We start from the raw sequence: 57,671 nt of genomic DNA, 5'->3' as shown, positions 1-57,671 counted from the left end.
GCAGGTCAGTGACGATCTGGATGCCTTGCTGCTCTGCTTTCGCCTGCAGGCGTGAGGCCGCGTCCTCCAGCAAGGACTTCAGGTCCACCAAAGCCGTGTTCGTCTCGAAGTCATAGACGTCCATGGAGGAGAGCTTCAACGCTTTCTCAACCAGCGCATACAATCGCCCCGCCTCCATGCCGATCTGGCGGCACGCCTCGTCAAGCAACACCGGATCATCCCGATACATATTCAACAGGTCCGTATAGGCAAGGATCGAGGTCAGCGGTGTCTTCAGCTCATGGCTGATGTTCCCGATAAACAGCTTCTGTTGCTGCTCCAGCTCCTGCAACCGGGTTACGGCCTCGATCAGTTTGCTTTTCTCATCGGTTAGTTGGGCATGGGTTGTGGCGATTTTTCCGCTCATTTCATAGATTCCCAACGCCAATTCACCCAGCTCATCCTTCCGTCGAACCGTGGGCTCACGAAGGTACTCCCCTTCCCCGATGCGCATGGCGGCGCGGTTGAGCCGCGTAATCACATTGGCCTGTCGCCAGACATAGAGGTAGCCGAGCAGAAATCCCCCAACCAGTACGGCCGCGCCAACCAGCCAGAACAGACGCTGAATTCTTTCGTAAAAAGCGTGCTGTTCTGCAAGGGACACATGAAACTGGACCGTCCCCGCCGGCTGCTGATCCATCGTATAAAGCGGTGCCAGATACAACAGCTGATCGCCTTGCGTGATATACGCGGACTGTCCTTTGGCTGTATAAGCCAGCGCGTCCTGAACGTCCGCCTTGGGCTGGAACGGCAACGAGGTGCCGGCAAGCGAGCCGTCCAGCTTATATAGTGTGACCGGAAGTCCGCTTTCGGCACCTAAATTGACGGCAAGGTCTTGCCCGCTGAGCTCCATAAACGCGTCTGGATCCGGCAAGCCGCTCGTCAACGCTTCTTGGCGGACCCGAAGGTTCGCGGTTTCCGCCTCTGCAGCCAGCATTTGCTCCAAGCGCTGGCGCTGATCCTCGCGGATCCCGGCCAATACCAGCAGGCTAAGTACAGCAATCACCGCAGTTAGCAGGAAAGCCAGCAGCAGCGCGGCTCTCCATTTCAGGCCAAACCGTAAACTCCGCTGTTTCATGATGAAGGCTCCACGCTTTTATAACCGATACCGTAGACGGTTTGAATGCAATCGTTCCACGGGCCCAGCTTCTTACGCAGCCGTTGCACATGCATGTCCACCGTTCGCGTACCGCCCGCGAAATCCATGTCCCACACCTGCTCCAAGAGCGCTTCCCGCGAATACACCCGTCCCGGATGCCCGGCGAGGAGTGCCAGGATATCGAATTCCTTTGGCGTTAAATCGATCAGGGTGTCTCCGGCATGAACCGTCCGATTGAGTAGATGGATCGTGAGTCCCCCCAGCCGTATACGTTCCTGCGCCTCGCCGGAATTGGCCTGGATCGCCCGCGGGCCGCGACGGGTCAGCGCCTTCACCCGAGCGACAAGCTCACGCATATCAAACGGCTTAGTCATGTAATCGTCTGCTCCGAGCTCTAATCCCAGCACTTTATCCACGATGTCGTTTTTGACGGTTAGCAGCAGGATCGCTGGCCGCGACGGCCGCCCCTCCAGCTTGCGGCAAACCTCGTATCCGCTTAGCTTTGGCATCATCACGTCAAGCACCATCACATCCGGTTTGAACATCTCAACCTGGTCCAAAGCTTCTTGCCCGTCCGCTGCCGTCTCCACCGTATACCCTTCCCTCCGAAGCGCGTACGACACAGCTCCAGAAATACTCGCTTCATCATCTACTACAAGCACCTTGGTCATGCTATAACTCCCTTTACATCAAGCTCAAAAAATAATGATAAAACTCCGTATCCCGTTCATACCCGCTCGTTTCATACAATCTTTGGGCCCGGACGTTCGTCATCGCCGTCGACAGCTCCAAGCCTTTCGCGTTCGTCCGCTGAGCGTGGGATTTGGCTGCTTCCAAGAGCAGCTTCGCCGCGCCCTGGTTCCGATATTCCTCCCGCACGTATAAATCGTTTAAAATCCATACTCGTTTCATCGAGATGGAGGAAAAGGACGGATACAGCTGCGTAAACCCAACGGCGGTCCCACTGACCGAATCGATGGCCAGAAAGACGACGGATTCATGCCGGCTTCCCCTTTCCGCCAGAAAACGCCGGGCTCCTTCGAGATCTGAAGCTTGTTCATAAAATTGGCGATACTCGTCAAACAGCCGTGCCAAGGGCTCCAGGTCACCCGACTGTGCTTCACGGACGATTAATGATGAAGATTTCATCGGTTTAGCTCCTTATGTCAAATAATCAACTACTCGATGTTCACACCGCCGGCAACCAACGATAGCTCGTGCAATTCCATCGGAGCCTCGAGCAGCAACCGGAACTCAAACCTACGGGGTTCGGTACCATCAGTAAAATACTTCAACTCAACGCCTCCATCACCGCTTACGTGCTCAATTCCAATAACCGGCGGAGCTGCCACTGCCGCTCCTGCTCGGTCTTTGCTTTGACCGCTTCCGCATTGTCCACAGCATAGGCGAGCGCCTTGGCGGCGTAGGTGGCGCTATGCGCCGCGTGCCCCGCCACATGCGCAGTAGCCGCCGCGTGGCCCGCCGCTCGCGCCGCAGCGCTGGCGGAGGCATGGCCGGCATCATGCGCCGCGTTATGCGCGGCAACTGCTGCTGCGCGGGCCGCGGCCATGCTGACTTCGCCGCGCACCCAAGCGCGTGCCGCTTCGATCGCTTGCCGCGGCCGCAGGTCCTCCGGCCGTGCCGCCTCGAAGCAAGGCAGTACGCGTTCCGCGCATTCCGACGCCCATAACGCCAGCGTTCGCTGGTCCGTCCGCTCCGCTTGGTCTGCGATGGCTCGTTTGATGTTCACATCAACAAACTTCCTGGATTCCAATGTGGATTTTCCCCTTTCCCCGATAAGAAGCTAGTTAGAACAATCCCCAGTAGAAAATAAGAACGAGCGCCAGAATCACAGCGGCTGCTATGGCCAGGTTTTGGATCAAACTTCCGTAGAAGCCTTTGAGGTGAGTATAGATTTCCGTTAAGAGTAAGATCCCGGCAAAGATCGTGACAATCATGCCCAGGCTGCGAATAATAATGAAAATGACTTGGATGAGAAAGAAGCCCGACGTCGGGAATGGAACCAAGCTAAAACCGACGCCGACCAAAAAAGCATATAACAAGCTCTTTTCCTTGTTCAGCTGAAGTCACCTCCTAGCTTCTCGTTCATACCGCACACGTCTATACCTTTTATATATGCTGGCGCCCAGCAGAAAACCCGCCGCGTTCAGAATAAGGAGGTGATCCGGTCAAATAACATTTGATAATACTCGTCCGAATTGGGCGTAAAATCCGCGAGCCGCCACGTGGCCTGTTCTTCTCGCAGTCCTCCATTGTCTTCATCTACGTAAACTCCCTCTGACGACAGTTCATCACGAGTCCCGCAGCGCAGCTCCTGTAGAGCCTGCAAGCTCACCCAATACAGCCCTGTCAACTCTTCGGTCTGGATATGATAATCGAGCAAGGACTGTTCATTTTCGTAGATGAAGACATGGTTGACCTCACGGTCAATCACATCGGGTGAAGGGAAATGCTCTTGAGCTACCTTGCCGAGATACGTCAGGTCCTCAACCGGGATCGCTAACCCAAGCTCCTCCTTCAGTTCACGGATTCCGTCCTTAACGTCTTCTCCGGCTTGGAGATGCCCTGCACAAGACGTATCCAATAACAACGGGAACACATCTTTGTTGGGATGCCGACGTTGAAATAACAAATAAATTTCACCCTGGGCATCCCGTTTCATAATCCAGCAATGAAAGGTTTGGTGCCACAGCCCTTTGGCATGAACCTCTTGTCTTGGAGCTGTACCCAGCTTTTTCATATCCTTCGTGTAGATGTCAAACAATTCGGTTTCGCTCATGTTGTCCTCCAAGTGGGTTCATATCAGCCCATTGTTTTACGCCTGATGCTTCACTCCACCAAGCAATACTTCCTTATATATAACGGTGAGCTCTCGCAAAATGTCCAAGCTCTCTTCCACCCGTCCCGTTTCCAATCCATGGTTAGCCCCGGGGATGGGCACAATTTTCAGTCGGTCTGATGCCTTCAGTCGACTTGCCAATCCGGGAGGAAACACATCATCCTTCGTCCCGTAAACGACAACCGCTTGAGTTTCATGGATATACGGAAGCGTATCGGAAATTGGCGTCAAATAAATATGCCGGATTTCCTCGGCTCTAACTCCCAATCTGCGATGGACTTCACCGGCCACCACCGTCCCCAGGCTTTTGCTGATGAACACGATTTCCTCATAACTGCCAATGACCTGCCGTATCGCCTGTTCACAATCCTGAATCACCTGCGGAATTTCCCGATACTCAAGCTCCTTACGAGCGGCTTGGTAACCGTACTCGAGCGCCAGAATATCATATCCGCACTCCCGGGCTGCAAGCGCGGCATAATGCAGGGTGGGGCGATCGCAAGAGTAGTTTTTGCCGGGAAACAAAACCACCAGCTTTCGATTGGAGTCCGTGACTTGGATATATTTCACGCTAATCTCGGTCTTCCAATAGGAAGGAAACTTCAGAGTGGACGCTTTCATCTTTGATCCTCTCCTCTCGATATTAGAGTAACTCCAGATTACCTATAGCTGAAACCGCTCCTGAATGATTTGAGTCGTCTCCCTTTCGCATAAAATACAACCCGGCTCTCGTATACATTTAGCCGGGTCATGCAGCATATGTTCTATTCGCGGCGGGGCAGCTTCGCATCCAGAAAATTCGTCTGGCAATTGTCCCGCAGCAGTTCCATGTAGATTTCGTCGAAGTAAGTATTGTTCACATAGTAGCTTTGCGATCTGCGGCCAAACTCGCGGAACCCCGCTTTTTCGTAGCATCGGATGGCCGGTTGGTTGAACTCAAAAACGCGCAGCATGATGTTGTTGAGATTCAAGATCTTAAATCCATATTCGCATAGGAGTTGCAGCGCCTCGGTGCCGTATCCTTGCCCCCGCTGCCCCTCATCTCCCAAGAAGATCCCCGCCTCAGCCACCCTGCGGACATGATCGATAGCAAATAACGAACAATTGCCTAGCAACTGATCTCCATCCAGTCGAACAATGGCATAATTTTGACCTTCCTTGGCCAAGTCTTCCAGAAATCTCTGCTCCCGTTGCAACCCGATCACGTCACGGGATGTCCCTAGCCGGACGGAAACGGTAAGATCGTTGATCCAATCAGCATACGTCTCCGCATCCTCTGGATTTACCGGGGACAAGTACAGTCTGGACCCCACCAGCTTCTTAAAATACTTCATCGGTTATCACCCTCTCTCTCGTGCGCTTGGATTCACCTTCGTGCCAGCCACCAGATCGTGGCAAGTCCGGCTTCCCTTAGTGGAAAATAATATCACAAGATAAACGATCATTAAACCGTTCGGCAGGTAAATCCAGCCTGGATGCGCCGGCGTATCCACGCTCCACCAGGGTTCGGGCACCAAGATGATGGTATGGGCCATCTCCCACGGCAACAAGCGTACCGCCGTTCTAGCCAATGCTTGCCCGATTTGGATCGGATCACCTTGGCGATTGGTGACGCACAGGTTAAGCCACTTTTTCCCGAACGTCTGTCCATGACGCAACTCCATCACAATAAAATAACTCCATACCGGCAACGACATCGTAGCCAGCACCCATAGTTCAATTTCAATCCCCTTGTCAAATTCGCTAAAGGGGAAGCCGGAAGCGGCGAAATTCACCAGCCATTGTACTGCGACCAAAACAACTGCCAGCATCGTGAAATCGATCCAATAGGCCAACAACCTCTTCAGAGCGAGTCTCATATCTCACCCGCCGATTCTTTGGGATATACAAGGATGATCATATTCGCTCCAGCCTTAACGCCATATAATCTTCATCAAAATAAGCTCCATCCCATTTTAAAGCTCTTCGCTCGGTTCCATACAGCTGAAACCCAAGAGAGGCGTAAAGCCTTCGAGCCGAATCATTGGTTGAGACCACCGTTAAATTCAGCTGTTCCAGCCCCTCCATCCGCTTGGCACGTGCGATGAGTTCTTCCATCAACGCCAAGCCGATCCCCTTGCCGCGCATCTCCGGGGTAACATACAAACCAAATACGTTTGCTTTGTGCCAGGTTTTGGGAGAACATTCTCGAATCAACGTAACGATACCAACCAAGTTCTCATGCTCGTCGAAAGCGCCCAGTACAAAGCGGTCTTCGTTTGCTTTGATACGCTCCGCCACCATCTCGATCGTAAAGGCCACTTCCCGCTCAAAGGTCGAACCGAAGGCATCCGGATATTCCTGCAATCCTTGCAATCGCAGGCTTTGATAAACTTGCGCATCGCCCTCTTTTAATATTCGCAGATTCATAGCTATCCCCCGTTCCATCTTGAATTGATACCAGAATACCAGAACCCCATCAATTTGAAAAACCTGTAAAAAAGTTGTTGTAAAACAAACCTTTAAATGGTAATCTATGTAATGATAGCGCTATCATAACAAGATCGAAACCGGTTTAGTATGAATTTCGCATTTGGACTGTCAGCCCAATCCATTCAATTTTGAAAGGAGCGATTGTTCATGATGCTAAAACGCGGTAAACCGATTCTCCTCTTCCTGGTGCTTACCCTCCTGGTCGTCTTTATTCCCGTCCCCAACACAACAAGCGCGGCTCCCAACTGGCAGTTGGTCTGGAGCGATGAATTTAACGGTTCCTCGTTAAATCGAGGCGTATGGACCCCCGAAATTGGCACCGGCTATAACGGATGGGGGAACAACGAACTTCAGTATTATACCGACAGGCCGCAAAACGTACAGGTTACAGGCGGCAATCTGGTCATCACCGCTCAGCGAGAAAATTATGAAGGAAGAAACTATACCTCCGCACGAATCAAAACCCAAGGCTTAAAGAGCTTCAAGTACGGCAAGATCGAAGCCCGCATAAAGATTCCTACTGGACAAGGCATATGGCCGGCATTCTGGATGCTGGGCGAAAGCTTCAGAGATGTCGGTTGGCCTTACTGTGGAGAAATCGATATTATGGAACATGTCAACAATGAATCGGTTGTCCACGGAACCGTCCATTGGGACGCCAATGGATATGCCTCTTACGGCCGGGCTTCGGGCAATTTGGATTTCTCGCAATTCCACACGTACTCGATCGAATGGGATCCGAGCTATATCCGCTGGTTCGTTGACGGCGTTCAGTACAACGAGATCTATATCGCCAACGGAACCGGAAATACAGAAGAATTCCAGAAGCCGTTCTTCATTCTGCTGAACCTCGCCGTTGGCGGTAACTGGCCGGGCAGCCCGAACGGCTCGACACCGTTCCCGGCACAAATGCTTGTGGATTATGTTCGCGTCTATCAGGATCAAGGGGGATCCTCTCCCGTGCTTGAGAACGGTGCGGTATACACCATCGCCTCCAAAGTCAGCGGCAAGGTACTGGATGTCACGGATGTCTCCACTGCGGACGGCGCTAAAATTCAGCAATGGACCAACTATTCCGCCAGCAACCAACGTTTCCGTCTGGAATCTACCGGCGACGGCTATTATAAGCTGACCGCCATTCATAGCGGCAAGGTGTTGGACGTGCCTAGTGCAAGCACAGCCGCTGGCGTACAGCTACAGCAATGGACGGATAACGGTACGGACGCGCAGCGGTGGCGGATCGTGGATGCCGGCGGCGGATACTTCAAGCTGATCTCCAAAGCCAGCGGTTTGGTCATGGATGTATCTGGCGCTTCAACAGCGGACGGAGCGGCGGTACAGCAGTGGACCGATAACGGCACAGATGCGCAGAAGTGGATGTTTACGAAGGTAAACTAAGCTAAAACTTCAGAGCAAAGGGGCGGAATTTCACTTTCGCCCCTTTTAGTGTGCTAGCAGGTTGTTATGCCCCCTGTTCAAGGTTGGTCGCTAAATTCGATCGAGGGGTTCCGGCGAATCAGCTCTTGAATGAATCGCTCCTGATCCACCGGCGAAATGACGACGCTGCCCAGGACACCGTTCCGGTAATGGATTTCGATTGCATCCCGCGAGAATAAAAGCCGATATCCCAGCCAGATATTCGGTTGACGCGTGATTCGAGTGATATCGTTATAACGGATTTTCGAACGAAACATCCCGCCTTTAACTAGCAGCAGATCTTCTCTAATCACATAGGAGATATCCAGTGCTAACCAAGCCAGTAATAGGGTGACGAGCGCATCGGGCACGATGATCCCTACAAGCTCCGTTCGTGTTAACGCTTTTGGGTCAAGCAGCAACGGCCAGAGCAGTACGAGATTAGCAACGAAGAGAAAGAATAGCCAAAGGCATACAAATAACGGATCCCGTTTCGTTTTGAATCGCATAGTCAGCCCTCCTGCAATTCACGTTTACGAGTATCGTCGAGATATTGCCGGATGTATCCGGGTGTTATGTGCGTTTTTGTATTATTTTACGATCAGGCCAAGCAGTTTGGCAAAGCCGATCGCTTGCTCCGGGGAAACAGTACAACCTGCCAAAGCATAGGCGGGGATGTCAATGCGTTCGAACGTACAGGTGCTAATATCTATCCCCTTTAGCGAGGTATCGTTAAAATCCGCCTCATTCAGATCCGAGTTCAGCAGCTCAATCTCTTTGAATTTAGCGCCGTAGAAATTCGCATTCTGCAGAGAACAGTCCTGAAATCTCACTTGCTTTAAGGAAGCTTCCACAAAATCGCATAAATTCATCACGCAACGTTCAAACAGCACGGAGCCCGCATTTATTTTGGACAAATTCAACCCCGTCAACTTGCAATCCTTGAAATGCACCCGGTGGATGATGGCTTTCTCCAGCACCGCGTTGGATAAATCGCAATTTTCCAACACGACGTCGGTCATGTCCATTCGCTCAAAAGCGGTACTAACAAAGGAACAACCCCGAAGCCTCACTTTGGATAAAATGCATTTTTCGATATTCCCGTACTCATAGGATGCACCCGCCACCGATGCTCCAACCAGCTCATGGTCCTCATCGTCCAGCACATCCGCCCAACCCGCTTCCGTTAATTCAGCCGTAAGCTGCGGAGGGCTAAATTTCGTTTTTTTACTCGTACTCATCAGGCTTCCTCCCGGTTGACGTCTTCGCGAGCTCATTTACTTCATCGATCAATCTTCGGAGTTCTTGGATGCTTTCGCGGATTCCCTTCGGGTCCGGGCCCAGCTTGGCGTAAACCCCATCCAATCGTTCCTTGTAACGTTCCGGTCGGATTGCAAACGATTGAATGTTGCGCACCGCTACAGAAAATCCACATGGTATCCGCCGATGATCAGCCAACCGCCGCCATTCACCCCGGGCCCCCATTCGCCGATCCCTGTCATCAGGTTGTTGCGGTGCTGATCATCAAGTTCCTTGGCGATTTGATTCAGTCTAGCAATATCTAAGCCGTTCTCGCCATCATAGTACAGACCGATATCAATATCTGAATCGGGACGATAAGTATTCGTCGCCCGCGACCCTCCCAGAACGATGGCTTGAAGACCTTCTGTTCCCTGCAGTTGATTCACGATACGTTCCAATATGAGCTCTATTTCCATGGTAGCCCTCCACTACTCCTTAGAACTGCCCGAGCGATATTCACTTGGCTTCCTCGCCGCTTCTAAAGCTTCGGCCAACCCCTTTACATCCAGCCCATCCACAGCGTAAGCCCGACGCACCAGCTCAGGCGGTACGAACTCATCGTATTTCCCCAGATAAGGGGATTCGGATGCAGCCAGCAATGCCTCAGGATGAGGGATGGAATTCAGTTCCGCCCGAATCGCGGCTAGCAGCTCCTCGGCACCTGCTCTTCCTGACACCACCATATAATAAGGTTCCATCGGAACGACTTGGCGCAAGCCCATCGGGTCCGTCAAATTATGCTTCAGCAGACGTTCCAAGGTTCGGAACTGCTTGCTTCCCGCCCACGGTAAAATAAACAGCGAATCGCCGCCAGCCGGAATGACAGGACTTCTCAGCAGCCCGCTCTCCCGGGCTAACCGGCGCGCCCGTTCCAAACGATTAGCCGCGCCCGGAGCAAGATACGGGTACAAGGTGTGTTCCTCCAACACCTGGCGCATCTTCTGCATGACCCGTGTATGTACATCTCCCCCAGCACCAAGCCAAAGCGTATCCACTTTGCCGCGCGAGGATTTGACGTACACCGCTTTATGCTTGCTGTCCACTTCCTCGACCTTCCACAGCTTCCCGGCGAGCGAGAAGCAATAGCCAGGCGGCGGCACAGTAGTGATACTGCCGATTTCCTCCGAGCCGTTATAGACGACATGCTCCTCGTCATCCTTAAAGACCGCGTAGAAGCGAAAGTTATTTACGATCTTCTCTCCGCCGAGTCCGATGATCAGGGTGCCTTCCTCGGTCTGCTGAATATGGTCGGTTTGCAGCAGGTACTGCAGCATTGCCTTGTACTCCTCCGGCTCAACGCCGCGAAACGCCGGCAATGTCAGCACAGCCCGGGCCAAATCCGCCGGTTCCGCTTCGCCAATGCTCTTGAGCGTGCTCATCGTCTGATGGTACAGCACGCCAACCGGCTTCTTGCGCAGCTCGACCGGTTCCACCCAGCGCTCACGCACATACAGCTCGATGACCGCGATCGCCCGCAGCAACGTCCACGGCATTCGTGCCGGCAATTGGGCGTCCTCATCTTCTTCCTCCGCGCAGAGGAACATCATCTCCGATGCCTGATCACCACGCCGGCCGGAGCGTCCCAACCGCTGCACAAAGCTGGAGCAGCTGTAGGGTGCGCCAAGCTGGATGACCCGCTCCAGCTCGCCCAGGTCGATGCCGAGTTCCAGCGTCACCGTCGCTGCGGCTACCGCCGGTCCCGGGCCGGAGCGCAGCGCGGCCTCGGTCTCCTCGCGCAGCATCGCCGAAATGCTGCCGTGATGAACATGGAACACATCGCGCTCCTCCCGCTTCGCTGCGATCCGGCGAAGCTCCAGCGTAGTCAACTCGGCGTCAGTACGGCTGTTGGTGAAGACGAGCGCTTTTTTGCGATGGGTGTTGTCGTAAATGAAGTTGTAATACTTCTGCTTGGCCAGCTCAAGATGCTCCGCTTCCCGTTCATCGCGGGCATCTGGGAAGGAGAAATGCTCCACCGACAACTTCAGTTTACGTCCGCCCGGCGGCGAGACCACCTCCACCGGCTGCGGCGTCCCCGCCCCCAGCCAACGGGCTGCAATCTCGTAATCACCAAGTGTAGCCGACAAACCGATTCGTCTCGGCTTACAAGAAGCCATCCGCTCCAATCGGGTAAGTTGGCTGATGACCTGAATCCCCCGGTCGGCCCCCATAAAGGCGTGCACCTCGTCGATCATGATATACCGCAGGTCATGGAACAACGCGGGGATTGCATTCGGGCGGTTCATCAGCAGCCCTTCCAGCGACTCGGGGGTAATTTGCAGGACACCGCTGGGGCGCTGCATCAGCTTGGTTTTCTCCGCTTGGGCGACATCCCCGTGCCAATGCCAGACCGGCACTTCCCCATCCCGTAGCAACTCCTTGATCCGCTCAAACTGGTCGTTAATCAATGCCTTTAACGGCCCAATGTATAGAATGCCAACGGATTCCGATGGCCGATGATAAAGCTCTGTCAGCGCAGGGAAAAAGGCGGCTTCCGTCTTCCCCGACGCCGTGCCGGATGCGATCAACAGATGGTGCGGCGTGTCGAACAGCACACGACAGGCTTCCACCTGGGCGTCGCGCAGCGAGTCCCATTTTTTGCGATAGATGTATTCCTGAATAAACGGCGCTAACCGAGAGAAAGGACTAGGCCCGCTCATAACTCAAACTCCGCCAAAAAGTCGTCCAGCTCGTCAGAGCCGCCTTTATCCTTGGCCCCTTGGCTCATCGACGCCGCATATTCCTGTTCCCGTTCACCCATAAGTTCCTCGAACGAAAGCTCCGGTTGCTGGTGCATCAGGTGCAGCACATCCATAAAATCGCGCACGACCTCCCGGGTTGTGAGCAACTCCTCAGCCCCCAGTCGATTTACCGCTGCCTGCATAAATACGATCAGCTGTTCATCGGTCAGTTGCATCGTGTAACCGAAATGGATCGCGTGAATCTCGCGCAGCTTCTGCAACAGGAGCAAAATTTCCTCATGCGACAGCATGTCCAACTTCAGGATTGGCGACGTATATGAACGGCGCGTCCCGCTGCTGTAACGCCCGTCGATCAATCGCGAGCGCAGAGCATCGTAGCTGAACAGCCCCCGCCGCTCGTCTTCCACGAACTGCGGCGTACCGCCCATGAAGATGCCGAGATACTGGGCCTTGCCCTGCATCGTGTCGTTGAACATCGTCAGGATCTTCTCGTAATTGCTTTGGCGGGAAATGCTGTTTGTGATTTTATACAGATTCACGCCCTCATCGATAAACAGAAGCAGCCCCCGATACCCGATGCGCACGGCAAATTCCGCCCACAGCTTCATGTAATCGTACCAGTTATCATCGTCGATAATTACACCAACGCCCAGCTCTTGGCGCGCTTCCGTTTTGGTCGGAACCTCACCGCGCAGCCAGCGTAAGGCTGCGGCTTTCCGATCATCGTCACCAAGCTTGTAGCCTGACCAGTAGGCGGCCAGCACCTTGGCGAAGTCAAACCCGTGCACAAGACTTTGCATCTCATTGGTCACCGCATAAATGCGAAGCTCCACCGCATCATGCAGTTGCGGATCACCGGGACGCAGGCCGGTGGCTTGCATTTGCTCCTGTTGGAGAGCGGCGATCCACTTCTGCAGCATCGTCTCCAGCGCGCCGCCGTCGGGCCGTGTCCGAGTGGAGAGATGCATCATCAACTCCCGGTAGGTTGCCAGCCCTTGACCTTTCGTGCCAACCAGCCGGCGCTCCGGCGACAAATCGGCGTCAGCCACCACAAAATCGCGATCCATCGCATAGTTGCGAATCATTTGGAGCAGGAAGCTCTTCCCGCTTCCGTAACGCCCTGTGATCAAGCGGAAAGCCGCCCCGCCCTCTGCGATATTGTCCATATCCTGCAGGATCGACGCTACCTCCGGTTTACGTCCGACCGCGATATGCTCCAGCCCGACACGCGGCACGACCCCGGCCGTCAAGGAATTGACGAGCGCGGTGGTCAGCCGCTTGGGGATTTGTACCTGTTTCATTCTCGTTCACCTCATCGTTCCAAACTTATCCTATATCCAATCAATGTATCGCTTATCGCTCAGCGTTGACTTGCAAGCCATTCGTTAAGCTCCGCACGGTAGTCTTCGACGACTTCGTCCCCATCGATCAAAAGATCACCAATTCTCTCCATCGCCAGCTCATTGATCTCATCGATCAGCAACTCAGGCATGGAGCCAGCTTGCTCGGCAATCGCTTGGCGCTCCGCAGCATTATAGCCCTGGAGCAGGGCGGCCAGCATCAGCGCCTGCGGAGGGGTCAAGCCGGCGAACAGTTCCTGCCATTCCTCCGGCAGGTTCGCATTCGCCTCGCTTTGGACCTGCTCAGCATCACTTCGTTCCTCAGTCACGGACTGAGAAGCTTGTTTATCCGGTTGCGGGGACTGCGAAGCAATAACCGTCTCCTCTTTACGCCCCCCGATCAAGTCTTCGCGATCGGATCGCGCCGCCGTGGAATCTTCCGATACCTGCTCATATCCCCGTTCAAAATCAAGAGCAGGCTGCAACGGTTCAACTTCAACGAGCTTGCGTCCCAAAGAAGTTACAGCTCGCTCCAGCGGCATTCCCGGTGCTTCCGGCGTAAAGGCCAGCGTCTGCTCCTCGCTGAGCAACATGTCCCGCACTTCATCGGATTCCTGCTGAAGCTTGCGCAATTTGGCGGTGTTAATTTTCACCTTGGGTGCCCGGGCTTTCGCTTCTTCTGCCTTCCGTCGTTCAAATTCCTTGTGCAAATAACGGCGGACCAGCTGCTCGATCTCCGGCCCTACATCGATCCCCCTCAGCTTCCCCTTAACCCCGGTAAACTCCCGCAATAAGTTCTCCGTCAAGCGAACGAGCTGGGTCAGAAATGCGCGTAACGGCGGATGCCCGCTGTAGGGCAAGACAATAACCGTCTTCGTGCGCCCATACATTTCATGATCATATACCGCGCTGCGGAATAGATAGCGGGCGATTTGAGTTTCCGTCGGCTTATACAGCTCCAGAATACGAATGCCTTTGCTTCTAGAGAGATAGCCGTCGACCAGCGAGATGACTTTCGGCACGTAATTCTGCATATCCTTACGCCCTTGCTCCTGGTAAAAACGGCTCTTCTCCACATCATAATCAATCAGCTTAAGCAACAGCTCCCAGCTCAAGTCCAGCGGTTCAGCGGTGAATCTTCTGCGCCATTCCAGCTCCTTCAGCTCCATGGACAAATTGCGGGGCAGCTTTGTCATCGGTTCCGTGGGACGTTCCTCCAGTTGGAACACCAAGGTCAAATCAAATAACCACTCCCGTACGTAAAGATCCAGTTTAGGATAACGCTGCCGGTAACCCTGCCAGACTTGTTCCATTAAGGTATATCCTTCGGCCGGCTCCGACCAGCCGATTCCATGGATCAGCTCGTACAAATAAACGAAGATGTAGGACAGATCAGTATCCGGATAACGTCCGGAACGGACCTCCCCTCGCCAGAACAAATACCATTTCAGCTGCCTTGGCTGCATCTCATCATAGGTCGGCCAATACGTTTGAAAAGGAACAAACTCCGCTGCCCCCTCTACGGCTTCCGCCAATTCCTTCGCCTTCTGGACAAACCGTTGCTCCCGGGAGATATAACGAAAATCCTGCTGCCAATCCGTATTACGCTCCCATAGATCCGGCTCGACAACCCGGCTCACCGGCTCCTTCCGGCCTTCCTCCGGCTTGCTTCCGTCCACCACTTCCAATTCGGCGAAAATTAACCGGTGTTCCGAGCTCGTCTGTTGTTCCCGATTATGATGTAAATGTCGGTTGAAAAAGCTGTGTTTCTCATCCGTACCTTCATTCATCGTTCCTAAACCTCCGTCACGACCATTATACCATCCGACCGAAAATTTGTTCGCCTTTTGAATACTATTTTGCCCTCCCTTATAATGAAAAGCAACTGCAAGTTGCCGGGGAGGGCGAAGGTTTAATGAATAAATGGCTGAAAGCTTGTGTTTTTCTAATTGGAGCGGCCGTTTTAACCCGACTGATTCCGTTCTCGGATTGGTTCCGCATGCTGGACACGATGGTGCATGAGCTGGGCCATGCCCTTGTTACTTTACTTGCGTCCGGGCAAGTGCTTCGCATCGAACTGCACCCGGATCACAGCGGCGTCACCTATTCGGTACTCGCTTCGGGATGGAGCCAATTCGCCGTAGCTTTGGCTGGATATACCTCGGCTTCCCTGTTTGCGGTTGCCATGTTCTTCGGCTATTCCCGTCAACAACAAGCCGCCGGCCTTGTCTTGATCAGTATGCTGGCCTTGATCTCGCTGCTGCTGTTTGTACGCTCAGGCTACGGCCGGGGATGGTTGATTTTGTTTGTGCTGGTGAACGCTGCATTTTTCCTGTGGGGAGGACGCATTCGCAACTTCTATTACCTGCTGCTGTCGTTCCTATGCTTGGAAGAGTCGGTGCTGGGGCCGGTCACGCTGCTGCTAAATTCCATTGTATCGCCCAGCCAGGCGGGAGATGCGACCAATCTGGCCCAGCTGACAGGGGTTGCTCCTCTCGTGTGGTCGCTCATCTTTGTAATGATTTCATTGTTATGCGCCTTGTCCGCGCTGCAGCTGTATTGGAATGACCGCAAACGAAACCGGGAGAAGCGTAGAATGAGTCGAGGTAGCTCAGTGAGCCCGTAAAACATACCCTTATTGATCCTTAATCACCGTACATCTCATGACATAAACCGCCTGATTGTCACGAATTAATGCATCGACATCATCGCTGGACTCCATATGGTCTTTCCCTTTGTTTCTTGCAATTACGCCCAAAACGGCCGTTTCATTTGGGTTCGCAGTAATGGACGTCATGGGATGGGTCATCGCACTATCATAATCTTGCTTGGCGAGTTCCGTTTTCGAGCTAACCACGTTGCCATTTTGCCGGAAAGCAAGCGTCCAGACCTCGTCCCCATTCCCCATTGCAAGCGTCGTTAAATATAATCTGAAGGAATTGTCATGAACCTGATCTATAGAAGATTCCATCCCAAACAAGGAGCCCACTTTTTCCCCATTTTCATAATCATCGATCCAAATATGAACCCGATCGGCTTGAACCTTGCCTAAGTTCACATCAAAGACCAAGGCACGATCTGATCCTGCTGCTTTCAGAATGGCATATTCTTCGTTGTCCATCGGCAAGTTTTCAATCGTGATGCCCTTGATTTCCTGATCTGGCAGGTGGTTCTCTAGGTCAAGCACCTCTGAACGACTCCCTTCACAACCCGTGAGGACCAAAGAAGCAACTAGAACACAAGCCAGGATAAGATATATGTATTTTCTCATCCTACACCTCACAAACTACTGATATTAAATCGATTGCCGTCTGGATCGTAGAAATGAAAGCCGATAAGTCCCTGGGTCAGATAGCCCCCGATTCCAGAGGTTTCGATCCCGCGTTGTTTTAAATATTGGTAATATTTGAACAAGTCCTGGCGCTCCTGAATCCAACATACCGGCTGAACCTGCCCGTCCACTTTGCCGACGAAAGCCTTACCGCTTTTTTGCTCAAGTACCCAAAGCGACTTGGCTTCGGAATGATTCAGCTTCATCTCCATCACCGCGTAGCCGCCCTTCGGATCATGCTGGGTGCATTTCATGCCCAGATACTGGCCGTACCATTGAATAGACTCGTTTAACCGGCTAACGCCTACCCGAATCCAAGAGGGCGCTAAGTCGGCAGAAGGCAACGTCAAATCTTCCTGCAACGTTAACCGGATGCCTTCGGCGGTAGCCCATACATCGAAATACCGGGACTCAGGTCCGGCATATACCGAAGATACTCGTACGCCATCGGTGACAAATGCTCGCCGCAGACGATCCAACTCCCGGGTTCGAAAGCACACCCGAAGGTCGGCATCCACCGTCCCTCGTTCTGCATAGTGATGGGGGAGCCGGGTATCCGTAAGATAAGTTACCAACCAGGTTCCAAGAGGAAGCTGCGTCATTTTACCCTGGGAACAACGTGGATCTACCTTCCAGTTTTCTTGCCGAAGCATCTTCCAACCCAAGTACTTCTCGAACCACTTCACCACTTGATCATGATTATCCCACAGCACATCAATATATTGACCGTCAAAATAAAGCTCGGGGATTTCCTTGCCCGCTGCCATAGGGTGCCTCCTTCATCCATTCATACAGAACTTTTCAATCCTATTATCGCCGAACCTGTCCGCAGGATAAAGGTAAAATTTAGCTTTTGCGCCGCTTCCTTCTGAATCTTTCGTTCATATAATGCGACTGGGACTCACAAACAAGTTTAAAGAATGGCGATTTTGCGGTAAGATGGTATTCGATGTTTCTATGAACTAGGGATTGGAAAGGAACGGTGCAGATGGATCCGCAGCATATCATCGAACAAGCCGAGCACTTTGTGCAAAACGTGCACAGCGGTGACGGGAGCGGCCACGACTGGTGGCATATCCATCGGGTGCGGAAGTTGGCCTTGGCTATCGCCCGTAAGGAGCAGGCAGATTTGTTCGTATGTGAGCTGGCAGCCCTGATGCACGACGTCGCCGACGAGAAGCTGAATCCGTCCAAGGAAGCCGGCTTGCATCGGGTTCGCAGCTGGTTGGAAGCACATATCGAGGATTCATCCGTCATCAACGAAGTCATGGAGATTATATCGACCATGTCATATAATGGCGGCAATAATCCCCCTATGGCAACGCTCAATGGACAAATCGTTCAAGATGCTGACCGACTGGATGCCATCGGCGCGATCGGCATTGCCAGAACATTTGCCTATGGAGGTTCCAGAGGCAGATCGATGCATGAACCGGGGCGGGATTTCTCCGATTTGGATTATCGCAGCCGCGAAAAAACGACGATTTATCATTTCTACGAAAAGCTATTAAAGTTAAAAGATTTGATGAATACCCGGTATGCCCGGAAGCTGGCTGAATCACGGCATGAATTTATGCTGCATTTCTTAGAGCAGTTTTACCGCGAATGGGATGCCGCTGACGAACATCAGGATGAACAAACCACAACAAATTCAGGTGATATGAGTGAGAATCGCATTTTTTGATTCAGGGATTGGCGGCTTGACCGTGTTAACGGAGGCGATGAGGAAGCTGCCGAACGAAGACTTTCTATATTTTGCCGATACGCTTCACGTGCCTTACGGGACGAAGACGCTGCCCGAAGTGAGACGGTACGTCGAGGAATCGGTAAGTCGTATCATGCAGGGCGACATTAAAGCCTTGGTCGTGGCTTGCAATACGGCAACAAGCGCAGCGATTGAGGAACTTCGCCGCACCTACGACATTCCGATTGTTGGCATGGAGCCAGCCGTCAAGCCGGCTGTAAAACGCAGCCAAGCCGCTGGCAAGCGGGTTTTGGTTTTTGCAACCTCGTTGACGTTAAGCCTCTCGAAATACACTGACCTGGTGGCCCGGGTGGACGACCACAAAGTGGTGGATTCGATGCCGCTGCCTGAGTTGGTGCAATACTGCGAACAACTGCAGTTTGATCGGGACGAAATCGAGCGTTACTTCAGCCGCAAGCTTGCGGGCATCGATTTGTCGCAATACAGTACAATTGTGCTGGGATGTACGCATTTTCCTTATTACAAAAGCATCCTGCAGCAAATCCTGCCTCCCCATATTGAGTTGATTGACGGCAGCCATGGTACCGTTGAACGGCTGTGTTCGCTGATTGGCTGTTCGGCCCAACCCGATCAAGAATTCAAGGGGCATATCGAGTTCAAATGCTCCGACGAAAACCCGGCTTATCTGGACAAAATGGCCCGAGCGCTGGATTACCTGCAAACGCAATATTCTGTTCAATAATGCAGGGCAACGTATAAAAAGCCTTGTCCCGGCGATGAAATCGCTTAGGACAGGGCTTTTTTGAGCTGCGCGGACACAGGTTCCATCATTCCATCTCCTCATTGAGCAGAACCATATGGATATGATCTTCCCACCTCCCGTTAATTTGCAGGTATTTTCTTGAGATGCCCTCATTTTGAAAGCCTAACTTCTGAACCACGCGAAGTGAAGCTTGATTCCTCGGCATGATGTTGGCCTCAATCCGATGCAAGCGCAGTTCATGAAACGCGTGGTTGACCACTGCCTCCACTGCTTCTGTCATCAGTCCCTTTCCTTGCTCCTGCTCATCGATTCGATACCCCATATAACAAGACTGGAACGCCCCTCTGACAATATTGCTTAGTGCCACCGAGCCGATGATCCGGCCATCTCTGAACAGCCAAAATTTTCGGAGCAGGCCTCGCTCCATCGTTTCGGCCTCATCCCGCAGGATGTCCTGTTGAGCGGAGTACGTGTAGAAGTCTTCCGTTCTTATAGGTTCCCATTCCTTGAGGAAGTCTTTATTCCGCATAACAAAGGCCAAGACCTGATCCGTATAAGTGTCATCGATGATTTTAAGCGTCAATCGTTTGGTCGTGATTTCATTTTTCATAGATAGCCCTCTCTTTTTCCATAATGCCTTGATTTATAATTCCGATATCTTGGTACTGATGATTTGGTGATCTCCGATTTGCGCTGTCAGTTTAAACCGGGTTCCCTGCTCTTCGGGAAGAAAAAGGTACCAGATTCGAATGCCTGAATCCGCCGTATCCTGAATCGTAGCAGTCAAATCTTCGTTAGTCGTGTAGCTATAGACTTGAATCGTATCGATTTGCGGGTTTTGGATCACGCCAAAGAGAAACGGAAATGGGGAATCTGCATCTGTGCCCTTTGTGGATGAAAAATATTGCTCCGTCCAGAATCTGTCCGGCTCATTTTCAGAGATGCGAGGCACGGTATGCCCTCCGCCCCATCCCCATTTCCAGCCCAGCAACGGCGTTTTTTGAACGTATTCGGCACTGATTGTCTGCACGTTTTGTAGATGACGAAGCAGAAACAACACCCTCCCTCGATCTGTCTCAACCTCGTGTAAGAGTTGTCCATCGTTCATAAATCGAACTTTCTCGACTGCCTCAATGGGTGTAGACGAATAGGAGTTGCTTATGTAGAAGTAGCCAAGCCCAAGTGCAGTTAGGACCAACGCAAAAATAGCAAGTTTTCTCATAGATCCTCCCGGGTGAGATCGTTGGAAATGAATGCTTCCATCATTATACATTCTTATCCCGGCAGACCACTAGCCTTTTGAATCTATTACTATAAAACCCACCTTCATGCGAAGGTGGGTTGTCTTATGCTAAATATGATTAGGATGATGGCAAATCCAACCAAACCCCGGGTGTTTCAGCTGCCTTCAATCCGTACTCGATGATGGTAATCACGGCTACAGTTTCGGCCGGGTCAACTGCGGGCTGACCGGTTTCAAAGAATGTCACCAGGTTCCGGATAAACGGCTCAAAGAAATTGGAGGCCGCCGTGGGTTGCTTAAAGGTTCCGTTCCCGTATTTGATGCCAAGGGTAAACGGGCAATTGTCCCCCAGATGGTGGATTGATGCTTGCCGCCCTTCCCCAAAGTCGATGAGCAGTGCAGGGGAATCCGTCGTCCCGGTGAACATGATGCGCTTGGGAGCGGGCCCCATCAGACGGATGATCGGCTCGATTTGATGAATTGAATAGTTATCGAAAGCGCCAGGCCCCCAGCTGCAAATCGTTTGAATCCCTTCCGGGTCAATCTCCGCATATTCGCTGGCAAAACGGAGCGCCGACGTCGAATACATCGGCGTTCCGTGCTGCGCGGCCAGGTTGAAGAGGCGCACCGCTGTCTCCCGGTCTGGAGCAAACGTCTTATCGATGTAGGTCGGCTTGCCCGACTTGAGTGGAAGCTGCGACAACTCCTCATGATACTCTGGGTTGTCAGGCGATAACACGATCAAGGTATCGCTCCGCTCCACAACGTCTTGAATGGACGGCAACAACTCGATACCGTGCGCTTGACACCATGCTTCGTTTGTAATTCCGTTCTCCTTGTCTTTTTTGCCATAAGCATACGTAACCTTCATGGCACCATCAGAAGCCTGCTCAATCCACCCGGGATATTTGTTGGCATGGAACTGGTCGAGATGCAGGTCGATAAACCCGATTTTTTTCATGAGAGCGCGATTTCCTCCCCTTTGTCGGACGAATCATAAATCGCCTGAATAATGCGAGAGGACAGGATGACGGTGTCAATATGGGAGGGCTGCTTCTCCCCCGTTTGGATGCACTCCAGGAATCCATCGATTTCCTGCTGATACATATTCCCGGAGGTGAACTTTGGCGTTGTTTCGATCAGAGCGCCGTCTTTGGCTGTATAGAAGGTAAAATCCCTGCCGTAGTTCAACCGTATGCCGCCCTTGTCGCCCAGGAAGTCGATAAACATCTCCTCAACTCCGATGTTCTGCGCCCAAGCTCCGTTCAAGGAAATCGTCGGGCCTTCGGTACGGATCAATGCGGTCACGAAGTCATCGACATCATACGTACCGTGATAATCCGGCGGTCCTGCCCACATTTTGAGATACGTATAGTTCTCCATGTCTTTCCCCAGTTTGGAATAGGCTTGACCGGTAACGGTTCTAGGCTTCGGATCGCCCGCACAGTACATGACGATGTCGATAAAATGAACACCCCAGTCGATCAGCGCCCCGCCACCGGCGATCGCTTTCGTCGTAAAAGCGCCGCCTAAACCCGGAATCGATCGGTGGGCGCGGAAGCTGGCGTACACATGATACAACTCGCCAAGCTCGCCGTTTTGGATCATGTTTTTGATGCGATTGACACTTTCGTTGTACCGATTCACGACCCCGATATTCAACACTTTGCCCGTCTCATGCTGGACCTTCTGCATTTCTAAGGCTTCTTCGTAAGTCCGGGCTGCCGGCTTCTCGCAAAGCACATGCTTCCCCGCACGAAGGCAATCAATGGCAATCGTCGCGTGCGAAGCATTAGGCGTACAGATGGATACAGCATCCACCTCCGGATCTTCAACGATCTGCCGGTAATCTGTGATCGCCTGTCCGCATTCGTATTTGGTGACAGCCGCCTCGGCGCGTTCCTTCAGGATGTCACAGAAATACTTGATTTCTACATGCTTGTGGTTCAGGTAAGACGGGATGTGGGCGTGGTTTGCAATCGTGCCGCAGCCAATCACGGCAATGGTGATCTTGTTCATCAGCTTCCCTCCTGCTAACTAGAAATCGTCGGATCAAGATAAGTCTATGATGATTCCTAGCATACCAGATCAGTCGCAAATTGGAATAAGTCAGAAGGCAAAACTACATCAAATTACCATAAAAGGTCACCCGCTTCCCGTACCGTTCTCTGGCCTAACCATCTACAATGAATGCAATCATGGGCAACCTGACGTCAGACGATGAATCTCAGGACAAAAGGAGAATGGAAGCGATGAAACGCGAAATGAAGGCGGATATCGTCATCCTTGGGGGTGGTACCGGAGGAACCGCCGCAGCTCTAGCCGCGGCAGCTTCAGGCAAAACCGTCATCATGACGGAGGAGACGCTTTGGATTGGCGGGCAACTGACCAGTCAGGCCGTTCCGCCGGATGAGCACCCCTGGATTGAGCATTTTGGCTGTACAAGAACTTACCGAAGATTCCGCAATGGCATACGCCAGTACTATCGAGATCATTATCCGTTAACACCGGCGGCGCGTAACCTACCCGAACTCAATCCCGGCGGCGGCATCGTCAGCCGGATTAGTCATGATCCCCGCGTTGGACTGGCTGTGCTTGAGCAGATGCTAGCCCCTTACCTGCACAGCGGAAGGCTGACGATTCTTCACCGTTATCGCCTCCAGCAAGCCGAAACTGAAGGAGATGCCGTCCGCAGTGTGACGGTACGTCATCTCGACACCGGGGATGAACTGGTGCTTGAGGCGCCGTTTTTTCTCGATGCCACCGAACTTGGAGACTTGCTTCCACTTGCAGGAATTGAGTATGTAACCGGGGCCGAATCGAAAGCACAGACCGGCGAGCCTCATGCAATCGATGGAGATCCGGCGCCGCAGGACATCCAGAGCTTCACGTATTGCTTTGCCGTAGACTATGCCGACGGGGAAGAACATCTCATCGACAAGCCTGAGATGTACGAGTTCTGGAGACAATATCAAGCCGACTTCTGGCCGGATCGGCTATTGAGCTTAACCGGCGTGAGGCCAGCTACGAACGAGCCGGTGGAGTATGAGATATTTCCGGGTTACGGAGGCAAGTTCCCGCTGTTTCAATACCGGCAAATCCTGGAGCCGTCCCATTTCGACAGCAGCTTCGGCTTCCGTCCGATCTCCCTGATCAACTGGCCGCAGAACGATTATTGGCTTGGCTCCATTATCGACGTACCAGAGGAAGAAGCCGCACGTCATCTCCATCAGGCTAAGCAGCTCAGCCTGTCGCTGTTGTATTGGCTGCAGACCGAAGCTCCCAGACCGGATGGCGGTCAAGGTTACCCCGGATTGCGCCTGCGCCGCGACGTGGTTGGAACGGAAGACGGGCTGGCGATGGCCCCCTATATCCGAGAGTCGAGACGAATTCAAGCGGAGTTTACGGTGCTGGAGCAGCATGTCGCCACGGCATCCCGACCAGATGGTGCAGCCGAGCAGTTCCCGGATTCCGTAGGAATCGGATGTTACCGCATCGATCTGCATCCGAGCACAGGCAACCGACCGTACATTGATATCTCTTCCTTGCCCTTTCAAATTCCGCTGGGCAGCTTAATCCCGAAACGGGTCAAAAACGTACTGGCCGCCGGCAAAAATATCGGGGTTACCCATATCACCAACGGCTGTTACCGGCTCCATCCCGTGGAATGGAACATCGGCGAAGCCGCGGGAATGTGCGCCAGCTTCTGCTTGGACCGCAACCTCTTCCCAACAGACGTACGCAATCATGATGAAACCTTATCCGACTTTCAACAGCGCCTTCTTAGCCAAGGGGTTGAATTGCAGTGGCCCAAGCTGCGCCCTGTCTAATATTTTTCTAGAAAAAAAGAATGCCAGCCTGCGGATGAAGCCTTCCGCAGACTGGCATTTTTTCATTTTCATTATGAATTGATCAGTCCCGCCATCCGCAACATTCGAGCAAGCACCGTTGCTGCTTCCGCACGGGTAGACGAGGCTTCAGGAGCAAAGCTGCCATTCCCGCGCCCTTTCATTAAGCCGGATTCTACGGCGATCGCTGCCGCTTCTTCAGCCCAAGCCCCAATTTGGCTGCGATCCTCAAATCCAGCCAGTATGGCGCTCGGATTTCCAGCAGGAGTCTCGGCTCCTGCTAGCTTCAACCCACGAACCAGCAGCACACTCATCTGTTGACGTGTAATTTGCTCATTCGGACGGAACTCCCCGTCGGCAAAGCCTTCAATTAGTCCGTTCTCCACCGCCGTAGCAACCGCACTCGCATACCACGCACCCGAGTTCACATCGGTGAAGGATCTGTTCGGATTCGCCTGCGGTCCAGTCAAACCGAGAGCACGGACGAGCATGGCCGTAAACTCTGCTCTCGTAACGGGTGCATTGGGGCTGAACTCCTTATCCGAGGTGCCTTGAATGATCGTTTTGGAGGCCAACATCGTAACCTCATTAGCCGCCCAGTGTCCGTTCAGATCCGTGAAGGTCTTCCGGTGTACCACCGCCGCGTAAATGCCGCTGGCCTTCAATCGGAATGTGATCTGGGCCTTCCCGCCTTCCTCCCTGATCAGCGCAGGCACAAACGTATAGTTGCCCGCAGAAGGCTGCAGAAGCAGAACGGTGACCGTATCGGCAGAAACGGCCCCTGCCAGCGGTACAGTCGTAAACTTAACTTCGGCTCCCTTAAAGACTGACAGTGTAGTTAAGGTGTCGCCCTGCTCCCAGAAGAAGGACACCTCCAATAACGAACCAAACGGTTCAGCCTGATCCGGCAACAAGCGGTGCAGCTCTTCCTCCTGCGCTTCGGCAGGGATTCCAAGGCGAATCTGCAAGCTGTCTGCAGACCCCCGCTGTTGCAGAGCTTCACCTAAAGCCTGAACCGGCAGCTCTAACTTGCCTAATGGTGACTCCAGCCAGATAACGCCATTAGGCAACTCCTTCACCGCAGCCTCCAATCCCTCGGTTGGCAAGTGCAAGGTGAGGACGTCGGCGGTATCCGTGAAGCGGTATTGCAGCTGCTGCGATTGGACTGGTTTCGCATGAAGGCTCTTAATCTCCTCCAGCATCCTCGACAAATCGGCTTTCGCGTCAACGAGTTGCTGGCCATTCTCCGCCGTAGACTTCACCACGTTCAGCCGCTCCGGCTTCATCGGCGGGGTTGGCGTCGTCCCGCTGCTGCCGCCCGACGATCCCGGCTGCTCAGGATTTGAGCCGCTATCCCCGGTAGATGTGCGAATGATTTGCACGGTCTGGCTGTTCGTTTTGAGATCATCCACAAAGACATCGACTTGGACAAAATTGATACCTGTCGATAACGGAACGTTTGCCGTAAACACTCCGGTCGAGGAAACGGACGCGGACTCCCCGTTTACTTTTACGGAGGGCGTCCCCGGACCAAGCACTTCAACCGTCCCTTCCAGCGAATAATGGCTGTTTCTTGTCTCGCGCAACTCATCGTCTATCAAGCCGCTTAATACTGCGGAACGAACCTGATCCCCCACCTCATAAGCGTTGGCCACAAGCTGCCGATTGGTTCGAACTCCCGACGGATCAATGGTCGAGATAACGAAGCCGCCCGGCGGAATGACGCTGTTATTCTCCTCCGGCGCTCCCCAGCTCCAGTTGATCGCCTGATTGCGGTTGGCTACGCGGGTGACAACGCCCGTGTCATCCACCACCACTTCAACGCCAAAATGATTTGTTCCCGTCGTTGTTCCAAATGCGTCCGTCAGCACATTAATGTTGCCTTCCACTCGGTTCACGTTGTAATAATGGCCTTCCAGGAACGTATCCGGACTGTCAGGCAAGCTCATGCCCAGCTGGTAATCCTTCACCCATTCGCGGTCTTCCAGCGAGGCCTTGGCGATCGCCCAGTTAATTTGGGAAGCGTCGAACAGCATGAGTCCGTTGGTCGTTCTCAAGCCCGCCTGGAATACCTCCCGCTGAACCGCTGGAAGCTGTACATTATTGAGGGCAATCCCCGCATACAGCGGAATCTCGCCATTCGTCACAATGTTCCCCAGCGTAATGTACTTCTGAATCTCCTGACTGGTCGTCTGATAAGCGCCAATCATCAGAAAATCCAGATGTTCGATATACCCGGTATCGTAATACTCCGGTGTATAAATCGACTCCACCGGCAAGCCCAGGGAAGGATGGATGCGGAAATTTTTGCTCGCCCAGTTCACCCCGTTGAGATAATACGTCTCATACCAGGAACCGACGTAAGAAGACACTTTGATCGTTCTTCCCGACTCAGCCTCGTAGGAATCCACCAGCGACTTCACTTCGCCAAAAAAGCTCTGGATCACCCCTGACCGGAACTCCCACCAATCCTGAATGAGCGGGCCATCCACTCGGACGTTATTTTCATAGTAAAAAATGTCATTCGGCCAATCGTTCAGCTGCTTGCCGCGCTGGAGCAAGAATTGCTCGAACTTGACTCTCGTTTCCTCGCTGAAATCTGCACCTTCATTATCGTAACGTCCACGGTCGTGCACGACTCCGTCTACGTCATAATTTTTGAGAATCTCCTCAAACGTCTTCAGCTCGAACTCACGCACCTCATCGTTTGCCGGATTCACGAAGGCGACTAAGCCCTGCTTCGCGCTTTCCCGCAGCCGTTTGATTTCACCGTTGTTCTCCGCATAATGCACGCGCTCTTCCCAATCCAGGTGATCATTCAGCACGGCGTATTCGTTATAAGCGATGGACCCTTCGGCGAATACGTTAACTACCGCATGGATCTCCAACCCCAGGTCATGACCCTGATCGATGAACTCCTGCAGCAGGTCCAGATCGGGGTTGGCTCCAGCTCTCCCGGGTGATTGAAGTTCGCTGACGTAAGGCCGTCCGGTCAAATCATTTTTCTTATACGAGACATAGCCTTCCACGCCCTTTACATCCAAGGCAATGGAGGTGACTCCGGTGTCCTTAGCCTTTTGAAGAAAAGCGCGCACCTGCTCGCTGGTTTGAAACTTTTTCGCGTTGGAGGCTTGATCCACCCATAGAATCACTTCTTTATCAGCAGATAAATCGTCCCGGGCAAATACCGCCAAGTCCCGGCGATCCTGCTCGATCTCATTTTTCAACACCGTGATTTCAATGTAGTTAGTGCCTTTCGTTAAAGGGTAAGCATAGCTAAAAGATCCATCCGCCTCAAAAGGAACGGAAGTCCCATTCACCAGCAGTTGGATGGACGCCGGATCATCGATATTCTCGATCATTCCCGACAGGACCGTATGGTCGGCCGTTACCGTGTACATCCGCTGATTCTCCACCTTAAGTCGGGCGATCGGACCATTCCCGCTCATCAGATCCCGGACAGATACGACTTCCCCATTCTTGCGAAGCTTTATGATGTCTCCCACTTTGAAATTCTCTGCGAGGAATCGCTTGATATAATTGCCCGCGTAACTGTCGTCCTGCGCCATCAGCACATAACCTTCCTCCGGAATATCAAGGAGAGTGGGCCCGGTCCAGACGGGAGGTTGGCCATTAATAGAAGGGTTAATCACCTGCAAGACCTGGTTGTTGGCATCAACCTGCACGGCAACGTTGTACTGTGGAATTTCGATCGATTCACCATAGTCTCTCGTAAACAACGCAACGATATTGGACACGCCAGTCACATCTCGATCCACGTAATCGATCTTGATCCGCGGTCCATCAACGTCGATCGTGATGTCCTTTGGTGCAGCTTCAACTTCGATATAGTCCTGATTGTCCGACGGTTCATACATGATCGTTAACGTCTCCCTTTCCAATTCCTCCCCGGCCTGAAATAAGATGACCGTTACTGCGTTCGCTCCTGTAATTAAATACACATGTTCACGAAAAACCCCATCCGCCGATAAATCAGCCGGATCGCCATTTATCGTAACTGCAAGCTCCAGCTGCTCATCATAATTGGCCACAAACCCGGCAACTTCGATGACCGGAATGTCCACAGTCGTCTGGTCTTCCGTTAACAGCATGAGCTCAGGAAGCACAGGCTCCGGATCGGGATCAGGATCAGGTTCTGGCTCTGGATCGGCGGCTGGGGGAGGCTCTGGAGCAGGCTCCGGGTCCGGATCAGGCGTTGCCGGTATAAAATCTGCCGCTGTCACTTCTTCCCCTGCACGCATCAGCTTCACCGAGTCCCCAACATGAACCTGCTGAAAAAGCGCCGGTCGATAAGCCGACTCGTCCCAAGCGCTCTGCCCTCCCGCCAACACAAGGTATCCTCCTTCTGGAATCGGGAGCATGCGCTCCGCATCCCAAGTTGTGGGAGGATCGTCCACGGGACCAACCACTTCCTGCACGACCCCTTCGGCATCAACGATGAGCGCCACTTGCCCTTCCGCAATCCACACCTCCGTCACAGGCCCATATGTGGCATCGGTTACGGTCGCCCCGCTGGTGAACAAGGCAAGATAATCCGCCTTTCCCTCGAATGAGACAGCCGCAGCGTTAACGTCCGTGAATTCAAGCGCAATGCTCCCTTCGTCTTTCACAAACTGAACCGGTTCGCTTGAAGTCTCTTCCGCCTTCGGAAGTTCCTCCGGATCTGCGGCCGAGGAGGCGATGGGCATCCCCGGCCAAAACAACGCCGCCAGTATGGTGAGACAAATCACTCCGGCCATTCGCCTCTGCAACATACGTTTCATCCAGATGCCTCCTTTTGATGTGAGGATGGCTTATTTCGTAGACTGAAACCATTCGTTCGCCGCAGCTACCATGTCAGCTCCGCCTTCTGCTCTCCATTGCGCCAAGAATTGATCGTATTGTTCAATCGGCTTCGCCCCGGAAATAAACTGTAGCACATTGTCATCCAGCATCGTTGTCAGCTTCAGTAGATTTTTGGACACAGCTTCAATGGGCGGCGCCGTAGACATCGGATCAACAACAACCAGACCTTCTGCATTTTTCTGGAACGCTTCAAAATGCGCCTGAAGCACCGGATCCTTCCGCACGCGGGCTTGCCAATAGATCGGATATTTCTCTTCGTCCACGCCAGTCAGGAAGTTGCTCGCATTGTTTAACTGTTCATTAAAGATCGGGAGAATTGGATAATATTTGTCGTCCTTCACTTCATAGTGAACCCCTTCTTGACCCAGCGCGATGCCTTTGAATGTCTCCGGCTCCAGCTTCGCATTCAGGAATTCCATGGCCGCTTCTTTATTTTTGGAGGATTTCAAAATGCCGATGTACCAGGTCACATTTGCTTTTGCGCCAACGACGGCTTTTCCGTCCGGTCCTTTCAGATAAGGAATGATCGACGTCTTGGCCTCAGGGAAGTTCTTCTGCAACGCCGCGATCGCAGATCCCGCATTCCACCAGGCCAGCTTATACATCGCTGCTTTGCCGCCAGAAAACTTCTCAATCGATTCTTGAGCGGTATTGAGCGGCGTTTCGGTGTCCAGTAATCCTTCTTTATACAGCTTGTTCATGAAGGTAATGTATTCTTTCATCTCCGGCTGCTCCGCCCGGTGAACCAGCTTGCCGTCGACTTCCTTCCAATCGGTAAGCACGCCAAAAGTAGCCGCAATGTCGCCGTAGATGGAGTCCTTGCTCAGCGTCAGCGGGATGACATTTTTCTTCTCCTTGATCGTCTTAAGTACCGTATAGAGTTCATCGCGGTTCGTTGGGATGGACAAGCCCAGCTCATCCAGCCAATCCTGGCGAACGACCAGCTCTTCACCGATGCTCACACCCGCTCCCGTTTCGGGAATCCCGTAGATCTTGCCGTCGATCGTAGCACTGGCGAAGGACTCCGGCTTGATCGACTGCTTAATATAGTTGCCATGGGCCTCCAGCAGTTCATCCATCGGTTCGAGTGCCCCCGCCGAAGCCAGATTGTAGAATTGGGCGGCATTCAGCTTGGCGATGTCGTAATTTTCTTTGCTGGATACCATCAAGTTCAGCTTCTCATCAGCGTTCTCCGCCGGCAGCAATTCATATTCCACATGAAACCCGGTGCGTTCTTCGATGTATTTTGCGACGTATTCGGTCTTCGGATCAAACAGCCCGTATTGCATGATCATCCGCAAATCTGGTTTGTCCGTGCCTCCCCCGCTGTTACTGCCTTCTGTTGTTGATGTGTTGGTGTTTCCTCCCGATGGTTCAGTCGCAGCAGGCTCTGACGTTTCGCCTCCTCCGCCGCCGCAACCGGACAACACTAGGGCAAAGCCAAGGATGGCGGTAAGTACCGCTGACGTTTTTTTCATCTTTAAATTCATATATACCCTCCTTCAAATCGGTTGTTTTTGGGTTTCTACTGGGGTTCTACTGCAAGCGGAGCTCATCACCTCCCTTCAGGTGTTAGCCTTAATCGAGCCATGTTGCTTCAACCTTTCACTGAACCCACCAGCACGCCTTTTACGAAGTATTTTTGCAAGAAAGGATATACGAGCAGAATCGGAATGGTCGCCAGCAAGATGGAGGAAGCTTGGATCGACTGCGGGGTGGTGTTAATCGCTGCATCGATGTTATCCTTCAGGAAATCCCCGCTGGAGGAAACGAGCAGCTCCTTCAAATACAGCTGCATCGGCTTAATGGCCGGGTCACTGATGTAAATCATGGCCGTGAAATAGTCGTTCCAGAACGCTACGGCAAAAAACAAACCAATCGTCGCCAGCACCGGCAGCGACAAGGGGAGCATGACCGACATGAGGATTCGGATATTCCCCGCCCCGTCCAGTTTAGCCGATTCTTCCAATTCTTCCGGGAGGCCTTCAAAGTAGTTTTTTATGATCAGCATGTTGTAGACGTTTACCATCGCCGGGAGGAACAAGACCGGGAAGGAGTTGACCAGGTTCAGGTTCTGCATCAGCAGATAGGTGGGAATTAACCCGCCGCTGAACAACATGGTAAAAACGAAAATCAACAAGATCCCTTTTCGTCCACGCAGCCGTACTTTAGACAAGGGATAAGCCGTGAGCGTCGTCAGAAACAAACTGCATGCCGTTCCGATCACCGTCAGGGCGATGGATACCTTCAGCGAATTGAGGAACATGGAGTCTTGAAGCACATAGTGATATGTCTCAAATTGCAGTCCTACCGGAAGCAACCCCACCCTTCCTGAGATTACGGCGCTTTCGCTGCTCAAGGACTTGGCAAGCAAATTGACGAACGGAAGCAATGTTGTCAGCCCTAGCAGAATAAAGAAGACGTAATTGAAAACGGTAAAGCATTTTTCGGAAAACGAGGTTTTGATCACTCCGCGCGGCTGCAATCCTTCCAAGGCTTGTTTATGATCCATGTATGAGCTCCCCCTTTCCTACCAAATCCCGCGCTGTAAATATTTGCGGCTGGCTGCGTTCCCTGCAATGACCAAGGTGAAGGAGATTACGGCCTCAAACAGTCCCACCGCTGTGGAAAAGCTGTAATCCTGGCTGCCCAACCCGCGGCGGTACACATACGTGCCGATGACGTCTGACACCTGATAGACGACGGGATTGTACATCACCAAGATCTGTTCCGTTCCGGCTTCCAGCACGCTGCCGAGCCGCAGGATAAACATCAGGATGATGACCGGCGCGATCCCCGGCAAAGTAATATGCCACAGCTGCTTCCATCTCCCGGCTCCATCCATCCTTGCCGCTTCATAGAGCATGGGATCGATGGTGGTGAACGCCGCCAGGTAGACGATCGTACTCCAGCCGGTTTCCTTCCAGCCCGCCGAAGTGATCAGGACGCTGCGAAACACGCTGTTGTCCAGAAAGAACGCGATCGGCTCCATCCCCATCGCGGTGAGCGCTTTGTTAACGATCCCGCCGTTTGTTGATAGTAAATCCATAAACAATCCGCCAACGATAACCCAAGACAGGAAATGAGGCAGATAGATCACGGTTTGCACCGTCCGTTTGAAGATCATATTCCGCATCTCATTGAGCATCAGCGCAACCACGATCGGTAACGGAAACAAAATAACGATCTTCAGAAAACTGATGATGACCGTATTTCTAAACACTTGGGCAAAGTCCGGCGACATAAACAGCCGCTCGAAATGCTTCCACCCCACCCATGGGCTGTCCGCAAATCCGGTGAAAATATTAAAATCCTTGAAGGCAATCGTAATTCCGTACATCGGTGTATACTTGAACAGCAAGATGAATAAAATGCCCGGCACGAGCATGAGATAGAGATCCCATTCCTTCCGGATGTCGAATCCCAGCCGCCTCCAATAGCTTCGTTTCACTTGAGGTGTTTTTTGGGATTGAGCTGATTCTGCCACGGTTCTGGTCTTTAATTGCATCCGCTTGCCCCCTTTCGCACTTCATAGTCCCATCGTTCATCTGTGACCATCTTGTGAACATATTGTAAAATCGGACCGCCTAGCTGAGTAGGAGAGACCAATTACTATTTGTGGTAAAATGATGGCTTCTCGGTTTTGACGGGCACAAAAAAAGAAGCCTTGCGGCTTCAATGATGGGTGTGGCTATGGTTATTTCACGGCTTGACCTAGGTTGTGCACAATGGCTTCGTATAGAAAATTGGCGAAATCTACATGACCATATTGGGCAAAATAGTTTGAACGATATCATGAACCGTTAATTATGGTTTCTTCGTCCCAAAAACCTTTGACTTCCTCCAGTATGTGATCCGCAGGCGTGATCGTTGCCTCGAAGATCGTTTTGCCTGTTTGTATTAAGTAATACTGGATTAAATGATATCCGCAAGCGTAACCAGCGCAGTACGGCATATTGGCAGGTTGATAATTTTGCACCTTAGCGATTTCATCTCCATATAGATACGGCGTAATTTGATCGAATCCGGTAACCTGCAGCCGTTCTCTAAGTACCGGCTTGATGCGTTGATTTAGGGTTTCGGCGTCTGTTTTGGCTACCCAAGGTCCCAACCATTCTTCTCCAAATCGATAAGTCGCAAAACTCTCAGCTAATCCCTCGCTTACAATAAGCTCGCCTAAATGAACATTGGGATTCCAACGAATAAATTGATATCTTACGTTATGGTTGCATTCATGCGTCAGCGCCACCTTCATCCGAGGAACCGTGTACGCATTGGGCAGAAGCGTCCCCCAGATATAACCGGGAATGCCTCCAAATCCGCTGTATCCTTCGTTAATGACAAGGGAACGATTTTCCGGTTTTCCTAACTGGATCGTGAAGATGTAGTCGGATACAGGGAGGTGAATTCCATGCTCCACAAAAAGACATAAGCTTTCTCTGATAGCCTCCTCACATTCAGACCAGAAGGAATCCGACGAGATCCACTCGATCTCTGGAGAAATCTCCGGGGTAATCTCATCGGGGGATCGGTGCATCATACTGTTAAACGTCACCACATCAAAACCATTCGGCTCTTCCGCTCGAAATGGAATTTGCTGTATTTTCCATTGTCCCATAAAGGGACCCATCATTTCATTGCGGAACAATTCAAGCTTGTCCTCGGGCGCAGCTTCAGCGACTTTGCGATAAATATGATCGGAACGCAGCGTTGTAATGTTCATCATTCTCACTCCTAGTTCATTTACTTAGGGAGAATTATGAGCTATGACGTTACGTCATAGTCAAGGCTGGTTTTCCGCCGTTCTATCAGGGGCTTATGTTGGGTTTGGGTCGTGTGTTTGTGTTAAGCGCTTCTGTCAAGTGTTTCTGTCCGGCGTTTTGGCATACCCCCATGCGTGCTGATGGTAATCCCGCTAACGCTTGGCACAGCACCGCCAGGTGAGTTCGCCCCGTGCTCTGCTGTATTCATCACTCTCTAACGCTTGCCACGGCGCTTATTTCGCGAAAATCGGGGGAATTTCGATTCTAACGCTTACCAGAGAGCTTATTTACGGAAAATCGGCCCATTTCACGCCCAAAACCGAGAAATAAGCTTCCTAATCAGCGTTAGATTGCAAACCACGCCGGAATTCCCCAATTAGCGTTGCTCACAAGCGTTAGAGCTGAAGCTGCGGCTGCCCAGGCAGACTTGCAGCTGCCACGGTAGGCTCGATCTGTACTAATTTCCGGCCGTAGATCCGAAGCATCCCTCTGTTCAGTATACTCGCTCCGTCCTCTTTTCTGCCCCAGATGCGACACAGTCAACTGCTAGGCAGGTCTTTCTCCGTGCACATTTCTCTCTAACGCTTACCACGGCGCTTATTTCGCGAAAATCGGGGGATTTTCGATTCTAACGCTTACCAGATAGCTTATTTACGGAAAATCGGCCCATTTCACGCACAAAACCGAGAAATAAGCTTCCTGATCAGCGTTAGTTTGCAAACCACGCCGGAATTCCCCAATTAGCGTTGCTCACAAGCGTTAGAGCTGAAGCTGCGGCTGCCCAGGCAGACTTGCAGCTGCCACGGTAGGCTCGATCTGTGTCATCTCCGGCAGCACTAGTTGAGTCGGGCCAAACCGAAGCTGAGCCTGGACCTAAACTAAACCTACACCTACACCTACACCTGTACCTACACTTACACCTACACCTATACCTACACTTACACCTACATCTATACCTGCACCTATACCTACATTTATACCTGCACCACTGCCTATACCTTAACTACCCCTTACACTCCCCGGGATTCACTCCCCAGTACTTGCGGAACACCTTGGTGAAGTAGCTGACATCCCGGTAACCTACCGAACGCGCGGCATCGTAGACCTTGTGCCCTTCCTGTAGCAACGCTTTGGCCCGCTCCATCTTGCGTTCAAGGACGTAATCCGAAAAGGCCACGCCCATCTCCTGCTTAAACAGTCGGCTGAGGTAAGAGGAGTTGATATACATGCGATCTGCCACCATGTGCAGCGTCAGTTCTTGATCCATTTCCTCGTTCACCAGACGAAGGACCTCTTTCACGACCTGGTGGCTGCTCGCTTTTCGCTGCTCCTTCACATAGGCGACGATACGTTGCACGCTTCTCGTCAGCAGCGCCCAAGTTTGCGTTTGAGTGCTTAGCAGACTTACGTTCTGGATATACTGCGCTTCGTCGCCGAGCACTTGCTTGGTCGTCCATCCCCGCTTTTGAATCATTCGAACAAATAAGCCAAGCACAAAAAGCACCGCTTCATGAAAATCGTCCGAAGATTCCATTCTCGCAACCAACGTATCCCATATTCCCTGCAAAGCCGCCATTGCCTTGGCCTCATCAGCGGTCTCCATCCCGATCTCGAGTTCCTTCTCCAGATGCGGTTCGATGGCAAAAGGCCGCACGATCTCCCCGTCAGTTTCTCGGTACGGAATGACTAAGTCATGTCCGTACACGACTCGCTCCTGGAGCGCGTGGCAAGCCTGTCGGTACAAGGCAGACAATTGCTCTAACGGCCCCACCGCCGCACAAAGTCCAGCACTTGCGGTCCGCTGCAGCACTTCTTTGGTTCGGGAGAGCAACTGGGACAAATCCGCATTCATCCGCAGCAACGCCTCGCTCGCATCATCCTCCGGGCTAATCACATAAACCATCATCAGATTCATGTCCGAGTTGGCGGCAATCCACCAATTGGGTGGAGTTAACAGCTCTTTGGCGAGTAGCTGGAGCGTAAACTTCTGCATCTCCGTCGTTTCCCCCACCTCCGGGATAGGGTCCAGTTCCACCGCCGCAACCGCGATCCGATCCTCCCGGTGAAACGAAATGTGTAGTTCATGGCTTTTCGCCAGAATTTCCTCCCGTCCCATCTTGCCGGCCGCCCACTGAAGGAAGAACAGGTTTTGCAAATGCGGCAGGTTGGACAACCACTGCTTCTCTAAAGCAGTCTGCCGTCGCCATTCCTCAAGATCCTGCTGCAGCTGGCGCCGGGCATCCAAGACCGCTTCCAAGATCTCCGGCTCGCCCGCCGGCTTCAGTAAATATCGCGAAACCCCATGCTTAAGCGCAATCTGGGCAAATTCAAAGTTGTCGTGTCCGCTTAAAATAATGATTTTCATCAACCGGTTAAGCAAGCCCCGCCCTTTAAGCTCCCGCAACAGCTCCAATCCGTCCATGCCCGGCATTTGCACATCGATCAGCATAAGATCCGGCTTCTTGCGTTCCATAAGTCTGAGAGCATCCAGACCGTTTGCTGCAGTACCAATCATGTCGATGCCGTGCGACTCCCACATGATGTTATAGGCTAGCGCTTGCCGCAGCCGGGGCTCGTCCTCCACGATCATCAGATTCATCCTGATCCTCCTTTAATGGAATCGATAACGTCACGGTCGTTCCTTCCCCCGGAGCGCTTTGTACGATAAGCCGTGCCTCCGGTCCATAATACAGCTTCATCCGGCTCAGCACATTCCGCAGGCCAAAGAGATCCTTCACCTGCTCCTCATCCTGCGAATAGGCCACAATCTTGCGGAGATCCATCCGGTCAAGCTCCTGTTGAATGTAACGAAGCCGCTCTTCCTCAATCCCCGGCCCATTATCCTCCACGCGGATGTGAAGTGTATGATCCTGCTCCACCCAACTGGAGATGACCAAATAACCGTCCGCTTCTTTTCCCTCCATGCCATGGATGATGGCATTTTCCACAATTGGCTGCAGCAGCAGCTTGAGCAACGGAATCCGCTTGCTTTGCTCCGAGATCCGATATTCCACTTGGAAATTGTCCATAAAACGCAGCTGTTGAATCCGCAAATAATAATTTAAATGAGCGATGCTCTCTTCAACCGTAAACTCCTGCCGACCTTTGTTCAGGCTCAATCGGAAAAAGCTGGAGAGATTCATCACCATTTCGCTGATTTCCTCTGCATCGTAATTCTTCGCCATCCAGTAAATCGAATCGAGCGTGTTATATAAAAAATGCGGGTTGATTTGCGATTGCAGAAACCGAAGCTCGGTTGTCTTCAGTCGCAGTTGCTGCTCATAATGGTCCTCGATCAAATGCTTCTGCACCAGCGCCATGCGATTGAAGGATTGAATGAGAAACCCAAATTCATCCTTCCGATTTGTGCTGACATGTGCGTTAAGCTCACCGTTACTCAAGCGCCTCATCCCCTTAGCCAATTTCAATACCGGGGAGGCAATTCCGCTGTAAACCACCCAAGATACGATAAGAGCCAAAATTAAACTCAACCCAATAATTGAAAAAGTAAACAGCCGCAGTTGATCCGTCTCCCGATACAGCTCGCTTTTGGGCTGAACCAGCGTCAGTTGCCAAGGTGAATAGGAAGAATCGATCGTAACGGTCATATCCTGATCCGGCAGATGTAATGCCGAAGGCTTGCCAGCTTCTAGCAGTACCTCTCCCTTTTCATTCGACAGGACAATCCGGCTGTTCTCAGAAGGCAGCAGGGTTTTTATGATATTTAGTAATTTATTCTTGCTGAACGAGACGACCAGTAGGTTGGCTTGCCGATTGCTGTTATACAAATCCATCGCCCGCAGCAGCGAAATGCTGTCGGAGTTCGTTAATTGCCCAAAGGTCACTTCATCCGTCACAGCATAGTCAGCCTTAACATAAGAAATCCCTGTTCCATTACGGCGGGCGGTTTCCACAAACCACTCTTTTTGCGCGTCTCCTGCCAGTTGCTTGCCGCCGTAATGGGTGGAGATCAGCATGCCCGAGGCGGGATGGTAGACGGAAATTTGGGAGATATACCGGTTCACCGAGACCGAATTCGACAACTGCTCCAAAATCGAAGAGAACGCCAAGATGGATTGCGGCGAGAAGTCGCTGCCGCTTTCGTTCAGCAACGCATTCATCGCAGGATCGCCGGCAATCAGCGTTGAAATCTCCTCGACGTTCTGAAACACCAGATCAAAATGATTCATCGCCGAGGAGAGAGCCGTTTCGGTCCGCTGGACCGCCTGCTTGTAGAGAATATCCCGTGATCGCTCCACCGCAAACAAACTGATCAAGACCAGCGGGAGCAAAATGAGGATAAAATATCCGGTCAGCCTGAATTGAATATGGTGTGAAAACCGGTTCATGATCCATCGAATCACCGTTCTCCCCCTTCCAAGCCCAGAGAATTGCCCATTCTTCTGCTCTCGCTCTCGTACCAACGATTCACTTCTTTCGTAATTTCACTTCCTCCTGCCGCCTTCCACTGCTCAATATACCGGTCGAACGCATCCAGTGGCTCGATACCCATAATAATTTTGACAAAAACGTCCTCTAAGCGATCCAGATTTTCGTTGTATTTTCCCATGGCAGGGGTCGGTATTCCGTAAAATGCATTTGGCATAATATTGCGGTGAATGGTCTGGATATTGTTGTACAAGTTGAAATCCCCCAGAGAATCCAGCCGCAGCTTAAACAACGTCTCATCAGGAACGTCCACCAAGGATTGATAGATCCCCCGGTACAGACTCTCGTCATGCAGTGCGAAGTCTGTAACGATCCGATCTCCGTCCTGGCGCCAAATTTCATTCTCAAAGCCAAGCTTTAGCGTTTTATAATCGCTGGCGATAAAGTCCAGCAGTTGAATAACCTCAGCCGCATGCGTTGAACTAGCTGGGATTACGTTGTATCCGCGAATAACATCGATCCCATATACCCCTTTGTCCCCCTTTGGTCCTGTCGGATATTCCAGGGGAATCCATCGAGCGTTCGGGTCTTGCTTCATATTGGCCGCTATCGGGCCGCGCGTATCGTACCAGGTTGCGGAGAAGAGCCCCACTTTTCCGTACTCGATCTTCTCGGACAAGTTCGTCTGAAGGTTTAACGGAAACTCCCGTTCCAGTAATCCTTCCTGATACAATCGGGCCAGGAAGCCCAGTGCTTCCTTTGTTTCCGGCAGGATATTGCCATACACCAATTTCCCGTCCCGCTCAAACCAGGTATCCAGCTGCGTTCCGAAGGCGCCAAAAAACGGCGAGGACCGTCCAAGGTTGGCCGTGAACGTCAAGCCTACGGTGTCCTGCAGGCCGTTGCCATCCGGGTCGTCTTGGGCAAAGGCACGAATGACCTCGTAATACTCATTAAGCGTTTCCGGCGGATCCAGGCCCAGCCGGTCCAACCAATCTTTTCGCGCATACATCAACTCGATGCCCGTCACTTCGTTTAAACTGGGAACAGCATAAATTTTGCCGCCGTATTTCACACGGTCCCATACTTCAGGGGGGATTTTTGCTTTCAGGTGGGGGCCGTACTGATCGATCAGATCGTCCAACGGCAGGAGCGCCCCTTGCTTGACATAATTGTCGAACCATACGGGTTCATAGGCATGCAGCATGTCGGGGAGATTCCCCGAGGACATGATGACATCCAATTTCTCATCATAGACTTCGGTGGGGGGCGTATTGACCTGGATGTCCAAGCCGGTTTGCTCTTCGATATAGCTCAAATAGCGGTTATCGTTCTCGTCCATGCCTTCGGGGAAGGTCATACCGAGGTTGGAAATGACGATTTGAATTTCAGGACGAACCCGCCCATCGCCAGACGGGGAGGGACTTTTGGAAGGATTGAAGCTGCACCCCGTGACACTGATGGACAGCATGAGGGATAAAGGAAGCAAGCAAGCGGCCCAATGGAAGGGACGGATTCGTAATCTTGTTGTTTTCGGTTCCCGTTTACAGCGTGTATTGGCCTGATTCATCGACATGTCACTACCACTCCCTTCATCTGGTTCGTGAACGCATGACTTGATCAATACAATCGGTTCTTCTAGCTGTCCTGCAACGATTGCTGAATTTCCTGCTCTGTTTTGCCCAGCTTCTTCGTATGCTCCGCCAGAATTGCCGCCGGGTTTGGCAAAGCTCCCTTCGATAACCAGCTGTTTGTCTCCCATACCTGTGATCTCATGAACGCTTTGGCGCAATGGATGTAACATTCTTCAACCTGTACGCCAATTCCAAGTAACGGCACCTTGTTTTTGGCTTTCATTCGCGCCATCAACTCCGGATCCTTGACGATACATGCACGTCCGTTTATGCGTAACGTTTCCTTTAACCCGGGGATGACAAAGATCAATCCAATCTGCGGGTTATCCAAAATATTACCTAACGAGTCAAACCGTTTGTTCCCCGGCCGTTCTGGAATGACCAAATGCTGGTCGTCCAGAACCAATACGAAGCCTGCCTCATCCCCGCGCGGAGAAACATCGCAATGGCCCGCAGCATCACTCGTCGCCATAAATAGCAAGGGAGATTTCGAAATAAAATCGCGGATAGGTTCATCGATGCGCTGGACCGCTTTGTGGTCTACCACTTCACTGGGGTACCCGCATAGCGCATGGATTTCCTGTTTAGAGCGATCATTGGATTCATAGGTGTCCTCCCTGTTCTGTAATCCCTGGGCTTGTTTTCTCTTAACGAAATTATACACACCGGGATGCGGAGAAATTGTCGAAAGTTGAAAATTAAAATTTTTGGAGGTAAATCATTTTAGTTCATGTTAGATTCGGGAGGAAGTGATAATTCCTAAATTTTTAAGGAGGGAAATACCTTGGAATTCAAAGTCGAAAAGCTACCCCGGTATCGCTTCGCTTATGTACGTCAGGTGGGTCCGTATGGTCCCGGTAACATTCAAGCGATGGAGAGAATGAAACGTTGGGGTGCGGAGAGGAACTTACTCAATCATTCTGCCATCCTGCTTGGTATCCCTTGGGATAACCCGGAGACCACGCCACCGAAGAACTGCCGTTATGATGCTTGTCTTGTCATTTCGCAGGATGAACCTCTAGATGATGATACTGTCCACATCGGCGAGATTTCCGGAGGAGACTACTTGGTGTGTACGATTAAGCACACGGCTCAGGCCATGCAGCAAGCATGGGCCGAGCTGATGCCCACGCTTCAAGCCAAGGGCTATCAAATCGACGATCGGCCGATTTTGGAGAGATACACTGGGGAAATGCTGCTGAAGGAGTTTTGTGAAATTTGCGTGCCGATTACAAGTTTGAATTAAGGTAGATCCAAACTCAACCCGATCATGAATGTTGGTCGGGTTGAGGAAATAATCCCCTGCCAATGAGATTGGCTGATCGGCTTCTTTCCCATTTCGCGTGCCCAAACGGATAATTAACCGATATGGTGAATCTCATGGGCGATCACATGCCGCATCACTTCGCCGTATGTATGGGCCTCTCGTTCCCCATCATCCGTGATGTCGATCATCACGCGGTCTTCCAGCTGCTCGTTCCATTCATATACAAATGGGGTAACCTACCTCCACTTGATCCGCTTGGCTCCTGGCAAATTTACATTAAAAAATCATCTTTGTATTCATCTACTGGATCCCATATGGACCAAGCCCCTTCTAGAAGATTCCCCTCATTGTCTCGAAAATAAAAATACTTGGCTTCACCATTTCCCAGCGTCATCAAATCTCCTACATCCACGCCCTTGCTTCGCAGATTCTCATGGGTATATTCGATATCGGGACAATAGATCGACATGATAGGAAATGGTTTCCCGTTCCGAAGAATTTCAAGGCGGTTTGGATTCTCCGTCTCGATCAACAGTAATGCAATCGAATGTTTATGCGGATGATGCAACACGGCTAAAAGAGATCCGCGATCCTCGAATTTGTTCATCAATCTAAAGTCCAGATGATCTTTGTACCACTGAATGGATTCATCGATATGTGATGTTGGTACGTACACATTGCCAATACGAGAAAATTTAAAGTTATGACTCATTCATAACACTCTCCTAAAAAAATGATCTTCCTTATATTTCTACGAAAAATGTAACCCTCCCTTCTATATCTGCCACTCCCTCATCTTCACAGATGGGACAAGTTTTCTTTTTACGGTCGATTAAAGGAAGTGATCATTTAATATGAAAGTGCTTACATTAGTAGTAAAGATTCACAAATTTGTAACAGGAAGTGAGGGGTTAACGATGTTAGCATCACTTGCACAGCAAAAAAGTCGGTTGTTTAAGCTGTTCGCCGTTCTTTGCATCGCTTCTCTACTTCCGCTTTATCCGCTTGGCTCCCTACCAACGGTCTCAGCTGCTTCCCTCGTAACAATTGACACCCCTACCCATGGAGATGAAGTGGAAGTAGGAACGATCACGGTATCAGGGCAGTACACGGAGGCGTACAACATCGTCCTGATCGTCAATGGCACAGATCAATTGCCAACTCGAATCGACAGCGAACAAGGAGAAACCTCGGGCGTATGGTATGCTGAACTCGATACCAGCCGATATGATGGGGAGATTACGTTGCTGGCCAGAGGGACCCAAAGCACGACCCGATACGGGGTATCCAGTCAGGCGATTACGGTCCATGTCGATAATCCCCAGATTGCCAAACCTCACGTTACGATCACGAACCCGGTTGACGGGGCGAAGGTGAAAGGAAACTCCACTTCGATTCATGTCAGCGTCAATTCCAGAAATCGCATCCGATCCGTTGAAGTAAGGATTAATAGCGGGCCCTGGAAAACCGCGAAAAAGACTGGGAATGTCTATAAGTATACTTGGAAAATAAAAGGGCTCGGTGACAAAACCTCCAGTCTGGAAGCCCGAGCTATTGACGAATATGGCAATATCGGTCGGAGTATGACCGTCTATGCCTCCACAGGCAAAGGAACCCACGAGCCAATCACGTTGGAAAGACAAGACCGCGCGATGTGGATCTGGGAAAAAGCCGCCTACAACCTCTTTCTGAACCCCGGCTCGCGATCCGCACTCAAAGCCTTAGCCGACGACACGACAACGTTTGATTCGGACCCAATCACAACCTTCTATATCGGCGTGTTCCCTTACGGCGGGGTCGATATCCTCGAAGAGTCCCCCGACAAGGTGCGCGACTTTGTGCGCTGGGCCCATAATAACGGCTATCAGGTTCACGCCTGTATCGCAGGCGGCACGACACCGCCCTACATGGGAGCGTTGGCACCTTTTCATGAACATGCCATTCGAGAAATGGAGAAAGTGATCAACTACAATATCGCTGCCGCACCAGAAGAACGCTTTGATGGCGTAAACGTAGATATCGAACCGTACATTTTGCCGGAGTTTAATGCCGAGAAGCCTTCGGTGCAACTGCAATACCTGGATGTGCTGCAAAAAATGATCGACCGTCGGAACACTGCCGGCATCAACCTGCCCTTCGGCCCGGCGATCCCCCGTTGGTTTGACAGCAGTGAAGGTGCCAAAGAGATTACGTGGAACGGGCAAACCAAATGGCTCTCCGAGCATGTTCAAGACCTCAGCGATTATATTTCGATCATGGACTATCGCGACGTAGCGGATGGCAGTGTAGGCATCATTGCCCAAGCGCAAGGTGAGCTCAGCTACGCCAATGCCATCGGCAAGCCCAATTCGGTGGTCATTGGCGTGGAAACGCTGGATATCGCAAACAGCGGGGATCCGGAAACGATCACGTTCCGGGAAGAGGGACGCACGTATATGGAGGCTGAACTAGATAAGGTGTACGCGGCCTTCCAAGACGATCCCGCCTTCGCCGGCATCGCCATGCATCACTACGACTCAATCCGCTGGCTGCCATCCATCTGGGGACCGGACGGCTACCTGTGGCGCGTGAACCCCGCAGATACGGAGCCGCCCTCTGCTCTGCCGGGCCCGCCGCTGGCCACCACCGTTGACGATCACACGATTCAATTAAGTTACGGGCGGGCGACGGACAATTCCGACATCGAGCATTATTTGATTTATCGCGGAACGGAGCCGGATTTTACACCGGATGAGGCCCATGTGGCCGGAAGCTCCCGCAATTTGACGTATATGGATACGGGGTTGCTGCCGAACACCACTTATTACTACAAAATCGCGGCCGTAGACATCAGCGGCAATATAGGGCCAGCCACGTCACCGGAGGCATCCGCTACGACAGCAGCCTCCTATACCGATCAAAGGCCGATGATCGTTGGCGGAATGAGCGTAACCTATGATGGTACACGGGCCGTCGTCCAACTCCAAGTTGTCGATCTGGAGACCGGCGAAGGGGTTCCTGCCGCCGTTTACGGACGGTTTACGCAGAGCGGAGGCCGCTACATCGAAATGGTGACCGATGCGGACGGCATCGCCAGCGGAACGTCCGAGGCGCTGACCTTCCCGTCCGGGGAAGTCGGGTTTCTGCCGCAGCGGATCGTGGCCCCCGGTTACTATTGGGCTTCCGCCTATGACCTAGACCGCCACATCACTGCCGTTTGGCCGCAGTACTAACTGCATGCACGACTAATACAGCCGAAACCTTTCAATGGCCCGGTGAAGAGAATCAATCTCTTGCCGGGTCATTTCATATCCGGCGAGGTCGTTTGCTGCCTCCTCCGGGATCACACCGGACAAAACTAGACACCACAGCATGCGTAAAATATACTTATCCATCGGGCGGATAAACGTTCGTTCCGCATAACCGTCCACCCGAGCCGATAAATCCATGAACCGCTCGTAATTTCTCGATGCATACGCCTGCATCAGATCATGTTGGATGTTCGGATATGCCGCGCCCAACCCAACTAAAGCAGCGCGGGCCCCACGCATCAGTGAGTACCCAAACATCCGATCCTCCCCCGTGATCAGGAGTTGCTCTGGAAACTCCTCAGACATTAGTGCCGATACATCTTGCAGCGTCATAACGCTGTCGAGCGTTGCCATTTTGATGCCTACCGTCATCTCTAAAGACAGCAAAGCTCGCAATACTTCAGCCGAATAGGCAATCCCCCCAGCCTCGTCATACAAATAAAAAAGAATAAGCGGGACACCTAACCTCGATAACTCGCGATGATATTCAATAATCGCTTCATCCTGTTCTGCGACGGGGAGCTCCCGGAACAGCGAAGGCGGAAAAACAAGCAGCGCATCGGCTCCCCCCTGGATCGCATCGGTTGCCATGGCCAAGCTGTCCTGCTGCCATTGGCTGATCTTGGCAAGGCCCAGCCGCCGAGGATCGGGAAGCGCGCCCACGCCGGCCACCAGCAGCTTGGACGCTCCAAGCGCAGCCCTCCACTGCTGCACCACGGCCATTCGCTCAAAGCGCTCCATATGTAAGCCGCGTCCGGTATGTGCCCAAACCGCTGCCCCGGCAATGGGTTGGTCCGCAAGATACCCGGCATACGCCTCCTGCGCTTGCAGATGAATTCGCCCTTCGCGCGTTCGCGGCACCGGAACGGCAGGGATCAGCCCCCATTCCAAGGCTTGTCTAACCTCATTAACGCTGGCGTTCATGGATCATCCCCCTTAGAAAAAAATCACGTCCCCTTCTTTGATACCAGGTCGTCACGTCGCGAAAAGCAGCGATGCCATCCCGATGTCCGATTTCCCCGGTCTCTCTTAAATGAAGCATCCAAGTCACCAATCCGTTCTCTGGATGAAAATACAGCTCATGCAACGCCCGCTGCGTCTTTGGGCCGCGGGTCATGCCATATGCGCTGGCGGGGAGTTGGAATAAGGTGTGCATCTGCAAGCTTGTCGCGCCGCGCAGCGCGTATTCCAAGGCTATCTTGCCGGAGCGAACATCCCCTGTTCCCGAAATGACGGGAACCGGTGCTGAGAGTTCCCCTTGCAGTTCCAGCCTGCGTAAACGGGACAATATGCGCAGATTTCGTCGGCTGAGATCCGGCCCGCCGTAGGCAGCCCCGCCTCCCCCGGAATCCAGACGAGCGCGGTCATATAACCGGTTAGCATAAATCAGGTAATCCGGCCGAGCCTCGCCTTCCTCGATGAGCGTCCGGATCGTCTGCAGCTGGAAGTCGTCGTCAAACACCGTGTTCATCAGCTTGATGCCCAGCTGTATTTCGCCCGACGGCACTGCCGATCTTATCAGCTTGGGCACCTCCCGGTACCACCGCAGAATCGCCTCCTGCTGCATCGCTCGGTCCGATCCGGCTAGGGTTGGGCTAAAATCTTTCTCCAATTGAAGTGACCCCGCTTCTCCGGTTTGCCGCCATATCTGGGCCAAGCTCTGGGTGGTGTAACGATATTCCTCCAACGCGAAATCGTCGTCCCTTGCCGGCAAATGATATTTGCAGGAAGGCACGACCACGGTTCCCCATTCTCGTCCAATGTGCAAGGAGGCAGAGACAAAGCGCATGTACTCCGCAAAAGTCCCATGCCAGCCTCGTCCATTCCAGGTTACGTTCCAACCGGTTTCCCCCGTTTCTTTCCCTACAATGGGTTCCACCTTCATCCGCGTATCCTTAATAGCCCAAGCCTCCATCGAGCGCTGGCCTTGTCCGTTTTCTGCGATCACCGTCTTCAGGACGACAAACCCCAAGCCCGCCTGCGCATCAGTACGAACTTGGGAAGTATTCAGTGACAGCTGACCGGCGGCTTTACCAAACGGGTTCTTGATTGGCGCCGGTCCATAATTCGAGGAAACATCGATGCCATATTCCTCCAACAGATATGCCTCAACCCGGTCCGGAAGGCCGGTATGCCGGAACCGTTCGTAGTCTCGACGGATTCGCGCCTCATCGCTGGGGCGGAGGTTGGGCACGGCGGGCAATATCAGGCGGTCCATCGGCTTCATCCCCTTTGCATCGTGTATATCCCCAATTGTATGCCGACCCGGCGCCCGTTTTATCCGTCGAAACACCTATTTTTGTCCCGTCAAAAAAAACCGTCGATATGCAGCGCATAAATCTGCCTTGGGCGACCGCGCCCCACCGGCTGCTCCTCCCCAACAATTGTCGCCAGTTCATATTTCTCCAGCACGGCCATAATGCGCCGAGCGCTGCGCAGCGTAATCCCAAACCCTTCGGCCAGTTGCGCAGCGGTTAAGGTCGAGCTGTTCAGCCTGCGGCACAGGGAAATCAAGCGATTGAGCGTCCCGACACTCAATCCGGCTTTCTTGGCCATCGAGATCAGCTCGGGATCTTCGCTGCGCGCCGAATATTTGAGCGTCAGCTCCGAACCCATCGGCCCGTAGACCTGCCCGTCCTGCATCATCAGAAAGCAGTTGCCGCCTCCGCTCGTTTTGGCTTTCAAGAGCGCCTCGCGAGCCTTCCCTTCCGCCTCATTGGCCGTTCGCCCCAACCCGATCCCAATGCTCGCCTTCCACTGCAGCCGCTCCATCACTTCCAGCAGCAGCGGGGCCTGTTCAAATTTACGGGTCACTTGTTCGATAATGCCGCGTGTGGTAATGAAGGAGACCTCGTTCGAGTCCGTCCAATTAATTAAGGATTGCGTCTCTTCACCGAAGTCGATCAGGATTTGCTGGAGAATGATTTTTTTGCGCTGAATTTCGTAATCCGAAGCTGCCTCTTTCACCACTCGCTCATAGTGATCGATGCTCAAAATGCCGATGGCCATTTGGTTGCTGGATAGCCGCAGGCTCTTCCCCTCCAATAACGCCCGGTTCAAGGCATCGCGAATCGCGGATTGCGTAGGCACAACGCGAAAGGCGGGGATGCCAAGCTCGACCAGTTGCTGATAGACGGAGGTGAGGCAAGTCACAGTGGCATGAACGAGTCCGCGGCTCCACAGATCATAGTGAAAGGCGATCAAATCTTCATGATGGATTCCCGTACTGTACGGTTTGACATAAATTCGCCGATGCAGCAGTCCCAGCTCATCGAGTTGTTCCTCCAATTCATGCTGTAAGAGCACATCTGCACTGATGCGGATTTCCTCCTCCAGATCGAACAAGCGGCTCCGATAAAAATCAAACAACACCTTATATAACGCCGTCCCGGAATATTGCACATGCAGCATCGGAACGCCAGGTTCACGATCCAGCGCGAGATGATAGGGGATCGGTCCCGTAAATAACAGAATGTCCGCCTGCTCCCGAACGCGGGCGACGACCTCTAACGTTTCCTGCTCATGCGAATAGGGAGTTGGAATCATCGTGAGCTCCTGAAACACGCTGCCCACTTCGACGACCTTATCCACCAGATCACTTGGACCAATCACTGCGACATTCAGATTCACGGACGATATGCACCTCCGCCGAAGAATTGATGTGTCACTTCGAGATAGGACAACCGCGTTAACTCCAAGACCTGATCGCCAAAATATTCAAATGAGACAAATCCGTCGTACTCCAGCTCCGCCAGCCTTTGCAGAATCGCACGCTGGTCGCTGTCCCCCTGCAGCACGGGAACGGGGACGCTTTGAGCCCAGTTGTGATGGTTCCACTTGTAGTTTTTGACATGGACATGCGTGATTCGGGAGTAAAACTTCTCTAGGGCCGGCAGCGGATCCAACTGATCCACGAAAAAATTAAACCCGTCGTAAATCAGCTCCACAACAGGTCCGCCAAGTTCGAGCAATGCAGCGATACTCTCTTCGGTATCAGCCAGCGTATTGTTATGCGTTTCGACAGCCAGGCGAATGCCAAGCTGCGAGCAAACCTCCGAGGCGGTACACAACCCGGATTGGACTTGCTGCCATAACATAGCGTCTGCCTTACAGGAGGGCAGGTGACCGGCGAACGCACGGACCCTGGGGCATTCCAGCTCGACCGCCCAGCGCGCTGCCCTTTGGATGTTCTGAAGATCCTGATCTGAAGCCTTTTCGTCTTTAGAAAAAGCAGCATATGTGCTGATCGCCGGCACAACAAGTTGGTGCGCAGAGAGTTGCCTTCTTAGCTCAGGGAGCGAGCCGCCGTTGTCCAGATATGCCTCAAGATGACCGTCCCACAACTCAACGCCGTGAAGCTGCAGCTGGGTTGCTGCTTCCAGCACCTTTTCGAGGATCATCCCTTTGAGTCCGGTGGAGCAGATGCTGAACTTCATTACGGAGGTTCCTTCGTTATTGAACAACCTGCTCCGCCCCCTCCTCCTGCGAACGGTACACCGCCTCCAGAACAGAAATCACCGACTTGGCGTATTCACCGGAGCACTCCGGCTCAGCGCGATGCTCAATCGCCACCAGCAGATCATCCAGCTGTGCGGTAAACGGCTCTTTAACGTCTTCGGGCTTGAAATCCTCCGTCAGCTCGTAGTGCCCGTCACGGCTGATCCATAATCCCTGATGGGAGACCAGCCGGGCCATTCCGCCAGTAAAAATCAACTCCGTCTCATCTTTCGCCACGCCGGGATAACCGGATTGTACGATCACTGCACCGAGACCGTCTTCCGTTGCCGCCAGGACTACACCGCTGCCTTCCACATTGCCGATGGGCGCTTCGTAGCTTAGGACCGCCTTCACCTTGGTTATCCGGCTGCCAGTGAGCCATTGAATTTTGTCGACCGAGTGGGCGCCTAAATTCATCAGGATGCCGCCTCCGGCCTTCTCCTTCTCCAGGAACCAACGCGGCCTGTCTTCCTCGAAGTAGGACTTATGCCGGGTGTCGTGAATGGCCACCAGCTTGCCCAACCGCCCGCTTTCGATCAGGGCCTTCGCTTGCCGATTCGCCGGCAAATAGTGCTGTGTGTGCCCGACCATCAACGTGACGCCCGCTTCCTTCACTGCGTTTAGAATAACGTCGCAGGACGCGGAGGTTAGTGCCATCGGCTTCTCCAGCAGCAGATGACTGCCGTTCGCCGCGCAGAAGACGGCACAGTCCTCGTGCAGATGGTGCGGCAGTGCAATAATGGCGATGTCCGGCTGTTCCTGAATGATCAGCTTCCGATAGTCGTCGTACCATCTTAAGGCGTATTCCTTTGCCACGGCCCGCCCCCTGCTCTCATCCGGCTCCGCTACCGCCACCGCAGTCAGCCGCTCCGGCCCCAGCTGCCGAATCGCGTCCAAATGATGGCGTGCAATGCCGCCGGCCCCGATCAATGCAACCCGGTAACGCATAAGCTCACTCCTTTTCACCCTACTTAATGCCAGCAGAATTACTGCCTTGGCAGAATTCCGCTGCCCTACTTAATACCAGCAGAATTACTGCCTTGCACAAAATATTTCTCCGCAAACAAGAAAACGAGCAGGATCGGGATCAGGCTCATCAACGCGGCGGCGACCATATATTGTTCATTACCCGACCATTGGCCAGCCATCGACAAAATGCCGATCGGCAACGTAAAGTTTTCTTTCGAGGTTAAGAAGATCGCCGGAGACAATATTTCGTTCCACTTCGTCATAAACGTGAATACGGCTAACGTCGCGAAGGTAGGCTTACACATCGGCATAAAGATCCGCCAATAAATTTGCATCGGGTTGCAGCCGTCCAGCCGGGCCGATTCCTCATAATCCCGAGGAATGCCCAAAAAGGCTTGCCGCATCAGAAAAATACCAAACGGCTGGGCCAGCCATTCGATAATCCAGAGCGGCGTCAGTGTATCAAGTAAATGCAACGACTTGAAAATGACGAACTGCGGAATGATCAGAACGACCGGCGGAATCATCATGGTGCCGAGAACGACAAGGAACAAGGTATTTTTGAAAGGAAACTTGAGCCGCGCAAACGCGAACGCCACCATCGAGCAGGAGATCAGCGCGCCAATCACCGACAGCACCGTGATGATCACACTATTCATCGTATACTGACCAAACGAACCAAGCTTCCACACTTCGGCATAATTGCTCCACTGTACCGGCGATGGCAGCCATTCCGGTGGAAATTTGGTGTATTGGGCATAGCTTTTTAAGGAGTTAAACACGGTCGTCAGAAAAGGCAGGAACATAATCAACGAGCTGCAAATGATAACGAGGTAACCGGCGATTTTTTTCTTCTTCATTCGTAATGCACCCACTTTTTCTGCAGCGTCATTTGGACGACCGTCAGCAAGAACAGAATCACGAACAGCACCCAGGCAATGGCGGAAGCATATCCCATGCGCAGGAACGAGAAGCCCTCCTGATACAAGTAGATCATCAGCACCAGACTCGCTTTGTTTGGCCCGCCTGCGGACGACGCATCCATCGCCCCGCCGGTCATGACGTAGATTTGCTCAAACGCCTGGAACGTCGAGATTGTACTCATGATCAGCACCAGGAACGTCGTGCTTGAAATGAGCGGAACCGTTATCCGGCGAAACTTCTGGATCGTCCCCGCTCCGTCGATTTCAGCCGCCTCGTACACCTCAGAGGGGACGTTTTGCAGTCCAGCCAAATAGATCACCATAATGTAGCCAATCCCCTTCCACACCGCGATGAGCACAAGCAGCGGGATGACGAGATGCTCATCCTGGAGCCATTTTTGCGGACTTAGGCCGATCGCTTGCAGCAATGAATTGGCAAAGCCAAACCGCGGGTTAAACACCGCATCCGATACGTACATAATGACCGTCCAAGAGGAGATGACCGGCAAAAAATGCGCCAGCCGAAACAACTTCAACGCCCGCAGCTTCTGGTTTAACGCCACCGCCAGAACAAGCGCAAAAAAGGTCTGCAACGGCACAAACAAAATCGTGAAATAGACGGTGTTCCACAGCGCCTTCCAGAAGACCGGCTCGTTCAGCAGCTTGGTGTAGTTGTCCCATCCGGTCCATTTCGGAGGATTCAGGATGTCATACTCTGAGAAGCTGAAATACAAGGAGGCTAGCAGCGAACCTAATACAAACACGAGAAAATGAATGATATAGGGGGTCACCATCAGGAGCCCCCATTTGCCGTCATGATGCAAGCGACTTCGTCTTTTGCGAATCGGAGGAGACTCTACCTGCGTCAAGTCTCCCGTCCGAAGTTCCACCGTTTTTTCAACCATGTTCATCACGCTTTCTTATGGAAATGTACAACCCGGCTTATTACTTATAAAATTCGTCCAGCACCTGCTGCACATCCTTATCCGCCTGAGTTAACGCCTCATCGACGCTGATCTCTCCTTCGAAAGCCCGGTTGATGCTGTCTCCAAATTTGCCGACCCATTCGCTCCAGACCGCGTTCACGTCCAACGTTCCGGCGAATTCGAAGCTGTCCAGGAACGCCTGCTTGTTGTCGGGCTTGCCGCTTAAGAATTGTTCGGAGTTGGCCACCGATTTTTTCACCGGTACCGCTTCGCCTAAGCTGGCCCATTCTTTTTGCACATCGTCCTCGGTGGCCCAATATTTCACCCATTCCCAAGCGGCCTCGCCCTTGGCGCCTTCCGCCTTCTTATTGATAACCCAGGAGTTGGCGATCACCGGGGAGAACCGCTTGCCGTCTGGTCCCTTCGGCAGCAAGGTCACGTCGTAATTCAGCTCCGCCGCATTCGCGTCAATCGTGCGAGCGTAGATCCCAATGCGCATTGCAGCCGCTTTGCTGGGGAAGGGGGCCATGTTGCTCTGGAAGCTTTTTAAATCGGAAGGGGTGGTTAACAGCTCACGCTGCATACCGTCTACGATCCATTCCATCGCCTGCTTGTTCTCCGGGGTATTGATAATCGACTTCGTCAGCGTTTCGTCCAGCACGCCGCCGCCGTAAGATTTCAGCACCGTCATCCAACCTTCCGTAATACTGAAGAAGGTCAGGCCGTATTGGGCCACTTTGTTTTTGTCAAAAGCGGAATCGGTCGCATACACGCCATTCGAATCCTTGGTCAGCTTCTCCGCCGCTGCCTTGAGATCGTCCCAGGTCCAGTCTTCGGTGGGATACTCCACTTTAGCCTCATCAAACATATCCTTGTTATAGTAGAGAACCGCAATTTGAATGCCCTGCGGGACGCCCCAATATTTCCCGTTTGCGTCTTTGTTAAAGTCGAGACCGTAATAGTCGTCCTTCTGCAAATCCCGTTCAATCCATTCGGTCAAATCCTTTAAAACACCGCGCTCCGCGTATTTCGGGACAAGCACACCGTCGGATAACCAGAGGTCTGGCGCGCTCTCAGCGGCGATTTGTGTATCTAGCTTCTGGAAGAACTGATTATACGGTGAAGACTCCGTCTTGATCTTAATATTCGGATGCTTCTCCTGGAACTTGGCGATCAGCTCCTGCATCTTGGCATCGGTTTGTGCCGAGGAATAATAGCCCAGTCTCAGCTCCACCGGCTTGCCCATCGTCTCCTGCGGCTGATTCTGCGGTTGCCCCTCGTCGCCGCCATTGCTGGATTGAGCCCCGTTCCCTCCTCCGGAGCAAGCCGATACGACCAACATGAACGCCAATATGACGATAGCCCCTATGTTTTTCCGCTTTCTACCCAGACGTCCCATTTCCATCCCCCTTGCTTATTTCCACCCCGTGTAAGCTTTTTCAAGAATGTCGATGAGAGTGGTGTTGTGGTTATCTTCAAAGTAAAGGACGCTGAATTAGAGATCAACGTCCTTAAATCGCCCCAAATTCATGCGCACTAGACGTTAACGATATACGATCGGAGGGGGGATGCCGCCTTATGAGAACGGCGTACCAGCAGCACATCGCCGCAGAGGTGAACTCCGGCAAATTGATAACTGCGGGGCCCCTGGTGCGAAAACAACATCGCATCCTCACCGCCGTCATGGGTGATCGACAGGGCCGTCGCCAGCTCTCCTGGAACCGGATGGCCATAGCTATCCAGCACATCCAGCAGGCGGATTACCGGTGGTGCCTCACTCTGCCGCTGGGCAGGGTATAACACCGTAACAAACTGCGTAAATCCTTGGCCGGATTGGCGAAGGATCGCTCGGCAGGACGGTGTTTTTTCGTTATAGTTGCGGGAAATCCAGCTGGGTTCGACGTCGATCTTCACCGGGTGAAGCGGTAAAATCCGCAGCACGGGTCCCTCGCCGCCGCCAGCGTCTCCGATAACGAGATGACCGTCCGCTTGAAACCGCACTTCAAGCCCTTCCGCCAAATGAAAGGGCAACGCGTACGCATGCTCCGCATCCCCATGGGATCGGCAGGTGTCGACGACCACCCAATAGTCCGGCTTGACGAATAAGATTTGCCGCAGCACTTGAACCGGATGGGGCAAGCGCCAATAGCCGTCATGACCCCCTTGGGCATAATCGTATTCCGGCGTGGTCCGCCATACCTGACCCAGTGAACGGGCGACATGGTTCCACTTCCAGGAATCCACATACTCCGAAATCGTCTGCCCGTCGACAGATACCGTATTATGCTGGAGCGATCCCTTAAAATATTGGCGATCCCGGTTCTCCATATAGGTGCAACGTCCCGGATCAACCAGAAACTCACGGCCGTAAGCAAACAAGCTGATGTGCAGGGCATCGTCATGACCGTGGGCCCGAATCACATCCATATGCCCGTGATCAAACCAGAGGTAGCGGGCGGTCCGCTGCCAATCGCTGCGCATGAAGGCATACCCGCTTTGCGTCAGTTCCTTGGAGACGAAGTCCGGCGCTTTTACTTCAAGTTTCTCGTACAACTCGAACCCTTTTTGCGTGAAATACCAGATCCCATCGTAATCCAGCACGGAATAAGCTTGCGATTTCAGATCCCCCCGCCGGTACAGTACTGCCCCTCGCGCCAGCACATCGCGGATATCCGTGCTGTCGCTGTCACTAAAGTTCGGCTGGCGGCCATCCGGCTGAACGATCGTCAGTGAGGCGGTGAACATGCGGTTTAAGGTATCGTGCAGCACCGAAGGTAACGAAATACGATTAAGCTCTGCAAGCCATACGGATTCAAACAAGCAATGCAACACCTCATGGTGGTACATGCTGCTTTGTTCATTTTGCAGGCCATCATCATAAACCTGGAGCTGACACATCTCAACCAGTCGTTCAATCGCGGTTTGCAGCCAGGTTGCGGCTTCCTCCACTTCAGGAAACAAGAGCGCCAGTTGAAACAGGCCGTTCGTTTCGAGGAATCCCCAGTTGCTTTGCCGGTCATGCGACGTATAAGCGATGCTCAGATACATGCCATGCCGACGGATCGCTTCGAGGAATAACGCTTCTTCTTCCGTCCCCCAATGTTTAGATCTGCGTACACAATAATAGCCTTTGAGCCAGTGGGTAATTCGGATGCCGCTGTCCAGCTTGCGCCAAGTGTCCTTGACGTTATAGCTCCGTCCGACGCTTTCCCGCACTTCGGCTTCCGTCAGCGGGTTTTGCGTCATCCAATCCTTCAGCAGACGAATATACGCCTGAGCGTACGATTCTTCGCCGGTTAACCAATACGCTTGCCCCAGCTCGCCCATGTACCGCGCCCGGTTCAGCATCACCAGCCATTCCAAATCTTCGTTATGTCGGTAATCCCAATTGATCCCGTTCTCGAAGGTTACCTCCTCTTCGCAGCGTTCCATATCCCAGCGATGGGTGAAAATAAACGTGTTCCGCGCAGCCAAGTCAGCCCGGTGCAACACTTGCTCCACTTCCTCGGGCCAATGCTTGCGGCAGGCGTCCACGATAAACTTTCGATCCTCTTCATTCCAATAGAAACGCGGTGTTTCCAAACTTCCTTGCTTTTTTAGTGCCATGGATTCTGTTTGCCTCCTCGTTCGGCTAAGGGATCTTAGCCGCTCTCAAGCCATACATGTTACTGACCTAACCACTGTTGCAGCCCAGCTTGGACAAACGGATCATCATTAAGATCAGGATATGCGCGATAGACGCGATCAATTTCTTCGATTTGTCCCGGTGACAGCTCTTCCTCCGGATCAAGACACCATCTTCCAGCCAGCAGGCCTTGGCGCCGCAGCACTTCATGAATGCCGGGAAGACAGCCCTTAAACCCATTGGCCGCGTCAAAAAAGGCCGCATTCGCATCCGTAATTCGGATGCCACGGGTTAACAGCTCCGAAGGAATCGGGGCTCCGCTTTCACGGAGAGCGATGATCTCCTCCAGCAGCTCCACCGCTTTGGACGTCCATACAGCCCAGTGGCCCAGCAGGCCGCCGACGATCCGCTTCTCCACCATTTCCCCCGCGGCAGTGCGGCATTGATAGACCGTAAGCAAGTCGGCCACGATGTTATCGTCATTGCCCGTGTACAAGGCAATGTCATCCCGGCGGCTCGATTCGCATACCGCCCGTACGACATCCAGCGTTTGGTAACGGTTGAAGGGAGCGATTTTGATCGCCTTCACTCCCGGCAGCTCGGCGAGTTCGCGCCAAAACGCAAAGCTAAGCCGCCTGCCCCCCACGGACGGCTGCAAATAAAATCCGCAGACGGGAAGCACCGCCGAGATCGCTTCCGTGCGGCGGATCAGCTCCGCCTCGCTGCAATCCGTCAGCCCGCCGTTGCTGACCAGTCCCAGGTCATAGCCCAGCCCGGCAGCCAACTCAGCTTCGCGCACAGCCTGCTCGGTTGGGCCGCAGATACCCGCGACCTTAAGGAACGGGCGCTGAAGCCCGGCGGCTTCCACTTCCTCGGCAGCCAGGCGGAGCACCGGCTCAAACAGACCGATCTTCGGATCGCGAATCTCGAATTGCGTTGAGTGGACACCTACTGCGATCCCGCCGCTGCCGGCGGCGATGTAATAGCGCGTTAACGCACGTTGCCGCCGCTCATCCAAGCGGCGCTGTGCGTCCAGCGCCAACGGGTGGGCGGGGATGACCGTTCCGCGGTGCAGCAGCTGATGCAGCTCAGGTTTCAACTGCGGTTGCTCGCCCATCAGAACACCCCTCCCCGTTCCTGAAAATGCGTAGGTTTGCCTAACGTCGCTCCCCCCGCCTCGATCCACTCCACTGTCCACTGCATCATTTGTCTCAAAGAAACCAGCGGATATCCCCATATCGCATGGGAGGTGGACGCATTACTTAATAATGCGGTTGGCTGTTCCTCACCGGTGAAGATCGGCTCGATACCAAAGGCTTCTCCAAACCGTTCAGCCAGCCAACGGATCGATACAGTCTCCGGTCCAGTGACATTGATTGTCTTCGGCGGTGAGGCACAATGGAGCAGCGAACGGATTGCCATTTCATTGGCGTCCCCTTGCCAAATGACGTTGACCATGCCCATATTCAGGTCGATGGGTTCTCGCTCCTTCACCGCCTTGGCGACCTCCAACAAGATGCCGTAACGCATATCAATCGCATAATTCAGCCGGAAGTTAACGAGCGGCGTGCCGTTTTTGCGGGAAAAATACTCAAACACCCGCTCCCGCCCTAAACAGGATTGTGCATATTCACCAATCGGCGCAGGCGCGGTTTCTTCCGAAGCCCCGCCTTTGGTGATCTCCGTCAACGGATAAATATTGCCGGACGAGAAAGCAACGATCCGCGACGCCTTAAACTTCTCCGCAACCCGCCCCGGCAAATAGGCGTTCATGGCCCAGGTATAATACTCACGCCCGGTTGTTCCAAACTTATTGCCAGCCATGTAAATGACATTGGGCGCCTCTGGCAAGCGCGACAATGCGTTTTCATCCAGCAGGTCCGCCGAAATGGTGCGAATGCCGGCGGCCTCCAGCTCTTCCCGCAGCGTTCCCGAAGAAAACCGCGACACGCCGGTGACCTTCATCGTCTTCCCTGCGGCGGCCAAGCCCCGAGCCAGCAGCTTCGCTAAGCTGGGGCCCATTTTTCCACCAACGCCAAGAATCAGCACATCGCCGTCCAGTTGGGTCAGATCCCGAATCAACCGGTCTGAGGGCTCGCTTAACCGCTGCTCCAACTCCGATATCGTTTTCATTTTTCGTCACCTCTTCTATGCAAGGGATTCGCAAGACGGTCTATGAAGCCTTACGGTTTCCCCTTTATCGTAGAAGCGGGCGGAATTCCAGACAACGACCTTATATCGCCCCAAAAAACGAAAGCAGGAGAAAACCGGCTGTGACGGTGTTCTCCTGTGCTTATAGGATGATTGATTTTTGGGGTTAAGATCAAATTCAAGTGGCTGAGATTAGCGGCCTGAGGCCAAATGTAAAAGTACAGTTGATTTTTAGAGAAAAGGTACTTGTCGTG

The 57,671-nt window shown here is 52.7% G+C and carries 51 protein-coding genes and 1 pseudogene (1 of these 52 running past the window's edge); 7 read left to right on the top strand and 45 right to left on the bottom strand.

Going from position 1 to position 57,671, the window contains the following annotated elements:
* From PBA01S_RS05750 to PBA01S_RS05705, 10 genes are all read right to left on the bottom strand, one after another.
* A protein-coding gene (locus PBA01S_RS05750; protein WP_028537844.1) for a sensor histidine kinase crosses the window boundary here: on the bottom strand, window positions 1-1,117 show its 5' portion. It extends 398 nt beyond the left edge of the window; only the first 1,117 of its 1,515 coding nucleotides appear in the window; it begins with the start codon at window positions 1,115-1,117; its stop codon lies off the left edge, out of view.
* Window positions 1,114-1,809, bottom strand: a complete 696-nt coding sequence (locus PBA01S_RS05745; protein ID WP_028537845.1) for a response regulator transcription factor — start codon at window positions 1,807-1,809, stop codon at window positions 1,114-1,116. Before PBA01S_RS05745 ends, PBA01S_RS05750 begins: the two co-directional genes overlap by 4 nt.
* Before the next feature lie 13 nt (window positions 1,810-1,822).
* Complete coding sequence (locus tag PBA01S_RS05740) at window positions 1,823-2,287, bottom strand: GNAT family N-acetyltransferase (protein WP_028537846.1); 465 nt, start codon at window positions 2,285-2,287, stop codon at window positions 1,823-1,825.
* A gap of 166 nt (window positions 2,288-2,453) precedes the next feature.
* Entirely contained in the window at window positions 2,454-2,912 is a 459-nt protein-coding gene (locus tag PBA01S_RS05735) for a putative immunity protein (RefSeq protein ID WP_051416821.1), read from the bottom strand.
* A gap of 34 nt (window positions 2,913-2,946) precedes the next feature.
* Window positions 2,947-3,201, bottom strand: a complete 255-nt coding sequence (locus PBA01S_RS05730; protein ID WP_028537848.1) for a hypothetical protein — start codon at window positions 3,199-3,201, stop codon at window positions 2,947-2,949.
* Window positions 3,202-3,305: 104 nt separating this feature from the next.
* Window positions 3,306-3,938: an NUDIX hydrolase gene (locus PBA01S_RS05725; protein WP_028537849.1), complete on the bottom strand. Its 633-nt coding sequence runs from the start codon at window positions 3,936-3,938 to the stop codon at window positions 3,306-3,308.
* A gap of 36 nt (window positions 3,939-3,974) precedes the next feature.
* On the bottom strand, window positions 3,975-4,619 hold the full coding sequence (locus PBA01S_RS05720; RefSeq protein ID WP_028537850.1) for an alpha/beta hydrolase: 645 nt from the start codon (window positions 4,617-4,619) through the stop codon (window positions 3,975-3,977).
* A gap of 143 nt (window positions 4,620-4,762) precedes the next feature.
* Window positions 4,763-5,332 (bottom strand): GNAT family N-acetyltransferase, encoded by a 570-nt coding sequence (locus PBA01S_RS05715; RefSeq protein ID WP_028537851.1) that lies wholly within the window; start codon window positions 5,330-5,332, stop codon window positions 4,763-4,765.
* 6 nt (window positions 5,333-5,338) lie between these two features.
* A complete protein-coding gene (locus tag PBA01S_RS05710; RefSeq protein WP_028537852.1) occupies window positions 5,339-5,857 on the bottom strand; it encodes an RDD family protein in 519 nt (172 codons plus the stop codon).
* A 37-nt stretch (window positions 5,858-5,894) separates the two neighbouring features.
* Window positions 5,895-6,407 (bottom strand): GNAT family N-acetyltransferase, encoded by a 513-nt coding sequence (locus PBA01S_RS05705; RefSeq protein ID WP_028537853.1) that lies wholly within the window; start codon window positions 6,405-6,407, stop codon window positions 5,895-5,897.
* A 213-nt stretch (window positions 6,408-6,620) separates the two neighbouring features.
* Between PBA01S_RS05705 and PBA01S_RS05700 the strand changes: the two genes are divergently transcribed.
* The gene (locus PBA01S_RS05700; protein ID WP_028537854.1) at window positions 6,621-7,868 is read left to right on the top strand and encodes an RICIN domain-containing protein; all 1,248 of its coding nucleotides are present in this window, start codon (window positions 6,621-6,623) and stop codon (window positions 7,866-7,868) included.
* A gap of 77 nt (window positions 7,869-7,945) precedes the next feature.
* On the opposite strand, the gene PBA01S_RS05695 is transcribed toward PBA01S_RS05700, so the two are convergent.
* The 7 genes from PBA01S_RS05695 to PBA01S_RS05665 all read right to left on the bottom strand — a co-directional run bounded on the left by PBA01S_RS05695 (window position 7,946) and on the right by PBA01S_RS05665 (window position 15,017).
* Window positions 7,946-8,395, bottom strand: a complete 450-nt coding sequence (locus tag PBA01S_RS05695) for a PH domain-containing protein (RefSeq protein WP_028537855.1) — start codon at window positions 8,393-8,395, stop codon at window positions 7,946-7,948.
* An 81-nt stretch (window positions 8,396-8,476) separates the two neighbouring features.
* Window positions 8,477-9,127 carry a pentapeptide repeat-containing protein gene (locus PBA01S_RS05690; protein WP_028537856.1) on the bottom strand — a complete coding sequence of 217 codons (651 nt, stop codon included), beginning with the start codon at window positions 9,125-9,127 and terminating at the stop codon, window positions 8,477-8,479.
* Window positions 9,114-9,302, bottom strand: a complete 189-nt coding sequence (locus PBA01S_RS05685) for a hypothetical protein (protein WP_028537857.1) — start codon at window positions 9,300-9,302, stop codon at window positions 9,114-9,116. Before PBA01S_RS05685 ends, PBA01S_RS05690 begins: the two co-directional genes overlap by 14 nt.
* Window positions 9,303-9,304: 2 nt before the next feature.
* The gene (locus PBA01S_RS05680; protein ID WP_028537858.1) at window positions 9,305-9,604 is read right to left on the bottom strand and encodes a nucleotidyltransferase domain-containing protein; all 300 of its coding nucleotides are present in this window, start codon (window positions 9,602-9,604) and stop codon (window positions 9,305-9,307) included.
* A gap of 12 nt (window positions 9,605-9,616) precedes the next feature.
* Window positions 9,617-11,845: a DEAD/DEAH box helicase gene (locus tag PBA01S_RS05675; RefSeq protein WP_028537859.1), complete on the bottom strand. Its 2,229-nt coding sequence runs from the start codon at window positions 11,843-11,845 to the stop codon at window positions 9,617-9,619.
* Entirely contained in the window at window positions 11,842-13,188 is a 1,347-nt protein-coding gene (locus tag PBA01S_RS05670; protein ID WP_028537860.1) for an ATP-binding protein, read from the bottom strand. The genes PBA01S_RS05675 and PBA01S_RS05670 overlap by 4 nt, the downstream gene beginning before the upstream one ends.
* 59 nt (window positions 13,189-13,247) lie before the next feature.
* Complete coding sequence (locus PBA01S_RS05665; RefSeq protein ID WP_028537861.1) at window positions 13,248-15,017, bottom strand: TerB N-terminal domain-containing protein; 1,770 nt, start codon at window positions 15,015-15,017, stop codon at window positions 13,248-13,250.
* A gap of 125 nt (window positions 15,018-15,142) precedes the next feature.
* Here PBA01S_RS05665 and PBA01S_RS05660 point away from each other — a divergent pair, with 125 nt between their 5' ends.
* Complete coding sequence (locus PBA01S_RS05660; protein ID WP_028537862.1) at window positions 15,143-15,853, top strand: M50 family metallopeptidase; 711 nt, start codon at window positions 15,143-15,145, stop codon at window positions 15,851-15,853.
* A gap of 9 nt (window positions 15,854-15,862) precedes the next feature.
* Here the strand turns inward: PBA01S_RS05660 and PBA01S_RS05655 are convergent, their stop codons facing one another.
* The gene (locus PBA01S_RS05655) at window positions 15,863-16,498 is read right to left on the bottom strand and encodes a YgaN family protein (RefSeq protein WP_127575528.1); all 636 of its coding nucleotides are present in this window, start codon (window positions 16,496-16,498) and stop codon (window positions 15,863-15,865) included.
* Window positions 16,499-16,506: 8 nt separating this feature from the next.
* Window positions 16,507-17,325, bottom strand: coding sequence for a VOC family protein (locus tag PBA01S_RS05650; protein ID WP_028537864.1), 819 nt, complete (start codon window positions 17,323-17,325; stop codon window positions 16,507-16,509).
* A 221-nt stretch (window positions 17,326-17,546) separates the two neighbouring features.
* Between PBA01S_RS05650 and PBA01S_RS05645 the strand changes: the two genes are divergently transcribed.
* On the top strand, window positions 17,547-18,242 hold the full coding sequence (locus PBA01S_RS05645; protein ID WP_036699295.1) for an HD domain-containing protein: 696 nt from the start codon (window positions 17,547-17,549) through the stop codon (window positions 18,240-18,242).
* The gene (gene murI / locus PBA01S_RS05640) at window positions 18,223-19,005 is read left to right on the top strand and encodes a glutamate racemase (protein WP_028537865.1); all 783 of its coding nucleotides are present in this window, start codon (window positions 18,223-18,225) and stop codon (window positions 19,003-19,005) included. Before PBA01S_RS05645 ends, murI begins: the two co-directional genes overlap by 20 nt.
* A gap of 85 nt (window positions 19,006-19,090) precedes the next feature.
* Here the strand turns inward: murI and PBA01S_RS05635 are convergent, their stop codons facing one another.
* The 4 genes from PBA01S_RS05635 to PBA01S_RS05620 form a co-directional block, all read right to left on the bottom strand.
* On the bottom strand, window positions 19,091-19,636 hold the full coding sequence (locus PBA01S_RS05635; RefSeq protein ID WP_028537866.1) for a GNAT family N-acetyltransferase: 546 nt from the start codon (window positions 19,634-19,636) through the stop codon (window positions 19,091-19,093).
* Between the two features lie 33 nt (window positions 19,637-19,669).
* A complete protein-coding gene (locus PBA01S_RS05630) occupies window positions 19,670-20,248 on the bottom strand; it encodes a hypothetical protein (RefSeq protein ID WP_028537867.1) in 579 nt (192 codons plus the stop codon).
* 139 nt (window positions 20,249-20,387) lie between these two features.
* Window positions 20,388-21,230: a Gfo/Idh/MocA family oxidoreductase gene (locus PBA01S_RS05625; RefSeq protein WP_028537868.1), complete on the bottom strand. Its 843-nt coding sequence runs from the start codon at window positions 21,228-21,230 to the stop codon at window positions 20,388-20,390.
* A complete protein-coding gene (locus PBA01S_RS05620) occupies window positions 21,227-22,288 on the bottom strand; it encodes a Gfo/Idh/MocA family protein (protein WP_028537869.1) in 1,062 nt (353 codons plus the stop codon). The genes PBA01S_RS05625 and PBA01S_RS05620 overlap by 4 nt, the downstream gene beginning before the upstream one ends.
* A gap of 233 nt (window positions 22,289-22,521) precedes the next feature.
* On the opposite strand from PBA01S_RS05620, the gene PBA01S_RS05615 reads away from it, so the two are divergent.
* Entirely contained in the window at window positions 22,522-24,099 is a 1,578-nt protein-coding gene (locus tag PBA01S_RS05615; RefSeq protein ID WP_028537870.1) for an FAD-dependent oxidoreductase, read from the top strand.
* 71 nt (window positions 24,100-24,170) lie between these two features.
* Here PBA01S_RS05615 and PBA01S_RS05610 read toward each other — a convergent pair whose 3' ends face one another.
* The 9 genes from PBA01S_RS05610 to PBA01S_RS05570 form a co-directional block, all read right to left on the bottom strand.
* Window positions 24,171-28,901, bottom strand: a complete 4,731-nt coding sequence (locus PBA01S_RS05610; RefSeq protein WP_028537871.1) for an S-layer homology domain-containing protein — start codon at window positions 28,899-28,901, stop codon at window positions 24,171-24,173.
* A gap of 30 nt (window positions 28,902-28,931) precedes the next feature.
* Complete coding sequence (locus PBA01S_RS05605) at window positions 28,932-30,473, bottom strand: extracellular solute-binding protein (protein WP_036699297.1); 1,542 nt, start codon at window positions 30,471-30,473, stop codon at window positions 28,932-28,934.
* A 107-nt stretch (window positions 30,474-30,580) separates the two neighbouring features.
* Window positions 30,581-31,495, bottom strand: a complete 915-nt coding sequence (locus tag PBA01S_RS05600) for a carbohydrate ABC transporter permease (protein WP_009222871.1) — start codon at window positions 31,493-31,495, stop codon at window positions 30,581-30,583.
* Between the two features lie 18 nt (window positions 31,496-31,513).
* Entirely contained in the window at window positions 31,514-32,491 is a 978-nt protein-coding gene (locus PBA01S_RS05595; RefSeq protein ID WP_051416822.1) for an ABC transporter permease, read from the bottom strand.
* 285 nt (window positions 32,492-32,776) lie between these two features.
* Window positions 32,777-33,706, bottom strand: coding sequence for a DUF2268 domain-containing putative Zn-dependent protease (locus PBA01S_RS05590; RefSeq protein ID WP_127575527.1), 930 nt, complete (start codon window positions 33,704-33,706; stop codon window positions 32,777-32,779).
* 1,043 nt (window positions 33,707-34,749) lie between these two features.
* Window positions 34,750-36,345 carry a response regulator gene (locus tag PBA01S_RS05585; RefSeq protein ID WP_127575526.1) on the bottom strand — a complete coding sequence of 532 codons (1,596 nt, stop codon included), beginning with the start codon at window positions 36,343-36,345 and terminating at the stop codon, window positions 34,750-34,752.
* Complete coding sequence (locus tag PBA01S_RS05580) at window positions 36,290-38,095, bottom strand: sensor histidine kinase (protein WP_127575544.1); 1,806 nt, start codon at window positions 38,093-38,095, stop codon at window positions 36,290-36,292. Before PBA01S_RS05580 ends, PBA01S_RS05585 begins: the two co-directional genes overlap by 56 nt.
* A gap of 11 nt (window positions 38,096-38,106) precedes the next feature.
* Window positions 38,107-39,711 carry an extracellular solute-binding protein gene (locus PBA01S_RS05575; RefSeq protein ID WP_127575525.1) on the bottom strand — a complete coding sequence of 535 codons (1,605 nt, stop codon included), beginning with the start codon at window positions 39,709-39,711 and terminating at the stop codon, window positions 38,107-38,109.
* Window positions 39,712-39,773: 62 nt separating this feature from the next.
* On the bottom strand, window positions 39,774-40,346 hold the full coding sequence (locus tag PBA01S_RS05570; RefSeq protein ID WP_255315295.1) for an MSMEG_1061 family FMN-dependent PPOX-type flavoprotein: 573 nt from the start codon (window positions 40,344-40,346) through the stop codon (window positions 39,774-39,776).
* A 207-nt stretch (window positions 40,347-40,553) separates the two neighbouring features.
* Between PBA01S_RS05570 and PBA01S_RS05565 the strand changes: the two genes are divergently transcribed.
* Window positions 40,554-41,015: an AraC family transcriptional regulator gene (locus PBA01S_RS05565; protein WP_009222864.1), complete on the top strand. Its 462-nt coding sequence runs from the start codon at window positions 40,554-40,556 to the stop codon at window positions 41,013-41,015.
* Between the two features lie 22 nt (window positions 41,016-41,037).
* Here PBA01S_RS05565 and PBA01S_RS23285 read toward each other — a convergent pair.
* Window positions 41,038-41,272, bottom strand: a pseudogene (locus PBA01S_RS23285) (DinB family protein); the annotation flags it as partial.
* 35 nt (window positions 41,273-41,307) lie between these two features.
* Window positions 41,308-41,748: a VOC family protein gene (locus tag PBA01S_RS05555; RefSeq protein ID WP_009222862.1), complete on the bottom strand. Its 441-nt coding sequence runs from the start codon at window positions 41,746-41,748 to the stop codon at window positions 41,308-41,310.
* Window positions 41,749-41,953: 205 nt separating this feature from the next.
* On the opposite strand from PBA01S_RS05555, the gene PBA01S_RS05550 reads away from it, so the two are divergent.
* The gene (locus tag PBA01S_RS05550) at window positions 41,954-44,248 is read left to right on the top strand and encodes an Ig-like domain-containing protein (protein WP_164744091.1); all 2,295 of its coding nucleotides are present in this window, start codon (window positions 41,954-41,956) and stop codon (window positions 44,246-44,248) included.
* A gap of 12 nt (window positions 44,249-44,260) precedes the next feature.
* On the opposite strand, the gene PBA01S_RS05545 is transcribed toward PBA01S_RS05550, so the two are convergent.
* The 11 genes from PBA01S_RS05545 to PBA01S_RS05495 all read right to left on the bottom strand — a co-directional run bounded on the left by PBA01S_RS05545 (window position 44,261) and on the right by PBA01S_RS05495 (window position 57,399).
* The gene (locus PBA01S_RS05545) at window positions 44,261-45,250 is read right to left on the bottom strand and encodes a dihydrodipicolinate synthase family protein (RefSeq protein ID WP_085278293.1); all 990 of its coding nucleotides are present in this window, start codon (window positions 45,248-45,250) and stop codon (window positions 44,261-44,263) included.
* The gene (locus PBA01S_RS05540) at window positions 45,234-46,544 is read right to left on the bottom strand and encodes a hypothetical protein (protein ID WP_028537879.1); all 1,311 of its coding nucleotides are present in this window, start codon (window positions 46,542-46,544) and stop codon (window positions 45,234-45,236) included. Before PBA01S_RS05540 ends, PBA01S_RS05545 begins: the two co-directional genes overlap by 17 nt.
* 89 nt (window positions 46,545-46,633) lie before the next feature.
* A complete protein-coding gene (locus PBA01S_RS05535) occupies window positions 46,634-47,956 on the bottom strand; it encodes a helix-turn-helix domain-containing protein (RefSeq protein ID WP_016312583.1) in 1,323 nt (440 codons plus the stop codon).
* Window positions 47,953-48,789, bottom strand: a complete 837-nt coding sequence (locus PBA01S_RS05530) for a sugar phosphate isomerase/epimerase family protein (RefSeq protein ID WP_127575523.1) — start codon at window positions 48,787-48,789, stop codon at window positions 47,953-47,955. Before PBA01S_RS05530 ends, PBA01S_RS05535 begins: the two co-directional genes overlap by 4 nt.
* Complete coding sequence (locus PBA01S_RS05525; protein WP_127575522.1) at window positions 48,779-49,771, bottom strand: Gfo/Idh/MocA family protein; 993 nt, start codon at window positions 49,769-49,771, stop codon at window positions 48,779-48,781. The genes PBA01S_RS05530 and PBA01S_RS05525 overlap by 11 nt, the downstream gene beginning before the upstream one ends.
* A gap of 65 nt (window positions 49,772-49,836) precedes the next feature.
* Window positions 49,837-50,652, bottom strand: coding sequence for a carbohydrate ABC transporter permease (locus tag PBA01S_RS05520; RefSeq protein WP_016312586.1), 816 nt, complete (start codon window positions 50,650-50,652; stop codon window positions 49,837-49,839).
* A complete protein-coding gene (locus PBA01S_RS05515; RefSeq protein WP_028537882.1) occupies window positions 50,649-51,620 on the bottom strand; it encodes a carbohydrate ABC transporter permease in 972 nt (323 codons plus the stop codon). Before PBA01S_RS05515 ends, PBA01S_RS05520 begins: the two co-directional genes overlap by 4 nt.
* A 40-nt stretch (window positions 51,621-51,660) precedes the next feature.
* Window positions 51,661-53,040: an ABC transporter substrate-binding protein gene (locus tag PBA01S_RS05510; protein WP_036699301.1), complete on the bottom strand. Its 1,380-nt coding sequence runs from the start codon at window positions 53,038-53,040 to the stop codon at window positions 51,661-51,663.
* Between the two features lie 137 nt (window positions 53,041-53,177).
* Window positions 53,178-55,247 (bottom strand): alginate lyase family protein, encoded by a 2,070-nt coding sequence (locus PBA01S_RS05505; RefSeq protein ID WP_127575521.1) that lies wholly within the window; start codon window positions 55,245-55,247, stop codon window positions 53,178-53,180.
* A 59-nt stretch (window positions 55,248-55,306) separates the two neighbouring features.
* The gene (locus PBA01S_RS05500; protein ID WP_127575520.1) at window positions 55,307-56,383 is read right to left on the bottom strand and encodes a dihydrodipicolinate synthase family protein; all 1,077 of its coding nucleotides are present in this window, start codon (window positions 56,381-56,383) and stop codon (window positions 55,307-55,309) included.
* Window positions 56,383-57,399 carry an NAD-dependent epimerase/dehydratase family protein gene (locus PBA01S_RS05495; protein WP_127575519.1) on the bottom strand — a complete coding sequence of 339 codons (1,017 nt, stop codon included), beginning with the start codon at window positions 57,397-57,399 and terminating at the stop codon, window positions 56,383-56,385. The genes PBA01S_RS05500 and PBA01S_RS05495 overlap by 1 nt, the downstream gene beginning before the upstream one ends.
* Between the last annotated feature and the right edge of the window lie 272 nt (window positions 57,400-57,671).

The sequence above is a fragment of the Paenibacillus barengoltzii NBRC 101215 genome (assembly GCF_004000745.1).
GTDB classification, from domain to species: domain Bacteria; phylum Bacillota; class Bacilli; order Paenibacillales; family Paenibacillaceae; genus Fontibacillus; species Fontibacillus barengoltzii.
Note: the sequence above shows the minus strand (reverse complement) of the source record. Positions and strands in the feature narration are given on the sequence as shown.

Coding starts and splice junctions, on each gene's coding strand:
- PBA01S_RS05745 (WP_028537845.1), bottom strand. CDS start 1,809: ATGACCAAGGTGCTTGTAGTAGATGATGAAGCGAGTATTTCTGGAGCT.
- PBA01S_RS05740 (WP_028537846.1), bottom strand. CDS start 2,287: ATGAAATCTTCATCATTAATCGTCCGTGAAGCACAGTCGGGTGACCTG.
- PBA01S_RS05725 (WP_028537849.1), bottom strand. CDS start 3,938: ATGAGCGAAACCGAATTGTTTGACATCTACACGAAGGATATGAAAAAG.
- PBA01S_RS05720 (WP_028537850.1), bottom strand. CDS start 4,619: ATGAAAGCGTCCACTCTGAAGTTTCCTTCCTATTGGAAGACCGAGATT.
- PBA01S_RS05715 (WP_028537851.1), bottom strand. CDS start 5,332: ATGAAGTATTTTAAGAAGCTGGTGGGGTCCAGACTGTACTTGTCCCCG.
- PBA01S_RS05710 (WP_028537852.1), bottom strand. CDS start 5,857: ATGAGACTCGCTCTGAAGAGGTTGTTGGCCTATTGGATCGATTTCACG.
- PBA01S_RS05705 (WP_028537853.1), bottom strand. CDS start 6,407: ATGAATCTGCGAATATTAAAAGAGGGCGATGCGCAAGTTTATCAAAGC.
- PBA01S_RS05700 (WP_028537854.1), top strand. CDS start 6,621: ATGCTAAAACGCGGTAAACCGATTCTCCTCTTCCTGGTGCTTACCCTC.
- PBA01S_RS05695 (WP_028537855.1), bottom strand. CDS start 8,395: ATGCGATTCAAAACGAAACGGGATCCGTTATTTGTATGCCTTTGGCTA.
- PBA01S_RS05690 (WP_028537856.1), bottom strand. CDS start 9,127: ATGAGTACGAGTAAAAAAACGAAATTTAGCCCTCCGCAGCTTACGGCT.
- PBA01S_RS05680 (WP_028537858.1), bottom strand. CDS start 9,604: ATGGAAATAGAGCTCATATTGGAACGTATCGTGAATCAACTGCAGGGA.
- PBA01S_RS05675 (WP_028537859.1), bottom strand. CDS start 11,845: ATGAGCGGGCCTAGTCCTTTCTCTCGGTTAGCGCCGTTTATTCAGGAA.
- PBA01S_RS05670 (WP_028537860.1), bottom strand. CDS start 13,188: ATGAAACAGGTACAAATCCCCAAGCGGCTGACCACCGCGCTCGTCAAT.
- PBA01S_RS05665 (WP_028537861.1), bottom strand. CDS start 15,017: ATGAATGAAGGTACGGATGAGAAACACAGCTTTTTCAACCGACATTTA.
- PBA01S_RS05660 (WP_028537862.1), top strand. CDS start 15,143: ATGAATAAATGGCTGAAAGCTTGTGTTTTTCTAATTGGAGCGGCCGTT.
- PBA01S_RS05655 (WP_127575528.1), bottom strand. CDS start 16,498: ATGAGAAAATACATATATCTTATCCTGGCTTGTGTTCTAGTTGCTTCT.
- PBA01S_RS05650 (WP_028537864.1), bottom strand. CDS start 17,325: ATGGCAGCGGGCAAGGAAATCCCCGAGCTTTATTTTGACGGTCAATAT.
- PBA01S_RS05645 (WP_036699295.1), top strand. CDS start 17,547: ATGGATCCGCAGCATATCATCGAACAAGCCGAGCACTTTGTGCAAAAC.
- PBA01S_RS05635 (WP_028537866.1), bottom strand. CDS start 19,636: ATGAAAAATGAAATCACGACCAAACGATTGACGCTTAAAATCATCGAT.
- PBA01S_RS05630 (WP_028537867.1), bottom strand. CDS start 20,248: ATGAGAAAACTTGCTATTTTTGCGTTGGTCCTAACTGCACTTGGGCTT.
- PBA01S_RS05625 (WP_028537868.1), bottom strand. CDS start 21,230: ATGAAAAAAATCGGGTTTATCGACCTGCATCTCGACCAGTTCCATGCC.
- PBA01S_RS05620 (WP_028537869.1), bottom strand. CDS start 22,288: ATGAACAAGATCACCATTGCCGTGATTGGCTGCGGCACGATTGCAAAC.
- PBA01S_RS05615 (WP_028537870.1), top strand. CDS start 22,522: ATGAAACGCGAAATGAAGGCGGATATCGTCATCCTTGGGGGTGGTACC.
- PBA01S_RS05610 (WP_028537871.1), bottom strand. CDS start 28,901: ATGAAACGTATGTTGCAGAGGCGAATGGCCGGAGTGATTTGTCTCACC.
- PBA01S_RS05605 (WP_036699297.1), bottom strand. CDS start 30,473: ATGAATTTAAAGATGAAAAAAACGTCAGCGGTACTTACCGCCATCCTT.
- PBA01S_RS05600 (WP_009222871.1), bottom strand. CDS start 31,495: ATGGATCATAAACAAGCCTTGGAAGGATTGCAGCCGCGCGGAGTGATC.
- PBA01S_RS05595 (WP_051416822.1), bottom strand. CDS start 32,491: ATGCAATTAAAGACCAGAACCGTGGCAGAATCAGCTCAATCCCAAAAA.
- PBA01S_RS05590 (WP_127575527.1), bottom strand. CDS start 33,706: ATGAACATTACAACGCTGCGTTCCGATCATATTTATCGCAAAGTCGCT.
- PBA01S_RS05585 (WP_127575526.1), bottom strand. CDS start 36,345: ATGAATCTGATGATCGTGGAGGACGAGCCCCGGCTGCGGCAAGCGCTA.
- PBA01S_RS05580 (WP_127575544.1), bottom strand. CDS start 38,095: ATGAACCGGTTTTCACACCATATTCAATTCAGGCTGACCGGATATTTT.
- PBA01S_RS05575 (WP_127575525.1), bottom strand. CDS start 39,711: ATGTCGATGAATCAGGCCAATACACGCTGTAAACGGGAACCGAAAACA.
- PBA01S_RS05555 (WP_009222862.1), bottom strand. CDS start 41,748: ATGAGTCATAACTTTAAATTTTCTCGTATTGGCAATGTGTACGTACCA.
- PBA01S_RS05550 (WP_164744091.1), top strand. CDS start 41,954: ATGTTAGCATCACTTGCACAGCAAAAAAGTCGGTTGTTTAAGCTGTTC.
- PBA01S_RS05545 (WP_085278293.1), bottom strand. CDS start 45,250: ATGAACGCCAGCGTTAATGAGGTTAGACAAGCCTTGGAATGGGGGCTG.
- PBA01S_RS05540 (WP_028537879.1), bottom strand. CDS start 46,544: ATGGACCGCCTGATATTGCCCGCCGTGCCCAACCTCCGCCCCAGCGAT.
- PBA01S_RS05525 (WP_127575522.1), bottom strand. CDS start 49,771: ATGCGTTACCGGGTTGCATTGATCGGGGCCGGCGGCATTGCACGCCAT.
- PBA01S_RS05520 (WP_016312586.1), bottom strand. CDS start 50,652: ATGAAGAAGAAAAAAATCGCCGGTTACCTCGTTATCATTTGCAGCTCG.
- PBA01S_RS05515 (WP_028537882.1), bottom strand. CDS start 51,620: ATGGTTGAAAAAACGGTGGAACTTCGGACGGGAGACTTGACGCAGGTA.
- PBA01S_RS05510 (WP_036699301.1), bottom strand. CDS start 53,040: ATGGGACGTCTGGGTAGAAAGCGGAAAAACATAGGGGCTATCGTCATA.
- PBA01S_RS05505 (WP_127575521.1), bottom strand. CDS start 55,247: ATGGCACTAAAAAAGCAAGGAAGTTTGGAAACACCGCGTTTCTATTGG.
- PBA01S_RS05500 (WP_127575520.1), bottom strand. CDS start 56,383: ATGGGCGAGCAACCGCAGTTGAAACCTGAGCTGCATCAGCTGCTGCAC.
- PBA01S_RS05495 (WP_127575519.1), bottom strand. CDS start 57,399: ATGAAAACGATATCGGAGTTGGAGCAGCGGTTAAGCGAGCCCTCAGAC.